The following is a 55257-nucleotide window of genomic DNA, read 5'->3' on the forward strand; positions in this document are numbered from 1 at the left end:
CTTCGGTTTTCCGTCAGGGCCGGTCTCTTGTGGCTGCGCCTGCGCGACGACGAGCGGCGGCGCGCCTTGCGCATGCGATGCGGAGCTTGCGAATTGCATCGCGGTCAGAGCCGTGGTGGCAAGCAGCACGAAACGAAGATTAGTCATGATGGTGAACTTCCCCGGAAGGTTCTTTGACGAAGTGTTGGGATGAACAGCTACGCGTTAGGCCGGATTGTGGCGGACGAAGCGCACGCGGCCCGATTTATTTCTGCACGCAAATCACCTCACTATGGTGACGTTCATTGCGCATTCAGACGCAGGTTGCAATTGCCTTGGATGTGATGCGTCGCCTCATGCGCGATCCCGCGGCGGACTTGCGTCCGTCGCGGGATTCGGCGTGAGCGGTCCGTTCGGTCCGCGTGATGGAATCTCTTCGGGCATGCGGCCCGGCAATTCGTCGGGCGGCGCTGGCGAGCCGGGCTCGCGCACCGGGGGCGCGATTTCAGGCTGCGGATTGCCCGGCGGAATCCCCGGTGGCGGCTCGGTGGGCGTGCCCGGTGTCGAAGGTGGAATCTCGGGCGGCTCGATCGGCATTACATCGAGACCTTGCGGTTGTCGCCGAGATCGGGCCGCGTGTTCGTCACCGCCGCGGCTGCCATCTTCACATAGGAGATCACGGTGCCGGGCGAGTCCCAGAACTCGGCATCGTCGGGCGTGACCTTGAGCACGCGGATGTTGGGATCTTCCGCAGAGTCCCACCACGCCTTGGCCGGCGTCGAGAACAGCTCCTTGATCTTCGCGCGGTCATTGGAAACGACAGCGGTGCCCGTCAGCGACACGTATTTCTGGCTGCCCGCATCCGCGAACGACAGATTGATGGACGGATTGCGCGCGATCTCCTCGTCCTTGTGACGCCGCGCGTCGGTGAGGAAATATATCGTGTCCGCGTCGCGATCGAGATAGGCGCTCATCGGCCGCGCGCGGAGCTTGTCGCCATCGCGCGTCACCAGCATCGCGAATCCGATCGACTTCATCAGATCCCATACGCGATCGATATCGCGGGCATTGTCGTTGGCCATGTCGTGCTCCTTCTTGCAAGGGACGACAACGGCGCGCGCGGAACGAGGTTCCGGCCGAGGGATGGAACTTATCTATTCCGGCGCGTGGCAAACCGCCTCGATGTTGTGGCCGTCGGGGTCGAGCACGAAGGCGCCGTAATAGGTCGGATGGTAATGCGCCCGAATGCCCGGCGGCCCGTTGTCGCGCCCGCCCGCCGCAATCGCCGCCTTGTAGAACGCATCCACCGCGGCGCGGTCCTTTGCCAGGATCGCGACGTGCACCGGCTTGTTCAGCGCGCCCTCGCCGCCGATCCAGAAATCCGGCTTGCCATCGGCGCCGAAGCCGGCGGCCGGATCGTGTCCGGTCTGCTCCTGCGTGACCTCCATGATCAGGCCGTAGCCGAGCGGAGCCAATGCCTTGGCGTAGAACGCCTTGGCGCGCTCATAGTCGGAGACCGGGAAGCCCATATGGTCGATCATCGTAACCTCCGTCGTTCGTCGTCAACGCGACAGGAACGTATTGCTCCGCGTCTTGCGCGCAACCACAAAGCCGCGCGCGACCATGTCGGCGATACAATCTTCCCGCCATTCCTTGTGTGACAAATGCTCGATCACCACCGCGCGCGGCCACAGCGATTGCGGCGCGTCGCGGAAGAAGCCGATCAGCACGCGATCCTCGAAGCCCTCGACGTCGATCTTCAACGCGTCCACCTTCGTCACGCCGGCCTCGTCGAGAATGCGCGTCAGCCGCAGCGAGGGCACTTTGATCGCCTCCGCGCTGGCCGTGCCGGTGACGACATGGGTGGCGCCGAGATTGCCGCCGCCGCTCTCGATCATCAGCTCGCCGTCGCTGTCGCCGGCGGCCGCCTGCACCAGGCGCACCTGCGTCGCTTTCGACGCGGCCTGGTTGAACGACAGCCGTCCAAACGTCATCGGATGCGGCTCGATCGCGACCACTTTCCCCGATGGCCCGACCTGTCGCGCCATCACCAGTGCAAAGGTGCCGACATTGGCGCCGACGTCGACGAACACGCCGCCCGCCGGGGTGTGCTGGCGCAGGAAGTCGAGTTCGTCGAGATTGTAATCGGGATTGAACAGCGCGCCGCGCTCGGTCGCGCTGCCCTGGTGATAGAAGCGGAACGATGCGCCCTGGTACTGCACGTCGACGGGACCACCGCGCAGCAGGTTCACGAGCCGCGACAGCCAGGGCCGGAACGCGCCGCGCTTCAGCTCCGATTGTGTCGCGAGGCGAATGATCGCGGCCTGCGCCGCGTTCGGCGCAAACGCGCCGAACGGCGCGGACGAAGGGGCATTGTCGGTCGCCAAGTCAAAGTCCTCGTTGCAAGCGGCGCATGCATAGCCGGTTTTGCCGAGGACTCCAACGCTCGATCCGGACCACAATCGCCGGGACGACGAAGCCCCTCACGCCGCCTTTTTCGGCGCCTTGCGCTGCCTCAGGAATCGCCCGAGCAGCTTGCGCTTGCCCTTGCGGGGGATCAGGTCGATGTCGCTGACGAGTTTTGCGCCGCCCTTGCGGCGCTCCAGCACGATCTTGCGGCTGTGAAAGGCCTCCAGCTCGACGCGATGCGCGACGCTGACGATGGTGGCCTTCGGCAGCTCGTCGGTGATCATCTTCATCATCTTGTCCTGGCTCTTCTCGTCGAGCGCCGAGGTCGCCTCGTCGAGCACGACGATGTCAGGGCTGTGCAGCAACAGTCGCGCGAAGGCCAGGCGCTGCTTCTCGCCACCGGACAGCGTCTGGTCCCACGGTGCTTCTTCCTCGATCTTCTCCTTGAGATGGTCGAGGCCGACCTTGTGCAGGGCCTCGCCGATCTCCTCCACCGTCCAGTCGTCTTCCGCGCCGGGATAGGCGACCGCGCGGCGCAAAGAGCCTGACGGTACGTAGGGTCGCTGCGGCAGCATGAACAGCCGCCGGTCGGGATGGAAATTGACGCTGCCGCCACCCCATGGCCAGAGCCCGGCGATGGCACGCACCAGCGTGCTCTTGCCGGTGCCGGATTCGCCGGCCACCAGCAGCCGCTCGCCAGGCACGACCACCACCTCGGTCTCGCCGACCACGGCGGTGCCGTCGTCGAGCGTGACGGAGAGATCGTTCAGCTCCAGCATGGCGTCATTGCTGGTCTCGCCGCGCTTGATGCGGCCGAAGCCGTCGCCCTGCTCGGCGCGCTCGAGACCGTCGAGCGACATCATCAGCGAGGCGATGCGGCGCGCGCAGGCATTCCAGTCGGCGAGCCGCGGATAATTGTCGACCAGCCAGCCGAACGCGCTCTGCACGATAGTGAAGGCGGAAGCCGCCTGCATCACCTGCCCCAGCGTCATGCTGCCGTCGAGGAATTTTGGCGCGCAGAGCAGCAGCGGCACGACCGGCGCAACGAGGCTCGATCCCTGCGACACCAGCGTGGTGCGCATGTGCTGACCCGCGAGCCGCGCCCATTGCCGCAGTACGTTCGTGAAATTGCGGTCGATGCCGTCGCGCTCTTCTTCCTCGCCGCCGAGCAGCGCGATGCTCTCGCCGTTCTCGCGCACCCGCGTCAGCGTGTAGCGGAAATCGGCCTCGGCCTGGTTCTTGTCCTCGGAGACCTGCACGAATTGGCGGCCGATCACCAGGATCGAGCCCGATGCGATTCCCGCATAAAGCATCGCGGCGATCACCAGGAAGCCGGGAATGGTCACCGACGATCCCGCAAGCGTGACGGTGAGCGCACCGCCGATGGTCCAGAGCACGACGATGAAGGTCACGGCCGACAGCAGCGCGGACGTCACGCCGGCGAGAAAATCAACCGGCGAATCGGTCGCGACGCGCAGATCCTCCGCGATCCGGTATTCCGGATTCTTGTGGTCGCCGCTGACGAGATTGAGCTGGTAATAGCGGCCGTTGCCAAGCCAGCGCGTCAGCACGCTTGCCGTCAGCCAGGCTCGCCAGCGCCGCTGGATGCCCATGCGCGCGAACACTTGCGCCACGCCGAGCACGATGCTGCCGATCGCGAGCGGGAAGAACACCGCGGTGAGATGGAAGACGGTGGACGCCTCGCGCTTCTCGATTGCGTCGAAGATTGCCCGATTCCAGACATTGATGCCGTATTGGAAACCGACGGTCAGGACGATCAGCACGCCGAGGCCGATGGAGTAGAGCCATGCCAGCCGGTCGCCGTTGCGGCCCCAGAAGCCGCGCGCGCTGATCCAGAAGCGGGTGAGGAGATAGTCCTTGCGGGCCTGCTCGGCCTCTTCGGGCGACAGCGCCGGGTCGGGCTCGACCAGCTCGGGCGGCGGCGGAGCCACTTCCTCGCCGGTCTCGCCGACGATTTCGACAATGGGCGGTTCTTTGCCCGATTCGCGCTTTCTGGCCGGCTTTTGCATGGCCGGATAACGCAAGCTAAATCAAAAGGTTCCCCGAGGTTCCGGGCGTCAGCTCACTCGGCGGCGCCGTCGCGCACCCGGCGCCGCGCGACCCGGTGCAGCACGCGCGATAGCTGATCAATCGCGTAGGGCTTTTGCACGAGCTCGAAATCGACCTTGCCGTCCTGGGACAGCGCCTCGCTGTAGCCCGTGGTCAGCACCACCGGCACGCCGATGCCGCGCTCGCGGACCGCCTGCGCGAGATCGAGCCCGGTCATCCCAGGCATCACGATGTCCGAGAAGACGACATCGAAGCGATCGGCATCCATGACAAGCTCGGCGAGTGCGTCGGTTGCATTGTCGACCAGCGTGATGCTGTAGCCGAGCTCGGTGAGGCCGTCGGCCGCGAAATTGGCGAGCTCGATATTGTCCTCGACCAGCAGCACCGACATGCCGCTGCCGGCCACGGCCGGGGCCGTGTTCGGTGCCTGCCGCTGCGGCAGCAAATGCGGCGCCACGCGCGGCAGATAGAGCGAGAAGGTGCTGCCGTGGCCCACCTCGCTGGTGACTGTCACCTCGCCGCCGGACTGGCGGGCGAAGCCGAACACCTGCGACAGGCCGAGACCGGTGCCGTGGCCGACCTGCTTGGTGGTGAAGAACGGTTCGAAGATGCGCTCGAGCCGCGTAGCCGGAATGCCGATGCCGGTGTCGCTGACGGCAATGCCGACGAAGCCGTGTTTGCCAGGAAGGTCTTGTTTGCCAGGAAGGTCTTGGCTGCCTGAAAGATCAGGGTTGCCCGAGACGGGAGCCCGCGTGTCCGCGATGGTCGCCGCGGTCTCGACGTTGAAGACGATCCTGCCCTTGCCGTGCATGGCATCGCGTGCATTGGTCGCCATGTTGATCAACGCCGTCTCGAACTGGCTTGCATCGGCATTGACGAGGCAGGGCTCGGCCGGAAGCCGCATCGCGATTTCGATCGCGGGTCCGAGCAACGTCGCAAGCATGTCGTGCAGCGACTGCAGCCGCGCGCCAACGTCGAACACCTCCGGCTTCAGGGTCTGGCGCCGGGCAAAGGCGAGCAGCTGCGATGTCAGCTTGGCCGCGCGCCCGACCGCGTCCGCGATGGCGGTGATGTAGCGCTGGCGCCGCTCCTCGCTCAGCTGCGGCCGGTTCAGCAGGTCGACCGAGGCGCGAATCACGGTCAGGAGGTTGTTGAAGTCGTGCGCGACGCCGCCGGTGAGCTGGCCGAGCGCCTCCAGGCGCTGGCTGTGCTTCAGCGCCTCCTCGGCTTCGCGCCGCGCGGCGGCCTCGGCTTGGAGATGCTGCGTGCGCCGGAACGCGAAAGCCAGCAGCAGAAACAGCAGCGCGGTGGCGGGAATGCCGAACACCAGATGCTGGCCCATGGTGGCGAACCAGCGCGCGCGGATTGCCGAGGTCTCCAGCCCCGCGCTGACATAGATCGGATACTCGGCGATGCGTCGGTAGCCGATGCGCCGCTCGACCTCGTCCGATGGCCAGGCGATGGTGATGAGGCCATGCTCGGGCTGAGCTGCGATGCTCCGGCCGACCGGCCCGTTAGGATCGAGCCTGAGGTCGCGGTCCAGCCGCGGAAGATGCGCCAGCACCACGCCGTCGGTGCGTCCCATCGCGAAGAAGCTGCCGGGATCGGAGCCGATTCTGGCGTAAAAGCTCTCGAAATATTCCGGCAGGACAGAGGCCTGGATCACGCCGATGAAGCTGCCGTCGTCGGAGCTGCGGCGGCGGCTGACCCCGAAGAAGCGCGCGCCCTGATACGGCTGGCGCGGCGTCAGGGGAACGCCGATGTAGCTGCCGATGGTCTGGTCGACATGGGCCGCAAAGTAGTCGCGGTCCGCAAAGCTCTGCGCCGGCGGCGGCGAGGCCAGGCTGTTGACCAGTGACTTTCCGTCCGCATCGAAGATCCATGCCGATTTCAGCTGCGGCAGCGAATCGGTCAGCTGCTTCAGGCGGCGGTGCAGGGCCGGTTCGCGCGCGCGGATGATGTCGTCGGGCATGCCGCGCACCACCTCGTTGACCTCGGCGAGGCTGCGGTCGATGGTCTCGAACACCTTGAGCGCGTGCTCGTGCGCGACATCGAGGGTGCGCTCGATCTCGCGGTCTGCGATGGCTTTTGTCGAGGCGTAGGAGATCGAGGCGGCGATCACGAACAGCGCAATCGGCAGCGCCAGGGACGCAGCCATCATCCACTGCAGTAATCTCAGCGAATTGCGTTGTGCGCCCTGCACGGTCGCTCCGGTCCCACACCGGAGAGCTTACTTGAATTTCGCGCCGGGAAGGAAGCGGCTTGTGGCGGGAACCAGAGGTTGCAATCCGCCGTCTTGCCCGTGCAGGGGCCGAGGCAAAATCTACTCGAACCGGTGCCCGCCGTAGAATGCCCCGGCCATATCGGCCGGGGATCGCAGCATAAATGACGCCTAGATCTGGCGCTCGACCATCTTGAGCTTGAGCTCGGCGATGGCTTCCGCCGGGTTGAGGCCCTTCGGGCAGGCCTTGGCGCAGTTCATGATGGTGTGGCAGCGATAGAGGCGGAACGGATCCTCGAGATTGTCGAGCCGCTCGCCGGTGGCCTCATCCCGCGAATCCGACACCCAGCGGTTGGCCTGGAGCAGCGCGGCGGGACCGAGATAGCGCTCGCTATTCCACCAATAGCTCGGGCACGAGGTCGAGCAGCAGGCGCAGAGGATGCACTCGTAGAGGCCGTCGAGCTTCTCGCGGTCCTCGTGGCTCTGCTTCCATTCCTTCTGCGGCGTCGGCGAGGTCGTCTTCAGCCACGGCTCGACCGACGCGTACTGCGCATAGAAATTGGTGAGGTCGGGGATGAGGTCCTTCACGACAGGCTGGTGTGGCAGCGGATTGATCTTCACCGCGCCGTCCTTGACGTCGTGCATCGAGCGGGTGCAGGCCAGCGTGTTCTGGCCGTCGATGTTCATCGCGCAGGAGCCGCAGACGCCTTCGCGGCAGGAGCGGCGGAAGGTCAGCGACGGGTCGATGTTGTTCTTGATCCAGATCAGGCCGTCCAGCACCATCGGCCCGCAATCCTGGGTGTCGACGTAATAGGTGTCGACGCTGGGATTCTTGCCATCGTCCGGATTCCAGCGATAGACGCGGAACTCGCGAGTTTCAGTCGCGCCCGCGGGCTTCGGCCAGGTTTTGCCGCCGCTGATCTTTGAGTTCTTCGGAAGTGCGAATTCAACCATTTCGATAAAGCTTTCGCTGTTCGTTCAGTACACGCGCGCCGTTTAGTAAACGCGAGCTTTCGGCGGGATGTACTGGACGTCGTTGGTCATGGTGTAGTCGTGAACCGGGCGGTACTCGATCTTGACCTTGCCGGAATCTTCCAGCCAGGCGAGCGTGTGCTTCATCCAGTTCTTGTCGTCGCGCTCGGAGAAGTCCTCGCGGGCATGCGCGCCGCGGCTCTCGGTGCGGTTGGCGGCCGAGTTCATCGTCACCACCGCCTGCGCGATCAGATTGTCGAATTCGAGCGTCTCGATGAGGTCGGAATTCCACACCAGCGAGCGGTCGGACACGGCGATGTCGGTGATGCCGCTGTGGACCTTCTCGATCAGGTTCTGGCCTTCGCTCAGGATGTCGCCGGTGCGGAACACCGCGCAATTGTTCTGCATCACGTGCTGCATGCCTTCGCGCAGCTTCGCGGTCGGCGTGCCGCCGGAGGCGTAGCGGTAGTGGTCGAGCCGGCCGAGCGCCAGGTCGGACGAATTCGCCGGCAGCTCCGGCTGGCTGGCGTTCGGCGTGAGCTTCTCGGCGAGGCGCAGCGCCACGGCGCGGCCGAACACGACGAGATCGATCAGCGAGTTGGAGCCAAGGCGATTGGCGCCGTGCACGGAGACACAGGCGGCTTCGCCGATCGCCATCAGACCGGGGATGATGGCGTTGTCGTCGCCGTTCTTCTTGGTCAGGACCTCGCCGTGATAGTTCGTGGGGATGCCGCCCATGTTGTAGTGCACGGTCGGCACGATCGGGATCGGCTCGCGCGTCACGTCGACATTGGCGAAGATCTTTGCGGATTCCGAGATGCCCGGCAGGCGCTCGGCCAGCACGGCGGGATCGAGATGGTCGAGATGAAGGAAGATATGGTCCTTCTTCTTGCCGACGCCGCGCCCCTCCCGAATCTCGATGGTCATCGCGCGCGAGACGACGTCGCGCGAAGCGAGATCCTTCGCCGACGGCGCATAGCGTTCCATGAAGCGCTCGCCCTCGGAGTTGACGAGATAGCCGCCTTCGCCGCGCGCGCCTTCGGTGACGAGACAGCCCGAGCCGTAGATGCCGGTCGGGTGGAACTGCACGAACTCCATGTCCTGCATCGGCAGGCCGGCGCGCAGCACCATGCCGCCGCCATCGCCGGTGCAGGTGTGCGCCGAGGTGCAGGACGCATAGGCGCGGCCGTAGCCCCCGGTCGCCAGAATCACGGACTGGGCGCGGAAGCGGTGCAGCGTGCCGTCGTCGAGCTTGAGCGCGATGACGCCGCGGCAGGTGCCCTGGTCGTCCATGATCAGGTCGATGGCAAAGAACTCGATGAAGAACTCGGCGGCGTGGCGCAGCGACTGGCCGTACATCGTGTGCAGCATGGCGTGGCCGGTGCGGTCGGCGGCGGCGCAGGTGCGCTGCGCCTGGCCCTTGCCGTAGTCCAGCGTCATGCCGCCGAACGGACGCTGGTAGATCTTGCCGTCTTCGGTGCGCGAGAACGGCACGCCCCAGTGCTCGAGCTCGTAGACGGCCTCGGGTGCGTTGCGCACCATGTATTCGATCGCGTCCTGGTCGCCCAGCCAGTCCGACCCCTTCACGGTGTCGTACATGTGCCAGCGCCAGTCATCCTTGTGCATGTTGCCGAGGGACGCCGAGATGCCGCCCTGCGCCGCGACGGTGTGCGAGCGAGTCGGAAACACTTTGGTGATGCAGGCGGTGCGGAGACCGGCTTCGCTGCAGCCGACCACGGCGCGCAAGCCCGCGCCGCCGGCACCGACTACGACGACGTCATAGGTGTGGTCTTCGATCGGATAGGCTTTGCCGTTGGTGGCGGGAGCGCCGTTGGCCTTGCCATTGGTATCTGTGGCCGATGTTCCGGTTGGCATGGCTTAGACTCCGGAGGAAAGTTTCAGCATCGCGTAGGTCGAGGCCAGCGCCACGGCGAACGAGAAGAAGTTGTTGAGCATGATCGAGATGAGCTTCAGCTTCTCGTTATGGATGTAGTCCTCGATTACGACCTGCATGCCGATCTTCATGTGCCAGGCGCTGGCGAAGATGAAGAGCAGCAGGATCACCGCGATCGGCAGCGAGCCCAGGATCTGTGCGGCGCCGGCCTGGTTGCGGCCGAGCAGCATCATCATGATCACGATCACGGGGATCATCAGCAGCGTCATGGCGACGCCGGTGATGCGCTGGCGCCAGAAATCGGACGTGCCCGAATGCGCCGCGCCGAGATTGCGCACGCGGCCGAGCGGGGTGCGCATCGAGGAGCCCTTCGGAGCGCCGTGGGATTCGTCGAAACTCATCGTCCGCCTCCGATCGCGTAGGCGATGATCCAGACGAGGACCGTGAGCCCGATGCCGCCGATCAACGCGCCCCAGGTCAACGCTTCGCGCTCATTGGCCTTGAAGCCGTAGCCGAGGTCCCAGACGAAATGCCGGATGCCGCTGAGCATGTGGTGCATCAGCGCCCAGGTGAAGCCGAACACGATCAGCCGGCCGATGATGCTGCCGGTGAAAGCCTGGACGTGGCTATAGGCGGCCGGGCCCGAGGCGGTCGCAATCAGCCACCAGGCCAGCAGCAGCGTTCCGGCGTAGAGGGCAATTCCGGTGGCGCGATGGACGATGGAGAGCGCCATCGTCAGGGTCCAGCGGTAGGTCTGAATGTGCGGTGAAAGCGGTCGTTCGATCCGTGCGGTCATGGGCTTCAATTGCTTTATTGCGGCCCAGCATGGGGCGCGCGGGGATCGCGGAAGGTCGGCTCTATTTACGGAGTCGATTTCACCTGCGCAATCACCAAATCGCCATAAATCGAACTTGGGTTCAGCTCTAGGCCCTTGATGTAACAAGACCAATCGGGCGCTTGGTATACCAGAGCCATGGCGCACCGAGGAAAGACAGAACATAAATTCATCACTTGCTAGGAGAGCTGGGGCGCATTGAAATTACTATTGGAACGGCTCTAAGCCGCCGCAGGACAACCAGGGTTCAAACCAGTCATTTCATGACGTTCGAACCGGCAGGGATGATCGGTGAGCAATCCTCAATTTCCGCGAAGCGCACCGATTTTTCGCGAGACGGGCGGATATGCGCAGCCTGCATCCCACCCCAGACCGCCGATGCGGCGGTCGACCCGACAAATCAGATCGCCTAGAGCATTGCGGGCAGCTGTCCGAGTGATGCATCGGAGAAGTTGTCAGCCATCGCCGGGGCAGGTCAGGGGTGATTGCAGGACTTGATATCAAGGAGATCGCCGAGCTCGCGCTGCTGCTGATCGCAACCGGCGCGCTCTCCGGATTTTTGGCCGGCGTGTTCGGCATTGGCGGCGGCGCGATTCTGGTGCCGGTGTTCTACGAGTGCTTCCGCATCGCCGGCGTGCCGCTGGAGGTGCGCATGCCGCTCTGCATCGGCACTTCGCTCGCTGTCATCATTCCGACCTCGATCCGTTCGTTCCAGGCGCATTATAAGCGCGGCGCCGTCGATCTTGCGATCCTTCGGGTCTGGTGGCTGCCGATCCTGATCGGCGTCGTCACCGGCAGCGTGGTCGCGCGCTACGCGCCGGAGCGGCTGTTCAAAATCGTGTTCGTCGCCGTCGCCTGGTCTGCCGCGGTACGGCTGATCTTCGCGCGCGAGAGCTGGAAGCTCGGCGATGATCTGCCGAAGGGCCCCTTGATGCGAATCTACGGCTTCTGCGTCGGGATCCTCTCGACATTGATGGGCATCGGCGGTGGATTGTTTTCGAATCTGCTGATGACGTTCTACGGCCGCCCGATCCATCAGGCAGTGGCGACATCGTCGGCGCTCGCGGTGCTGATCTCGATCCCCGGCGCGCTCGGCTACATCTATGCCGGCTGGCCTGCGGCCGCGCACTATCCCGGCGTTGCAGCCCTGCAAGTCCCATTCGCGCTTGGCTACGTCTCACTGATCGGCGCCGTGCTGGTGATGCCGATGAGCCTTGTGACAGCACCACTCGGTGTGAGAGCCGCGCATGCGATGTCCAAGCGAACGCTGGAGGTGGCGTTCGGGTGTTATCTGTTTATCGTCGGCAGCCGGTTTGTGCTGAGCTTGTTAGGCGGGCAGTGACAGGTTTGGGGCAAGCGCGTCCTACACCCTCAGTGTCATTCCCCGCGAAGGCGGGGAATCCAGTACGCCGCGCCCTCTCGATTCTATCATAGCCGTCTCTGGAATACTGGATGCCCCGCCTTCGCGGGGCATGACAGCGCGTCGTGTGGTGGCTCCTCGACGAGTCCGTGCCGCTCACTTCTTCGCGTAAAGATCCTTGTAAATATCGCGCAGCACGTTCTTCTGCACCTTGCCCATGGTGTTGCGCGGCAGCTCGTCGACGACGAAGACGCGTTTGGGCATCTTGAACTTGGCCAAGCGCCCGTCGAGCGCCTTCAGCACCGCGGCCTCTGTCACGTCCGCGCCCTTGTTGCAGACCAGCACGGCCGTGACGCCCTCGCCGAAATCGGCGTGGGGTACGCCGATCACGGCGGATTCGATCACGCCGGGCATGGCGTCGATCTCGCTCTCGATTTCCTTCGGGTAGACGTTGAAGCCGCCGGAGATGACGAGATCCTTGCCTCGTCCCAAAATGTGGACGTAACCCTTGGCGTCGATCTTGCCGAGGTCGCCGGTGATGAAGAAGCCGTCATCGCGGAATTCCGCCTTGGTCTTCTCCGGCATGCGCCAATAGCCTTTAAACACGTTCGGGCCCTTGACCTCGATCATGCCGATTTCGTCACGCGGCAGTTCCTTGGCCGTTTCAGGGTCGGTGACGCGCACGGAGACGCCGGGGAGCGGAAAGCCGACGGCGCCGGGCACGCGCTCGCCGTCATAGGGATTCGACGTGTTCATGTTGGTCTCGGTCATGCCGTAACGCTCGAGCACGGCATGCCCCGTGCGCGCCGACCATTCGCGATGGGTTTCGGCCAGCAGCGGCGCCGAGCCCGAGATGAACAGCCGCATGTGTTGTGTGGTTTCGCGCGACAGCGCAGCGTTCTGGAGCAGCCGGGTATAGAACGTCGGCACGCCCATCAGCACCGTGGCGCGCGCCATCAGCTTGATGATCAGATCGGGGTCGAGCTTCGGCAGGAAGATCATCGACGCGCGCGCAAACAGCGTCACGTTGGTCGCCACGAACAAGCCGTGGGTGTGATAGATCGGCAGCGCGTGGATCAATACGTCCTTGTCGGTGAAGCGCCAGAAGCCGACGAGCGAGAGCGAGTTCGACGCCAGATTGTCGTGGGTCAGCATCGCGCCCTTGGAGCGGCCGGTGGTGCCTGACGTGTAGAGGATCGCGGCGAGATCGTCGTTTGCGCGCGACACTGTGGTGAATTGGCTGCTCGCCTTGTCGGCGGCGTCCGTCAGCGAGCCCTTGCCGTCAGGCCCGAGCGTCTCGACTTTGGCCTTTACCTTGGCGGCGATCGGGTCCAGCCCTTCCGCCTTGGCGGGATCGCAGACCACGAGCGAGGGCTCGGCATCGCCGATGAAATAGTCGAGCTCGTTCAGCGTATAGGCGGTGTTGAGCGGCAGGTAGACCGCACCGGCCCGCACGGTGGCCAAATACAGCACGATGTTGGCCACGGATTTCTCGACCTGAACCGCAACGCGGTCGCCCGGCTTGACGCCGCGCGCGATCAGCACATTCGCCATTTGCCCGGCCTTGGCGATCAGGTCGCCATAGCTGATGCGGATGCGGTCATGCGTCTCGATCGCGAGGCGCTTCGGATCGTCGAGGCCGTCGAACAGGCGGGAAAACAGATTGGCGTTGGCAGCTTGGTTCATGCAAGATTTCCTCGACCGCAAGGCTTGACCACAAGGCTCGTCAGACAAGGCCGGTCAAAACCGAGGGCTGGATTAGCAAAAACCGCCCCGATGAAGCAACGGAGACAGTTTGCATGACCAAAAACGGGAAACGCGTGGCCTGGGTGACAGGCGGGGGCAGTGGGATCGGAGAGGCCGGCGCCGAAGCGCTGGCGGCCGACGGCTGGACGGTGGTGGTCTCGGGCCGGCGCAAGGACGCCCTGGATACCGTGGTCGCGAAGATCACTGGGGCGGGCGGGGCCGCCGAGGCCATCGCGCTGGACGTGTCCGTCGCCGCCGCGGCCCAGAAGGCGGCCGATCAAATCGTCGCGAAGCACGGCCGGATCGACCTGCTGGTGAACAATGCCGGCATCAATGTCCCCAAGCGCAGCTGGAAGGACATGGAACTGGAGGGCTGGGACCAGCTGGTCCAGGTCAATCTCAACGGCGTGCTCTATTGCATGCGCGCGGTGCTGCCGACGATGCGCAAGCAGCAGGACGGCTCCATCATCAACGTCTCGTCCTGGGCCGGCCGCCACGTCTCGAAAATGCCGGGCCCGGCCTACACCACGACCAAGCATGCGGTGCTGGCGCTGACCCATTCCTTCAACATGGACGAATGCGTCAACGGCCTGCGCGCCTGCTGCCTGATGCCGGGCGAGGTGGCGACCCCGATCCTGAAGCTGCGCCCGGTGGTGCCGAGCGAGGAGGAGCAGGCCAGGATGCTGCAATCCGAAGATCTCGGCCGCACCATCGCGTTCATCGCGAGCATGCCGGCGCGGGTCTGCATCAACGAGCTCTTGATCAGCCCGACGCATAATCGCGGGTTCATTCAGACGCCGCACAACAGGGATTGAGGTGTAGCGCGCGCCTCATCCTCATCGTCGTCCTGGACAAGCGCAGCGCAGATCCAGGACCCATTACCCCAGGCAGTCGTTTGGCGTTGACCCGGAGTAGCCAGCTCGCATCGCAACTCCTCCCTGGGGTAATGGGTCCTGGCTTTCGCCAGGACGACGATGGTGAGTGCCTCACCACACGAACACACCCGCAGTTAGTTTCACGCATCACAAAGAAGTTTTGTTCGAAACCGCTTCGCAAACCCTCCCGTAATTCGAGCCAACGACGGCGCTGCTGCTTCACGCTCACAGGTTGCAGCCACTGTTGTTGCCCAACTCGAACGCCGGCAATCGCCGGTCACAATCCAATCGGGAGACCCTCCATGTCGAAGCGTATTGCCTATCTCACCGCCGCAGCTTTCAGCGCGCTGGCCATCACCGCGACCGTCGTCGCGCCCGTCCGCGCCGAGGAAAAGACCGTCATGGTCGGCGGCGCCGCGATGTTCCCGTCCAAGAACATCGTCCAGAACGCCGTCAACTCGAAGGACCACACCACGCTGGTGGCGGCGGTGAAGGCAGCCGGCCTGGTGCCGACGCTGGAAGGCAAGGGCCCGTTCACGGTGTTCGCGCCGACCAACGCCGCCTTCGGCAAGCTGCCGGCCGGCACCGTCGAAACCCTGGTCAAGCCTGAGAACAAGGCGACGCTGACCAAGATCCTCACCTATCATGTGGTGCCCGGCAAGCTCGAGGCGTCCGACCTCACCGACGGCAAGAAGATGAAGACCGCCGAAGGCGAGGAGCTGACGGTGAAGAAGATGGACGGCAAGGTCTGGATCGTCGATGCCAAGGGCGGCACCTCGATGGTCACCATCTCCAACGTCAACCAGTCGAACGGTGTGATCCATGTGGTCGACACCGTGCTGATGCCGGCGACGTAAATACCGCGCGGCCCGGCTTCATCCCCGAACCGGATGCGACGAAATGGCGAGCCGGGGGGTCCCTGGCTCGCTTTATTGTGACCATGATAGCCCGCCGGTATCGATTCGATGCCGGGCAGGGCGTAACGAAAGCGGACGCATCGGCGTATAATTGCTGTCAGACGATGTTCAGGACGGAACCGCCATGTCGAGCCTCACAGTCACCGACGAGCAGGTCAGCGCCGCCCCGGCCAAAGTGATCCAGCCGGCCTGGGTCCGGGTCATGCACTGGATCAACGCCCTCGCCATGATCCTGATGATCCTGTCGGGCTGGCAGATCTACAACGCCTCGCCGCTGTTCGGCTTCAGCTTTCCGCGCGACTACACGCTCGGCGGCTGGCTCGGTGGCGGCCTGCTCTGGCACTTTGCGGCGATGTGGCTGTTGATGATCAACGGCCTTGCCTATCTCGTCACCGGTTTTGCCACCGGCCGCTTCCGGAAAAAACTGCTGCCGATCACCCCGTCCGGCGTGCTCCACGATGTCAGGGCTGCGCTGACTTTCAAGCTCGGCCATGCCGATCTCACCGTCTACAATTACGTCCAGCGCGTGCTCTATGCCGGCATCATATTGGTCGGCATCCTGATCGTGCTGTCGGGCCTTGGGATGTGGAAACCCGTGCAATTGCACTGGCTCGTGTCCCTGTTCGGCGATTATCCGACCGCGCGCTACATCCATTTCTTCTGCATGGCCGCGATCTGCGCCTTCCTCGTCATTCACGTTTTACTCGCGCTGCTGGTGCCGAAGAGCCTGCGCGCGATGATCATCGGCCGTTGAGCGGAGAGAGAGTCATGGCCAAGCGCTCATTCCTGATTCCCGGCGTCGACAAGCGGCTGCTGATCAAGGACTCCATCAAGACGATGCCCGAGGTCAGCCGCCGCCGCTTCATCGCGGGCGGCGCCAGCCTCGGTGCGCTGACCCTGCTCACCGGCTGCGATGTGATCGATTCGTCCTCCGCCGAGGAGATGCTGAAGTCGGTTTCGAAATTCAACGATGCCGTGCAGGCCTTCATTTTCAATCCCGACGCACTGGCGCCGACATTTCCCGAGAGCGCGATCACGAAGCCGTTCCCGTTCAACGCCTATTACGATCTCGACGACGCGCCCGAAGTCAATGGTGACGACTGGAAGCTGGAAGTCCGCGGCCTCGTCGAAAACAAGAAGTCGTGGACGCTTCCGGAATTGTACAAGCTGCCGCAGGTCACGCAGATCACCCGCCACATCTGCGTCGAGGGCTGGAGCGCGATCGGCAGCTGGACCGGTACGCCAATGCGCGACTTCCTCAAGCTGATCGGCGCCGACACGCGTGCAAAGTATGTCTGGTTCCAGTGCGCCGACAAGGACGGCTACAATTCTCCGCTCGACATGCGCACCGCGCTGCATCCGCAGACCCAGATGACGTTCAAATACGCCGGCGAAATCCTGCCGCGCGCGTATGGGTTTCCAATGAAGATCCGCGTCCCGACCAAGCTCGGCTTCAAGAACCCGAAATACGTGGTCTCGATGGAAGTCACCAACGACTACAAGGGCGGCTATTGGGAAGACCAGGGGTACAATTCGTTCAGCGGAAGCTAGCTCCGCGGACCTGGCCTTACCGTCGTCCTGGACAAGCGAAGCGCAGATCCAGGACCCATTACCCCCGGGTTCAGTTTGACGAAGACCAGCAACCACGAATCTTCGCCAAACTCCTCTGTGGGGCAATGGGTCCTGGCTTTCGCCAGGACGACACCGGTTAATGCTCCACCTTTCGCTGACACAACGCCGCTACCGCGCCCAGCGCCAGCAGCGCTGCCGACACATTCAGCGCGTAACTCAAGCTCCCCAGTGCGTCCGTGATGGCGCCGACCACGATCGGCCCCAGCGTCTGGCCGACGCCGAAAGAGATCGTCATCGCCGCGATCGCGGTCGGCCACACCTCGGGCGGATAATTGAAGCGCACGAAGGCGGTGGTCGAGCCGACCACGGCGAAGAAGGCGACGCCGAACACGATTGCGGAGACCGCGAGCCATGCCGGTGAATGCCCGAGCATCGGCAGGGCGGCGCCGAGCGCGTTGGTGCCGAGAATGATCGCGGTCGCCAATCCGCCGCGATCGAGCGCGAGCACGCGGCGCCAGGCCCATGGCGTGACGAAGGCGCTCAAGCCAATCAGGCTCCAGAACGCGGCCTGCGCCGCGGCCCCGCCGCCGCCGTCGCGCACATAGGCGATCATGAAGGTCATGTAGGCGATGTAGCCCGCGCCGAACAGGAAGTAGCCGGCGAGATAGATCAGCACGGGAAAAATCGCGAAGGCGCCGTGGCTGCCTTGCGAGAAACGCACGCCGCTCTCGATGCGGACCAGGAACAGCGGCACGGTCATGACGACGGACAGCAGGGTCATCGCCCACCACACGATCCACCACGAGCCCGGCCCGAAATATTGCAGCGTGAACGGGGCGATCAGGCCCGATGCGAGAATGCCGATGCCGGGCCCGGCATAGAACAGGCTGAGCAGGAAATTCGCCCGCTCCGGGCGTGACTGCGCGATGGAAGCGGCCAACGCGCCGCCGGCGACGAAACCGGCCGCCGCGCCAACGCCCAGCACGAGACGCGCCAGGCTCAGCGCGACGAAATTCCCGGTCAGCGCGCAAGTCGCGAGCGCGGCGACGCAGGCCAGGGTTCCGCCGCGGATCGCGGCCGACCAGCCGACGCGCTGGATCAGCCGGGACGCCACAAGCGCGCCCGCGAGGTAGCCGACAGCGTTGATGGTGTTCATGAAACCGGCCGCCGAGTAGGACCAGCCGAGGTCCTCCCGCATGTCGGGCAGCACCAGCGAATAGGCGAAGCGGCCGATACCCAGCCCGACTGTCGCAGCCAGCGACAGGGTCAGGATCAGCCGCGCGGGATGGGCGTCGGGCGGGGGACGTTCAGGGGCGTGCAAATGGGTACTCCGGCATGCGCAGTGTGGCAGGCCCTGCCCGCCTTGCACAGAACCGAAGCGGCAATGGTGTCTTGCCAAGCACGCATCGCCGCTCTAGCACTCCGGCCGAAATCGACCTCAGAGGAAACGACCATGGCGACCCACAAACTGCTGCTGCTTCCCGGCGACGGTATCGGCCCCGAAGTGATGGGCGAGGTGAAGCGGCTGATCGACTGGCTCAGTTCGGCGGGAATCGCCAAGTTCGAGACCGACACCGGCCTCGTCGGCGGTTCGGCCTATGACGCCCACAAGGTGTCGATCTCGGAAGGCGACATGGTCAAGGCCAAGGATGCCGACGCGATCATCTTCGGTGCGGTCGGCGGTCCCAAATGGGACGCGGTGCCCTACGAGGTGCGACCCGAAGCCGGCCTGCTGCGTCTGCGCAAGGATCTCGGTCTGTTCGCCAACCTCCGTCCCGCCGTGTGCTACCCGGCGCTGGCGGAGGCCTCGAGCCTGAAGCGCGAGGCGGTCGAGGGCCTCGACATCATGATCGTGCGCGAGCTCACCGGCGGCGTCTATTTCGGCGAGCCCAAGACCATCACCGATCTCGGCAACGGCCAGAAGCGCGCCATCGATACCCAGGTCTACGACACCTATGAGATCGAGCGCATCGGCCGCGTCGCCTTCGAGCTTGCGAAGAAGCGCAAGAACAAGGTGACCTCGATGGAGAAGCGCAACGTCATGAAGTCGGGCGTGCTCTGGAACGAGGTCATGACCCAGGTCCACAAGCGCGAATACCCCGACGTCACGCTCGAGCACCAGCTCGCCGATTCCGGCGGCATGATGCTGGTGAAATGGCCGAAGCAGTTCGACGTCATCGTCACCGACAATCTGTTCGGCGACATGCTGTCCGATATCGCAGCGATGCTGACGGGGTCGCTCGGCATGCTGCCCTCGGCCTCGCTCGGCGAGGTCGACGTCAAAAGCAAGAAGCGCAAGGCGCTGTACGAGCCCGTGCACGGCTCGGCGCCTGATATCGCAGGCCAGGGCCTCGCCAATCCGATCGCGATGATCTCGTCGTTCGGCATGGCGCTGCGCTATTCCTTCGACATGGGCGCGCTCGCCGACAAGGTCGACGCCGCGATCGCCGCAGTGCTGGCCAGCGGCCTGCGCACCGCCGACATCAAGTCGGAGGGCACCATTGCCGCCTCGACCACGCAGATGGGCGAAGCGATCCTGAAGGAATTTCAGAAGCTGCACGCGTAACGACGCGCGTCGCTGACATCTCAAACAAAAAAGGCCGGGCGCGAGCCCGGCCATTTTGATTCGGTCGATATGTCCGCCTCAGTACAGCGGGAAATTCTGCGGATAACCGCCAACATCCTGCGGCGTACTCAGCGGCTGGCGATCGATCGGGCGGTTGAGATTTTCGCGCGCGAAGGTCGGATAGCCCACGGCCGGCGGGAAGGCGTAGTCGGAGAACTTGCGGTCGCCCGGATTGACCTCGGTGCCGCCGTCGAGCCAGGAGCGCTTGCTCACATAGATGCGGGTGCGGCCCTGCTGGTAGCTCGAATTGGGGCCGCTCGGGCCGTAATAGTGACGGCCGCTGTCATAGCGCTGCTTCTTGGTGTCGGCCGAGGCGGGTGTCGCGAAGGCTGAGGACATGGCAATCACGGCGCCGGCCGCAAGCCACATCGCCAGTTTGTTCGCGGCAGAGAAATTCGAGCTCATCACGTCCCCTTCAGGCGGCAAGCCGCCAATCAATTTCACGCTCATACTAACCCGGCCGGGGCGGCTGCAACTAGGTCTATTGGGTCACACCAGCGCTGAATAATCGTGCGCGCCGGCAAAAGTTGCATGGATACAGCCACTTGAGCTTGATGCCGGTCAGAGCGCGCCGCGCAATTGCGCATTGGCGGCGCCGAGCAGCCAGTCCGACGAGCCCGGGAGCGTGCAGGGGCGGCGCTTCAGCTCCGCATGGGCGAACAATTCGGCCAGCTTCGGCTCGTTGCCTGAGGTTAGCAGCGTCAGCCGGTTCAGCGTGCAGGCGATCGCCGCGCGCCGGGCCGGCAGGCTGTCGCCCTGGCAGGAGAATCCGGAGATCTGGAGCGCCGGCTCCTCGCTGCGCTTGAGGTAGCCGAGGCAGGCCCGCGCGCCCTCCGCCGTGCCGGTCGGCTGGAATAGGGCGACGGGGCCGAATTTCGTGTCGATCAGGCCGGCTTGCTCCAGCGGGGTCGCAGTGCCCAGTCCCATCCGGACGGCCAGATCGGCGGCGGCCGGACGGGTGACGTCGAATTCGCCGCCCTCGCGATAGATTTCGAGCTCGGCCATGGCCTTGTCCGCCTCGCCCGCCCAGCGCATCACGTCCCTGCGGCCGCCTTCGGGGTGCCTCAAGATAGTGTAAGAGGCTGTTTTTTCTGACGAATCGAGCCGGCTGAGGGCGAAGCCTGGAGGCGAGCGTTCGGCCACGGCCCAACCCGGCTTCAGCGCCGGATCGTCGTCGCGCAAGGTTGGCAGCTGGCCGAGTGCCGCAAGGCCGAGGATGGCAAACAGCACCAAAACCCCCACATAGGCGAACAGGCGCGCCAGCGTGCCGACGACCTCGTCGGCGAAGGCTGCGAGCGCCAGATGGATCTGGGTGGGGTTTGTGGCCGTGCTGGCCTCAGGCGACTGCATCCACGTCCCTAAGGCATGGTCCAACGTTGTCTTGAGGCCGGTTCTCGCATAGAAGCGCTGCTCTTCCTGTTTAAGCCTGAGCTTCAGGAAAGAGCTTTTTCGTCGGAGAGTGAACGATGGGTTACAAAGTCGCAGTCGTCGGCGCGACCGGCAATGTCGGACGGGAAATGCTCAACATCCTCGATGAGCGCAAATTCCCCGCGGACGAGGTGGTGGCCCTGGCGTCACGCCGCAGCATGGGCGTCGAGGTCTCCTACGGCGACCGCACGCTGAAGGTCAAAGCGCTCGAGCATTACGACTTCTCCGACGTCGACATCTGCCTGATGTCGGCCGGCGGCGAGGTGTCGAAGGAATGGTCGCCGAAGATCGGCGCCGCCGGCACGGTCGTGATCGACAATTCCTCGGCTTGGCGGATGGACCCGGACGTGCCGTTGATCGTGCCGGAAGTGAATGCGGACGCGACCGCCGGCTTCAAGAAGAAGAACATCATCGCCAACCCGAACTGCTCGACCGCGCAGCTCGTGGTCGCGCTCAAGCCCTTGCACGACAAGGCGACGATCAAGCGCGTCGTGGTCTCGACCTATCAATCGGTGTCGGGCGCCGGCAAGGATGCGATGGACGAATTGTTCTCGCAGACCAAGGCCGTCTACACCAACCAGGAGCTGGTCAATAACAAGTTTCCCGCGCGCATCGCCTTCAACGTCATCCCCCAGATCGACGTCTTCATGGAGGACGGCTACACCAAGGAAGAGTGGAAGATGATGGCGGAGACCAAGAAGATTCTTGATCCCAAGATCAAGCTCTCCGCGACCTGCGTGCGCGTGCCTGTCTTCGTCGGCCATTCCGAGGCCGTCAACATCGAGTTCGAGAACCCGATCAGCGCGGACGAAGCGCGCGACATCCTGCGCAAGGCGCCGGGCTGTCTCGTCATCGACAAGCATGAGCCCGGCGGCTACGCCACGCCGTATGAAGCCGCCGGCGAGGACGCGACTTACATCAGCCGCATCCGCGAGGACGCGACGGTGGAGAATGGTCTCGTGCTGTGGTGCGTCTCGGACAATCTACGCAAGGGCGCCGCGCTCAATGCCATCCAGATCGCGGAAGTCCTGATCAACCGCAAGCTGATCAGCGCGAAGAAGAAGGCAGCGTAGGCCGTGCTGCCGTAGGGTGGGCAAAGGCGCGAAGCGCCATGCCCACCATCTCTCCACTGGCATAGAAGTGGTGGGCACGCTTCGCTAACCCACCCTACGAACCACGGATCTACGCCACCTCGCGCGCGTTCCTGAATTCCTTCGCCGCCTTGTCCAGCACGAACAGCGACCCTTCCGCGACGCCGAAATAGGCGCCGTGGGTCTGCATCTGGCCGCTCTCGACCGCCTTCTGCACGAACGGGAAGGTCATCAGGTTTTCCAGGCTGCGGAACACCGCGGCCTTCTCGATGCGCTCGACGAATTGCGCCATGGTCTCGTGGTCGCGCTGCTCCACCACCTCGCCAGGCTTGATGAACATCTGCATCCATTTGCCGATGAAGTCGCCGGGCGTGAGCGGCTCGATCTTGTCGACGAAGGCGCGGATGCCGCCGCACTGGGCGTGCCCGAGCACCACGATGTGCTTCACCTTCAGCACCGTCACGGCATATTCCAGCGCCGCCGAGACGCCATGCGCGTTGCCGTCGGGCTGATACACCGGCACCAGATTGGCGATGTTGCGGACGACGAAGAGTTCGCCCGGCCCGACGTCGAAGATCACTTCCGGCGAAACGCGGCTATCGCAGCAGCCGATCACCATTACTTCGGGGAACTGCCCCTTCACCGATAGCTCGCGGTAGCGGGTCTGCTCGGTTGGCAGCCGCTGGGTGGCGAAGGCCTTGTAGCCTTCCAGCAAATGCTCTGGGAATGTGGTCATGGCCTATGCCTAATCATATACCGCTGGGACGAACAAGCCTTTCGAATAGGCAGGCCAGATGCTATCGGCTTCGGTCGAAAGTGAGACGAGGAAACCGGAAGGAACGCTTGCATGACCCGCCCGCGCCGCAGCCATCTGTTCATGCCCGGCTCTAACCCCCGCGCGCTGGAAAAGGCGCGTAATCTCGCCGCCGACGGCCTGATCCTCGATCTGGAAGACTCCGTCGCGCCCGATGCCAAGGCGGTGGCGCGCGACGGCATCGCGGACGCGATCGCAGCCAAAGGCTTCGGCAAGCGCGAGATCCTGATCCGGACCAACGGCCTCGACACGCCCTGGTGGGCCGACGATGTCGCTATGGCGGCGAAGGCCTCGCCCGACGGCATCCTGGTTCCAAAGGTTTCAAGTGTCGAGGACCTCGACGCGATCGGCCGCCGTCTCGCCGAGCTCGGCGCGGCGCCGACCGTAAAGGTCTGGGCCATGATCGAGACGGCGCGCGCGGTGCTGCATGCGGAGGAACTGGCTGCCGCAGGGCGCGATCCAGCGCGGCGCCTGTCAGGCTTCGTGTTCGGCCCGAACGACATCTCGCGCGAGACGCGCATCAAGATGCTGCCGGGCCGCGCCGCGATGATCCCGATGATCACCCATTGCATCCTGGCGACGCGCGCCCATGGCCTCGAAATCCTCGACGGTCCCTACAGCGACATCGCCAATTCCGACGGTTTCGCCACCGAATGCGCGCAAGGCCGCGATCTCGGTTTTGACGGCAAGACGCTGATTCACCCCTCGCAGATCGAAGCCTGCAACGCGATCTTCACCCCGCCCGAAGAGGACGTCGCGCGCGCGCGAAAGATTATCGCCGCGTTCGAATTGCCGGAGAACGTCTCGCGCGGCGCGATCCGTCTCGACGGCGCGATGGTGGAGCGGCTGCATGCCGACATGGCCCGGCGCACGATCGAGATCGCGGATGCGATTGCGGCGATGGGGAAGAGTTGAGGGCTCACCGCTTTCGACAGCGCTTTGCTGCGAATTCAGAAACTGCGTCGATGCGTCACTGCCTTCGTCTCGCGTTCTTCAAGGTTTCGGATGGCAGCTCACCGACCGCTCGCCGATATTCCGATGCAAAGCGGCCGAGATTTTGAAAGCCACATTTGAACGCGACGGCAACGACGCTGGTCTGCTCATCGGGATGTCGCAAGAGCTCCGTCGCCCGCTGTAGCCGGAAGCGCCGCGCCCACTGACCGGGTGATCCGCGTCCGGCGTCGGAGAATTCCCGGAAAATCGTCCGCACGCTTACGTTGGCAATCTCGGCAATCTTCTCCATGTCGAGTGGTTGATCCCAATGAGCTGCGATGTAGGATTCCACGATGTCGACGACGGACCGGTTGGCGCTCGGCGCCGGGCGCTGAAGCCGATCGGTGAAATTATGCCGGTTCGCCAGAAGGATTCGCACCATCAGCGCCCGCTCCAGTTCGGCGATGACTATTGGTGAGTAGCTCTGTCCGAACCTGTCCAACTCCTCCGCAAATCTGAAGACGTCCTGACGGACATGCGTCATCACCGCCGGGTCGGATTCGCCCGGTACAAAACGCAGCTTCGTGTCGCTGTCATCGCCCAGGATTGTCTTCAGCAACCGCTCGAGTGCGCCGGCATCGATCCTCAGCACCAATTGGCGATAGCCCGGCGCAAATTCGAGATCCAGCCTGGCGTCTCCGGAGATGATCGGACTAAAGGCCTCAATTGGCTCGCTGCTCCCATTGGTCCTGAAGCTCGCAGCCCCCTGGATGGAGAAGAACTGGCGGAGAACTTGCGATTCGGGAAAGGAGAGCGACGCCGCACCTTCGTAGCCGCAGAAGGCGAGGCCAATCGATTGCAGGCGCGCGAAATTGGCCTGGATACCAAACTCGCGGCCGTGCTTGTCGAAGCGGTCGGCGCCATATTCGGCGAACAGGCGGTCACGCGCGAACTCGCTATCGCGCGACTGAAGCAAAGGGTACCGGTCGAGATAAGAGACGCCGCCCAAATCAAAATCCCCTAAGGCTCAAACTACTGCTTCGCCGTTTGGGCGCTACCAATTGGAAATTGCATGGCATCACCCGCGGACGTGGTTGGCACTTGCCGGAGCGTAAACCTGCCCCCGAAGTTCGAGCCGCTGCGACAAATTGTCTGGACACCCGACGCAAATGTCTAAACGTTTTTCCCGCGCCAATGGATCACCGCGACCGAGGTGAGGGCGATTGATGCCTGCCGTTGCCGAATACCGATACGATCTTAGGCCGGCGTTCGCAGTTCAAGGCCACGGACCCCCTGAGGTGTCGGCAAAGCTCGATAGGTCTCTGCCCGGCTGGTCAAGCTGGCAGGATCCGGCCACCGTGTCTTCGATCGGACAAATACTCCGATAATTCGATTCGTTTACCTGTGCTTCATGTGCAGGGTCGCGTCTCTGACCAACGATTGGTCGGTACGAAATTCCCAGCAAGGCCATGAATGCTGAAACCGTTTGGAAGCGCATGCGCTGCAGACGGAGCATCAATTTCGGAGCGATGAAATGTTCGGTCGTAAATCCCGCGTCGATGCACAAGCTCAGATTGAGGCAATCGGCCGCTCGCAGGCCATGATCGAATTCAATCTTGATGGGACGATCATCACGGCCAACAAGAATTTTCTCGACGCCCTCGGCTATCGGCTCGACGAAATCCAGGGCAAACATCATTCCATGTTCGTGCCGGCCGAACAGCGCGACAGCGCCGAGTACAAGGCGTTCTGGGCCGCATTGAACCGTGGCGAGTATCAGGCGCGCGAGTTCAAGCGGATTGCGAAGGGCGACCGCGAGGTCTGGATCGAAGCGTCCTACAATCCGGTCCTTGACGGCAACGGCAAGGCGGTGATGGTCGCCAAGATTGCGACCGACATCACCGCGAAGAAAATCCGCAGCATGGCGGACGCTTCGAAGATCGCCGCCATCAGCCGAGCGCAGGCCGTGATCGAGTTCAAGCTCGATGGCACCGTCGTCACGGCGAACGAGAATTTCTGCAAGGCGCTCGGCTATTCGTTGTCCGAAATCGAGGGCAAGCATCACAGCCTGTTCGTGGCTCAGTCCGAGCGCGACGGCGCGGCCTATCGTGAGTTCTGGGCCGCGCTCAACCGCGGCGAATACCAGGCCGGCGAATACAAGCGGATCGGCAAGGGCGGCCGCGAGGTCTGGATTCTCGCCTCCTACAACCCACTGCTCGACGAGAACGGCAAACCGTTCGGCGTCGCCAAGTTCGCCACCGACATCACTGCCGAGAAGCTGAAGACCGCCGACCTCGCCGGTCAGATCGCGGCGATCGACAAGGCGCAAGCCGTGATCGAGTTCAACATGGACGGCACGATCATCACCGCTAACTCCAATTTCCTCGGCGCACTCGGCTATTCGCTGGCGGAGATCAAGGGCAAGCACCACAGCATGTTCGTCGAGCCGTCGGAGCGCGATGGCAATGGCTATCGCGAGTTCTGGGCGGCGCTCAACCGCGGTCAGTACCAAGCGGCCGAATACAAGCGCATCGGCAAGGGCGGCAGGGAGGTCTATATCCAGGCCTCCTACAACCCGATCATGGATCTCAACGGCAAGCCGTTCAAGGTCGTGAAATATGCGACCGACGTCACGAAGCAGGTGCTGGTCCGCATGGGCAACGAGCGCGTTCGCGGCATGATGGAATCGGTCGCCGCCGGATCGGAGGAATTGAATGCCTCGGTGCGGGAGATCTCCGAGGCCATGACCAAGTCCCGCCAGACTGCCAGCAGTGCGGTCGATCAGGTCGCGTCCGCTGATGCCCAGGCTCAGCGCCTCACTGAAGCGGCGCTGGCGATGAGCGGGATCGTCGAGCTCATCAACAACATCACCGGGCAGATCAACCTCCTGGCCCTTAACGCCACCATCGAATCCGCCCGCGCCGGCGAAGCCGGTCGGGGCTTTGCGGTGGTGGCTTCGGAGGTCAAGAGCCTCGCCAACCAAGCCAAGCAGGCCACTGACAAGATCGGCGCTGAGATCGGCAGCCTCAACGGCATCTCCGGAGACGTCGTCACCGCCCTGGCTTCGATCAAGACGGCCATCAACAACGTCAGCGAGTATGTGACGTCGACGGCCGCGGCAATCGAAGAGCAGAGCACCGTGACCAACGAGATGTCGACCAGCATGCAGCGCGCCGCAGCAGAAGCTGCCGCGATGGCGGCTAGTGCGTGATCTTCGCGCGGACCGCGTTGATGGTCTGTTACGGGATTTGGCGCAGAAGCCGTGCGGGAATCAAAAGGCGATGGTGCCGGCCGCGGCGGGCGGGCCAGGGCCGCGGCCGGTGTGTAACCCAATCGCGCCTCGCTCAGATCGTCTGGCCGCCGGACACCTCGATCCGCTGCGCCGTGACCCAACGATTGTCGGGACCGAGCAGGCTCGCGACCATCGATCCGATATCGTCGGGCAGACCGACGCGGCCCAGTGCGGTCATCTGCGCAAATTGGTTGTTCAAATCCGGCATGTCCCTGACGGCGCCGCCGAGAAAATCGGTTTCGATCGCGCCCGGCGCAACGACGTTGGCCGTGATGCCGCGTCCACCAAATTCCTTGGCCATGTAGACGGTCAGAACCTCGATGGCGCCCTTCGCAGCCGCGTAGGCCGAGAAGCCGGGGAAGGACACGCGCGTCAGCCCGCTCGAGAAGTTGATGATCCGGCCCTTGTCGGCGAGCAAGGGTAGCAAGGCCTGCGTCAGGAAGAATGGTCCTTTGACGTGCGTGGCGAACAGGGCGTCGAATTGTTGCTCCGTCGTCTCTGCGATCGCAGCCATCTCGCCCTGACCGGCATTGTTGACGAGGTGATCGAATCTCTCGGTGCGCCAATGCTCAGCCAACGCGGATCGAACTTTTGCGACGAACGCGGGAAAGCTCGACACAGCGGTGACGTCAAGCTCCAGCGCGACCGCCTTGCGGCCGAGCGCTTCGATCTCTGCGACGACGTCTCGTGCTCCGGCGGCCCCGCTGCGATAGGTCACGATCACATCGCCGCCGTGACGTGCGATGGCGATGGCGGTGTTGCGGCCAAGGCCGCGGCTGGCGCCGGTGACGAGAGAAATGGTAGGCATCGGAAATTCCTCGAAGCGTTGCGGTGATCTCCGTTTGCTCGCGACCAGTCGTCCGGTGTTGCCGGATCCTCGGAGTGTCTTGCCCAACACTCCGGGATGCGGCGACGGCGGTCTTGCCTAAAACTCCTGATTTTCTGCCTGAACGGCCGGTGCCGATTGCCTGCGCGCCGGGCTCGGCCTAAAATTGGCGCGTGACCGAAACGCTGCTCCAGATCGCCAGTCGTTATTCCGCGGCTCACGCCGACGACAAGGGCATCGCCTCCACGCCCTTCGCCGGCGTCTCGATCATCCGCGAGACGGCGCCGAGTGCGCTCCTGTACGCGATCTCCAGGCCTCTGGTCGCAATCGTCTTGCAAGGCGCCAAACGTGTGGCGACCGGCCGGACGTCCTTCGACTTCGGTGCAGGCGATTCCTTGTTGATTGCGAGCGATGTGCCGACGGTCAGCCAGATCACGCGCGCCACAGTGGCCGCACCCTATCTTTCGCTCGTCGTCGAGCTCGACCCCACAATCATCGAGGGATTGGTGGTCGAGATGGGTTCGCTCCCGTTCATTCCGTCCCGCCCGCTACGGGTCGAGCCGACAGAGCAGGAGCTCGCGGACGCAGCGCTCCGGCTGTTGCGCCTGATCGACCGCCCCTCAGCCTTGCCGATCTTGCGCGGCCAGCTGATGCGAGAGCTGCATTATTGGCTGCTGGCCGGCCGCCACGGCGGGGCCATCAGGGCGCTCGGAATTGCCGATAGCCATGCACAGCGGATCGGCCGCGCGGTTGCACTCATTCGTGCCGGCTATGCCAAGCCGTTGCGCGTCGATCGGTTGGCCAAAGCCGCGGCGATGAGTCCGTCGGCATTTCACGCGCACTTCCGGAGCGTCACTTCGCTGACCCCGCTACAGTTTCAGAAACAACTTCGCCTGATCGAAGCCCGCCGCGCGATGCTGGCCGATGGTGCGCAGATCGCGACCGCGGCTCATCAGGTCGGCTACGAAAGCATCACGCAGTTCACGCGAGAATATTCCCGGCTGTTCGGCATGCCGCCTGGGCGCGACATACGCGAGGCGAAGCGGCGGATTGAATCGGCGGCTTGATGAGTTCCTCAATGGCGACGGTTGACAGACTCTACATCCTCGACGGCGGCATTGCAGAGGTCATGGACGGCTCGATCTACTCTCCCGGCATCAATGTCGGCGTCCCCATGACGCTGAGCTGCAATGCCTACCTCGTCAGTCATCGTGGCGAATGGCTGATCTGGGATACGGGAATCGAGGATGAGCTATCGAAGCATCCGGAGGGACGCATCATCGCCCACGGCATACGCGGCATCGTGCGTCGTCCCATCGCGGACCAATTGGACGAAATCGGGGTGCGGCCCCGCGACATCAGCACGATCCTGCTTTCGCACGCGCATTTCGATCACATCGGAAATGTCGATCTGTTCGAGAATGCAAGATGGATCGCCCAGCGGGCTGAATTCGAGGCCATGTTCGGACCAGACCCTGAAGAATTCGGCTATTCGCTACCGCACTACAAATCCTTGAAGCAGCGGCCTTACGAAATCGTCGATGGTGACCACGATATATTTGGCGACGGCGCGGTGCGCATGATCTTCACGCCGGGCCATACCCTCGGGCATTGCTCACTGATGGTGAGGCTACCGCGGCGCGGCGCCGTGCTGCTGAGCGGCGACGTCGCGCACAATCGCGAGAACCTCCGGCACATGCGCGTGCCGTCCTTCAATGCCGATCCGCAGGCAACGGTCGCGTCCATGGCCAAAGTGGTCGAGCTGCTTCGCTCCGAGAATGCCGAAATCTGGATCAATCACGACACGGCTGAGAGCGACGAGCTGCCTCACGCGCCAGACTGGATCGTGTAAGCGCGCGCGTCACCGTGGCGCGACGTCCGCGCGATCGAGCGACTCCAGTGTCGAGGCATTGGCGCAGAATCCGTGATAGTTTTCCGCGGCGGTGCCGTCGGCCAGCTCGCGATCGCACTGGCCCTTGTGGCTGCAAAGTGCGCACACCCGCTCCATGTCGCGCAGCAGCAGCGGATGCGCGCGACCGAGCCCTTCGGCGCTGACGCCGAGCTGCTCCAGCATCTTCGGCAGCTCGTCGGCGGAGTGCTTGCCGTGACGGACCAGCTCCTCCAAATCGTCAGGCGCGATCCGCAGATCTTGCGCGATCCGATCGAAATCGGAGCGGTCGAGCTGCCGGATCTCGTTCAGCTCGCGGCGATGCTTCAGCCAGCTTGCAAAGGATTCGATGAGGTCCTGGACAATGGGATAAGGCCTGGTTGCGGTGCTCATGCGAAGCTCCATTCGAACGGCGGAATTGGAGCGAGATTAGGCACAATGGTGCAGGTGCGCGTTGCGCTGGATCAAATAGCGATGACGGGACCGCGGCCTCCGGTGCACCTCTCCCGCTTGCGGGAGAGGTCGGCGCGTCCGGGCGATGCGAAGCATCGTCCCGCGCGCCGGGTGAGGGTTCTCTGCTCTAGGGGATTGTCCCGTTGTGGAGACACCCTCTCCCCAACCCTCTCCCGCAAGCGGGAGAGGGAGCGCACCTCTTGCGCGGCAGCTACGCGAACCGCTCCGCCGCCCACGCATATAGGCTGCCCGGGATCGGTTTTTCGCCGCCGCGGCCCTTGGGTGAGATGTGCAGGCCGATGATGTCGCGGTCGGTGACGAGGCCGAGATAGCTCGAGGGATCGAAGAACAGTTTTGGCTCGGCATGCACGGCGTAGAACGACTGCTTCGGCAAGGCGCAGTGCAGCTCGCCGGTGCGGCGCGCGAGCGCGGTGAGTGCCGCCGGCCCGAAGATCGCGACGCGAATGTCGGAGAGACGGTTCGAGCCGCCGCGCAGGCGGCGCATCGCGAACGTGACGCGATGGCGCAGCGACAGCCAGTCCGGCGTCAGCTCCTCCTGCTCCATCAGCTCTTCGAAGGCGGCAACGATGCCGTGTTCGGGCGGAAGGTAGATCACGGAGTTGCCGAGCTGGCGCGGCCGCTCCCACGCGAAGTAGGGCTTTGCGGGATCGATCTCGACCGGCCTGAGCAACAGCACGTCGGCATCGAGCCAGAGGCCGAGGCCCTTCGCCATCAGCTTCATGCGGAAGAAGTCGCTGAACTGAAGCGTGGTCCAGTCGCGCCAGCTGCCGTCCGGCTGCGGTGGCCGCAATCGTTCGGAGAACGCATGCGGCAGGATCGCCTCGGCGTCCGCATTGCCGACGCCTGAGGGCAGGCCGGGAATGGTGTCAAAACTGTAGACCGTGACCTTGTGGCCGGCAGCCAGCTGCGAGCGCAGACAGGTCTGGCGCAGGGCGTCCATCGGGCCGTGCCAGAAGGTGACGATGTCGGGCAGCATGGGCGCAAGCTATAGAGGACAACGCTGACAAAGAAAAAGCCCCGGCGCTGTCAGCACCGGGGCTCGAACGAAGACTTGCAATCAGGCCCAGGCGCGTTCGCGCTTGAGCTTCTCCTCATAGGTGTCGATCGAGGCCTTCTTCTCCATCGTCAGGCCGATGTCGTCGAGGCCGTTGATCAGGCAGTGCTTGCGGAACGGGTCGATCTCGAACTTGACCTTGCCGCCGTCGGGGCCGCGGATCTCCTGGTTCGGCAGGTCGATCGTCAGCGTCGCGTTGGCACCGCGCTCGGCGTCGTCGAACAGCTTGTCGAGGTCTTCCTGGGCCACGCGGATCGGCAGAATGCCGTTCTTGAAGCAGTTGTTGTAGAAGATGTCGCCGAACGAGGTCGAGATCACGCAGCGGATGCCGAAGTCGAGCAGCGCCCAGGGCGCATGCTCGCGGCTCGAGCCGCAGCCGAAATTGTCGCCGGCGACCAGTACCTTCGCATTGCGATAGGCGGGTTGGTTGAGGACGAAATCCGGATTCTCGCTGCCGTCGTCTTTGTAGCGCTGCTCGGAGAAGAGCCCCTTGCCAAGGCCGGTGCGCTTGATGGTCTTGAGGTACTGCTTCGGAATGATCATGTCGGTGTCGACATTGATGATCTTCAGCGGCGCCGCGACGCCTTCCAGCGTGGTGAACTTGTCCATGGTTGCGCTTTCCCGGGATGGTCTAGGGAACCGGTATTTATCGCGATCGGGGCGGAAATCCTAGGCCGAATTCGGCAGATCTCGTCTGCCTAACCGGGCTCTCTGCTCAACCCGGCTCTTGGGCCTCGATCGCGGCCATATCGTCGTCCGACAGGCCGAAATGATGGCCGATCTCGTGGATCAGGACGTGGCGGACGATATGGCCGAGGCTTTCGTCTTGCTCGGCCCAATAGTCCAAGATCGGCCGGCGGTAGAGCCAGACCATGTTGGGGAGCCGCGCCACGTCGCCAAAACTCTGCTGCGGCAGGCCGACGCCCTGGAACAGGCCGAGCAGGTCGAACTCGCTCTCGCATGCCATCTCGTCCAGGACCTCCTCGGTGGGGAAGTCGTCGACGCGGATGATCACGCCTTCGCACAGCCTTCGAAACTCCGCCGGCAGGCGTTCGAACACTTCATGCGCCATCGCTTCCATCTCGGCCAGCGAGGGCGCTTTCAATTCCGTCCACATGGGCTTCTCATAGCGTGGGTTTCGCGGCGATGCATCCGGCTTTATAAGCGCGGCGAGGTTGACGGGCGCCGTCAAAACGGGGAGCGTAGGGCCTCGAAATGGACGTTCAAATGGGCGGAAAAATGCGAGCGAAAACAGCGCTGACGCTACTGTGCATGGGGTTGTTTTCGCAGTTTTGCGTTGGCGCGGAGGCCCAGACCGCCGCTCCCGGGATCAGGCTGGCCCAGGCGGCCTCGCGAGACGATCTTCCGCCGCCGCGCAAGCGGGCCCCGGCGCGCCTGCGCGTCACCCCCTATTACAGTCCGGATGGCGTCTATCCCCGCTACAATCCCGGTCCCGATGCGGTCCGCGAGTGCAACGCTAACTATGTGCAGGAATATCGCCCCAGCGGCACGGTGATCGTGCCGCATATGAGCTGCTACTGGCGCCGGGGCTGATACGAGCGCGATGCCGTCGCGCGCCTGAGGCGGAGGTCGTCATGACGAGATGGTTCGCATTGGCGGTTGCCGTCGGGCTTGCCGCAGGCCTGCCTCACGCGTCCGCTGCGCACAGGGTGACGAAGCTGCCCGATGCGTCGGCCGGGCGCGCGGTGTTCGACGGGCGCCGACATGTGCGGTCCGACGTCGTGCGATACGCCCCGCGTCCCGATCCACATTACTACGCGCGGCCGGTCTACTACCGTCCTTATCCCTACGGCGTGCCGGCACCGTTCGTGCTCGGCTTCGGGCCGTGGTGACGACGTCGCGGCGCGACGCCGGGCCCGTCGTTCATTCATGAGGCATTCACGTCGCTGTCCCTAATTTAATCTTGGGAGCGACCGCCAATGAACAGGGATGACGCGAGCCGGGAGCGAGCGTCGCAACTCCGCTGTCCAGATTCAGGGAGAAGTCCATGCTGAGAATATTGGGTCTCAGGGCAAGCCCGATGCGCTTGCTCGGGATTGCGGCCGCCGCGACGCTGATGCTGTCGGCCGGAACCACGCGTCCTGCTGAAGCAATGACTCCGATCAATCCGACGGCGTTGCCTGCGGCGAAGGCTGCAAGTGACGATGTGATCCCGGTTCGCCACGGCGGCGGTGGCGGCGGTGGGCATGGTGGCGGCGGCTTCCATGGCGGCGGCGGCTTCCACGGTGGAGGCGGCTTCCACGGTGGCGGAGGACATATCGGTGGCTTCCGCGGCGGTGGCTTCCACGCGGGTGGCTTCCGCGCCGCGCCCGCCTTTCATGGCGGTGGCTATCGCTACGGCGGAATTCGCCACTATGGCGGAGGCGGATTCCATCGCTACGGCATCTATCGCCCGCATTACGGCTATCGCCATTTCCATCGGCGCTATTACGGCGGCTACTATCCCTATTACCACCATCCGCGCCGCTGCCGGGTCATCTGGACCTATTACGGCCCGCGCCGCGTCTGCCGCTGGCATCGCTGGCACCATCCGTACCGCTATTGGTAAGCACGATCGAAATGAAAAGGGCGCCTCGACGGCGCCCTTTGTTCATCCGGTGGCTTAAAGCCAATCCTTCAGTTTCCACGTCGCCGACGTCCAGCGCGTGAGGTTCTCCAACTTCCATTGCTTGAACATCGCCGGCGGCCAGCGGCTGAGCTTCGAGGTCTCCTCGACCTCGGGCTTGGCGATCATGCGCAGCGGTGCCGCGCGCCGCCGATGCTGGGGCGTCGCCGCGCTGATCAGATCGACATATTCAGGCTTGCCGGCCATGAGCTCGTGTCCTCGCGAAATGTCGCGAGGACGCAGTGTCGGCGCTGCCGATTAACGGCGGTTTGCCGCAATCGCTCAAATTGAGGGGAGCGGCTTACCGCCACTCCCTGATGTCGACGAAGTGACCCGCGATCGCCGCGGCTGCGGCCATCGCCGGCGACACCAGATGGGTGCGGCCCTTAAAACCCTGGCGGCCCTCGAAATTGCGGTTCGAGGTCGAGGCGCAGCGCTCTTCCGGAGCCAGCTTGTCGGGGTTCATCGCAAGGCACATCGAGCAACCGGGCTCGCGCCATTCGAAGCCGGCCTTGATGAAGATCTTGTCCAGACCTTCAGCCTCGGCCTGCTCCTTCACGAGGCCGGAGCCCGGCACGACCATGGCGTTGACGCCGCCCGCGACCTGCTTGCCTTCCGCGATCTTGGCGGCGGCGCGCAAATCCTCGATCCGGCCGTTGGTGCAGGAGCCAATGAAGATGCGGTCGAGCTTGATATCGGTGATCTTCGTCCCCGCGGTCAGGCCCATATATTTCAGCGCGCGGTGCTTCGACAGGCGCTTGGCCTCGTCCGCGATCTTGTCGGGATCGGGCACGCTGCCGGTGACCGAGATAACGTCCTCAGGCGAAGTGCCCCAGGTCACGATCGGCGGCAGCTTTGCCGCATCGAGCCGCAGCTCGTGGTCGAAATGCGCACCCTCGTCGGAGCGCAAGCGCTCCCAGTAACGCATCGCGGCGTCCCAATCCGCGCCCTTCGGCGCCTTCGGGCGGCCGCGCAGGAAGTCGAACGCCTTCTGGTCCGGCGCGACCAGTCCGGCGCGCGCGCCGCCTTCGATCGACATGTTGCAGACCGTCATGCGGCCTTCCATGCTGAGCGCGCGAATCGCGTCGCCGGCGTATTCGAGCACGTAGCCGGTGCCGCCCGCGGTGCCGATCTCGCCGATGATCGCGAGGATGATGTCCTTGCCCGTCACGCCATCAGGCAATTTGCCGTCGACGGTGACGCGCATGTTCTTCGCCTTCTTCTGGATCAGCGTCTGCGTCGCCAGCACATGCTCGACTTCCGACGTGCCGATGCCGTGCGCGAGCGCGCCGAACGCACCATGCGTCGAGGTGTGGCTGTCACCGCAGACGATGGTGGTGCCGGGCAGCGTGAAGCCCTGCTCGGGACCGATGACGTGGACGACGCCCTGACGCTTGTCGAACTCGTCGTAATATTCGATACCGAATTCCTTGGCGTTGTCGGCCAGTGCCTTGATCTGCTCGATGCTTTCAGGGTCGGGGTTCGGCTTGGTGCGGTCGGTGGTCGGCACGTTGTGATCGACGACGGCCAGTGTCTTCTCCGGCGCGTGGACCTTGCGGCCGGTGGCGCGCAGGCCTTCGAACGCCTGCGGTGAAGTGACCTCGTGCACCAGATGGCGATCGATATAGAGCAGGCAGGTGCCGTCCTCGGCTTCGTGCACCAGATGGTCGTTCCAGATCTTGTCGTACAATGTGGTCGGCTTGGACATGAGCGTCAGCTCCAGGAATGTTGTGTAGAGCGGGTTGCGCGGCTGGCGCGCGGGGCAACAAAATCGTCAGCGCAGCTTTTAGGCTGCGCGCGTAAGCTCTGACGTTGCCGAGGTCGCGAAGCGTCCGAAGAACCGGCCGGGCAGCCGCGAGCGATCGTCGATCACGACGCGCTTGACGGGCGAAAGGCTGGTCAAATCTGGAAACATTCCAAGAATATATAGCAGGCCGAACCGGAATCGCGAGGGCTTTGACGCGCACGGCTGACGCAACAAAAAAGCGCGGGGTTTGGCCCCGCGCTCTCTAAAACTCGCCTGTAAGCGGAGCTTACTCGTTGACGGCAGCAGCCGGGCGGTCCTGCTTTTTCTCGACGATGCGGGCCGACTTGCCGCGAAGGTTGCGGAGGTAATAGAGCTTGGCGCGACGCACCTTGCCGCGACGCACCACCTTGATCGAGTCGATCATCGGCGACATCACCGGGAACACGCGCTCCACGCCTTCGCCGTACGAAATCTTGCGTACCGTGAAGCTCTCGTTGAGACCGCCGCCGGAACGGCCGATGCAAACGCCTTCATAGGCCTGCACGCGGGTGCGGTCGCCTTCGACGACCTTCACGTTGACGATCACGGTGTCGCCGGGGCCGAATTCCGGAATCTCCTTGTTGGCGGAGAGCTTGTCAAATTGCTCTTTTTCGAGCTGTTGGATCAGGTTCATGGGTAAATCTCCATCGGCGCGCCCAGCCTTGGAAAACGGGGGCTGCGCGAAATTCGTTTATCCAGCCATTGCGGATGTGGCCGCTGCTATAAGGCAAGCCGGAGCGTTTGTCACCCGTCTGTCTTGTTTTTTGGCGTTTTTTGGCGTCCGGGCCGATTCGGGGCTTTGCTCGGGATTTGAGCCCACAAATCCGGTCGCCGGGCCGCCGTCAGGGCCTCGGATTCCGCCCGCCGCCAGCTGGCGACTTTGGCATGGTCGCCGGAGGTCAGGATCTCCGGAATCGGGGTTCCCTCGAACAGCTGCGGCCGGGTGTATTGGGGGTATTCGAGCAGACCGTCCGAAAAGCTTTCCTCCGTTCCCGAGGCTTCCTTGCCCATCACGCCCGGCAGCAGCCGAACACAGGCGTCGATCAGAGCCAGGGCCGCGATTTCGCCCCCGGAGAGCACGTAATCCCCGATCGAGACCTCTTCCAGGCCCCGCCCGTCGATCACGCGTTGGTCCACCCCCTCGAACCGCCCGCAGACGATCAGGGGACCCGGACCCTTGGCCAGGTCCGTGACCCTGGCCTGGGTCAATGGCCGACCCCTCGGGCTCATCAGCAATTTCGGCCGGTCCGGTCCGATCCCGGCGGCATCAATCGCGGCCGCCAGAACATCGGCCCGAAGCACCATGCCCGGCCCGCCGCCGGCCGGGGTGTCGTCGACGCTGCGATGGCGGTCGGTGGCCGAGGCGCGAATGTCCCGCGCCTCCAGCTCCCAGAGCCCGCCCGCCAGCGCCCGACCGGCCAGGCTCACGCCCAGCGGCCCCGGAAACATCTCCGGAAACAGCGTCAGCACCGTCGCGCGCCAGGGTGAGGAGGTGGTCATTGGATCTCAATTATTGTCGTCCCGGACAAGCGGAGCGCAGATCCGGGACCCATAACCACCGCACTTCGTTTTGCGACGGCTGGAGCGATCAGCTTAGCCAAAAATTCTGGCCTGTTGTTATGGGTCCCGGCCCCCCGTGCGCAAGTTGCGCACTAGGCCGGCACGACTCGGGGAGGAATCCTCCTCGGTGTCATCGCCGTCATCGCCCGCGATCTCCTCCGGCAGCGCGATCACGACGCGGCCGCCCGTGAGATCGACCTCCGGCACCACCGCGTCCGTAAACGGCAGCAGCATCGTCGTGCCTGTCGGCGGAGCAATCTCGATGATGTCACCGGCGCCGAAATTGTGGATCGCGAGCACGCGGCCGAGCGCATCGCCGGCCGTGGTGACGGCGGCGAGCCCGATCAGATCGGTGTGGTAATATTCGCCCTCGTCCGTCGCGGGCAGCTTTTCGCGCGCGACGTAGAGCTCGATGCCGTTGAGGCGCTCGGCCTCATCGCGGGTCGTGACGCCCTTGAACGTCGCAACCAGATGATCCTTGGCCGGGCGCGCCGTTGCAACCTCGAATTGGCGCTTGCCGTCCTTGGACGAGAGCAGACCGTAGCTCCGCACGGCAAATGGATCTTCCGTGAAGGTCCACAGTTTGACCGCGCCGCGCACACCATGCGCGGCGCCGATCCGCGCGACGCAGACCAGCGCCGGCATGATCTGGCCTTAACCCTTCGCGGCGGCTTCGGCCTGCGCCTTGCGCTCCTTGCGCGGCACGGCCTTCTCCGGATTGTTGCGCACTTCGCGCTTCTTGACGCCGGCGGCGTCGAGGAAGCGCGACACGCGGTCCGACGGCTGCGCGCCCTTGGCAAGCCAGGCCTTCACCTTGTCCATGTCGAGCTTCAGACGGGTCTCGTTGTCCTTCGGCAGCAGCGGATTGAAATAGCCGAGACGCTCGATGAAGCGGCCATCGCGGGGAAAGCGCGAATCGGCGACGACGACGTGATAGACGGGGCGCTTCTTGGTGCCGGCGCGGGCGAGACGGATAACGACGGACATCTAAGTTCTCCTTCAAAGTACGTTTTGTTCGGTTGATTGGTATTCCGCGTTGCGCGAGACCGTTGCGATCTCCCGCGACGAATTCCTCATTTCTTCTTGCCGGGGAAACCGCCGAGGCCCGGCAGCATCGGCTTGCCGCTCAGCCCGGTCAGGCCCGGAACGTTCGGCAGACCCTGGCGCAGCCCGGGCGGTAAATCCTTCGGCAGGCTGGGCAGACCTTGTCCGCCGCCACCCTGCATCTTTTCCTGCAGCGCCTTCATCTCTTCCGGCGAAGGCGGCTTCATGCCGCCGCCAAAACCCATCGCCTGCGCGATGCCGGCGAGCGGACCGCGCTTGCCGGAGCCCATGGCCTTCATCATGTCGGCCATGTTCCGGTGCATCTTCAGCAACTTGTTGACCTGCTCGACGCTCTGGCCGGAACCCGCCGCGATGCGCTTCTTGCGGCTGGCCTTGAGCAAATCGGGATGACGGCGCTCGTCGCGCGTCATGGAATCGATTACCGCGACCTGGCGCTTCAAGATCTTGTCGTCGATGCCGGCGGCCGCGATCTGGTTCTTCATCTTGGCGATGCCGGGCATCATGCCCATTAGGCCGCTGATGCCGCCCATATTGGCCATCTGCGACAGCTGCTCGCGCATGTCGTTGAGGTCGAACTGACCCTTGCGCATCCGCTCGGCGGTGCGCGCGGCCTTTTCGGCATCGATGTTGGCGGCGGCGCGTTCGACCAGCGACACCACGTCGCCCATGCCGAGGATGCGGCCGGCGATACGGTCGGGATGGAAATCCTCCAGCGCGTCGGTCTTTTCACCGGTGCCGAGCAGCTTGATCGGCTTGCCGGTGACCGCGCGCATCGACAGCGCGGCGCCGCCGCGGCCGTCGCCGTCGACTCGTGTCAGCACGATGCCGGTGAGGCCGACGCGCTCGTCGAAGGCGCGGGCGAGGTTGACGGCGTCCTGGCCGGTGAGGCTGTCCGCCACCAGCAGCACTTCATGCGGATTGGCGGCGGCTTTGATGGCTGCCGCTTCCGCCATCATCTCTTCGTCGAGCGTGGTGCGGCCGGCGGTGTCGAGCAGCACGACGTCGTAGCCGCCGAGCTTGCCGGCCTCGAGCGCGCGCTTCGCGATCTGCGCCGGCTGCTGGCCGGCGACGATCGGCAGCGTCGGAATGTCGAGATCGCGGCCCAGGACGGCCAGCTGCTCCATCGCCGCGGGACGGTAGATGTCGAGCGAGGCCATCAGCACCTTGCGCTTGTCGCGCTGGACCATGCGACGGGCGAGCTTTGCGGTCGTGGTGGTCTTGCCGGAGCCTTGCAGGCCGACCATCATGATCGGCACCGGCGGCACGGAATTGATGTCGATGGTCTGGCTTTCGGCGCCGAGCGTGTTGATCAACTCGTCGTGGACGATCTTGACCACCATCTGGCCTGGCGTCACCGACTTGACGACGGTGGCGCCGATCGCCTGCTCGCGGACCCGCTCGGTGAAGCTGCGCACCACCTCTAACGCGACGTCGGCTTCCAGCAGTGCGCGGCGCACCTCGCGCATGGCGGCGTCGACGTCCTTTTCGGTCAGCGCACCGCGCCCCGTCAGACGATCGAGAATGCCGCCAAGCCGTTCCGACAGATTGTCGAACAATGCCGTTGTCCCTTGTCCTGCCTACGCAGGGTTGCCGTATTCACCGTCGTCATGCCCCGGCTTGACCGGGCATCCAGTACGCCGCGGCGCGTCGGCTCAAGCCGAGCTGCCTCTGGAATACTGGATCCCCCGCCTTCGCGGGGGATGACCACTTCCTTCGCGAAGCGATCTTCCAAACACCTTTACGCCCGAGGGCGCATAGCGCTGTCGGGCGTGGGCCTCTGGCCTCTGGGGCCAGTGGGCGGGTCGAAAAGAAAGCCTTTTCGAGAAAGTGGCCGGGTTAAACGCCGCTGCCGCCCGAAAGTCAAGGAAAGTTAGGGTGCCGGGACGCCGTTGGCAGGGCAAGGTCTTGAAAATAGGACATTTTCGGCACTGGGTTCCTTTTTCGGCGGCCCCGCCCATATAGCGGTGATGTCTTACCGCTCCGACCATCCCTGAAGCCAGATCCGTGCCGATCACCCGCCGCCGCTTTTTCGGACTGCTCGCCGGGGCCGGCGCGTTGGTCGGCGTGCCCTCCCTTTGGATGTCCCGCATGAAAACCTATGACGGCCCGGTCTCCGACCATTTCGACGGCCTGAACTTCTTCGATCCGGACGGCGTGCCGCCGAAATCGCTTCGTGAGGTCCTGCGCTGGCAATTCGGCGGCAAGCGGCAGCGCGCGAGCTGGCCGGATTGGGCGCCGAGCCCCCATGCCGACACCCCGCCGGACCGCGTCGACGGCGACAAGGTGCGGCTCTCTTTCGTCGGCCACGCCAGCTGGCTGATCCAGACCGGCGGCCTCAATATTCTCGTCGATCCCGTCTGGTCGACGCGGGTCTCGCCCGTCAGCTTTGCCGGGCCGAAGCGGCACAACGATCCCGGCATTGCGTTCGAGAAGCTGCCGAAGATCGATGTCGTGCTGGTCTCGCACGGCCATTACGATCATCTCGACATGGCGACGCTGTCGCGGCTCGCCAAGAATTTTGCCCCGCGTGTGGTGACCCCGCTCGGCAATGACGTCACGATGCGCAGCACCGATGGGACGATCAAGGTGGAAGCGTTCGACTGGCACGATCGCATCGAGCTCGGCGGCGGTATCGCCGTGACGCTGGTGCCGACCCGGCATTGGTCGGCGCGCGGCATGTTCGATCGCAACAAGGCGCTGTGGGCGAGCTTCGTGCTGGAGACGCCGGCGGGGAAAATCTACGTCGTCTGCGATTCCGGCTATGGCGATGGCGGGCATTTCCGCCGCGTCGCGGACAAACACGGCCCGTTGCGCTTGGCGATCCTCCCGATCGGCGCCTACGAGCCGCGCTGGTTCATGCGCGACCAGCACATGAATCCGGAAGACGCGGTGAAGGCGCTCGCGGATTGCGGCGCGCAAGCCGCACTCGGGCATCACCACGGCACGTTTCAGCTGACCGATGAAGCAATCGATGCGCCGGCGAAGGCGCTGGTCGAGGCGCTCGATGCCGCGAAGGTTCCGCAGGAGCGGTTTGTCGCGATGAAGCCGGGGCAGGTGGTGGAGATCTGATTCGCCCGTGCGATTTATCTCCGCTGTCGTCCCGGACAAGCGGAGCGCAGATCCGGGACCCATAGCCACAGGGAGAAGTTTGGCGAAGATTCGGAGTTACCTGTGTCGCGTCACAACCACTCCCTGTGGTTATGGGTCCCGGCCTGCGCCGGGACGACACCGTTGATGTGGCCGGCAGTGTGCCTTGTACGGCCTACGGCCCCTGCTTGATCGCCCAGCTCACATTCACCGTCACCGCCAGCGTTTCCTCGCCCGGCGCGACCGCGGCCTGCGGTGCGGCCATCGGCGCTGCGGCCATGCGTCCCTTGAACAGCGGCATCGGGGCGCCGCCTTCGGACACGCTGAGCGGCGCGCCGAGCGTGACGCCGGTGGCCTTGGCGTAGATCTCCGCTTTGCGGCGGGCGTCTGCGACCGCCTTCTCGCGGGCATCGTCGAGCAGTTTCGAGGCCTGCGTCACCTCGAAGGAGATGTTGCCGATATCGTTGGCGCCGGCGCCGACCAGCGTGTCGATGATGGCGGCGACCTTGGTCACGTCGCGGATCTTCACGGTGACGCGGTTTGAGGCGCGGAAGCCGACCACGGGTGAGGCACCGCTGGATTTGTTCTGGCCGTATTGCGGCTGCAGCGACAGCCGCGAGGTCTGGTAATCCTTCTCGTCAATGCCTGCGCCCTTCAGCGCCAGCAGCACCTTGCCCATCGCGGCGTTGTTGGCGTCGGAGGCTTCCTTCGCCGACTTGGCGTCGTTGGCGACGCCGGCGTCGATCTGCGCGAGATCAGGCGCGGCGGAGATCGTGGCTTCGCCGCTCACCGAAATCGCGGACGGAAAATCGTCGGCAAGCGCAGGCGTTGCCGGCAGCGCGGCGGCAAAGGACGTGACAAGGGAGGTCAAAAGGATGGCAGGCTTTTTCATAGGTCTCACTTCAGCGGCACGAATACATTGATCACGAGCTTGTCCTCCGCCGTCTTCAGGGGATCGGTGAGGTACTCCTCGATGAAGGTGTCCTTGGCTTCCAGCTTCTTGTCGTCGAGGTGATTGGTGATCGCCTCATAGGTGTTGTCCATGTTGTCGTAGGAGCCGCGATGGACGAATTTCAGCGCCTTGCCCTCCGGCGATTTGCCGACGCTCATGTCCTTGGGCAGGTTCTTCGGGTCCTGCTCGACCGGGATCTCGGCTAGGAAGGTGAAGCCGGTATCGTCGGTCGAGGTGTAGACGATCATCGAATTGCCGGCGTGCTTGATGCCCTGCTTGTCCAGCAGCGTGTTCAGCGCCTTGAAGGCGTCGATCAGCGTGTCGAAGGCCGAGTCCCAATTGGCAGTGCCCTTGACCATCACGACCTTCTTGGGCTCGAGCGTGGTCTCCTGGCCGAAGGGATCGGCCGTCTGCACGGGAGCCGGCGTCGCGGCCGCAGCCGGGGGCGGAGTGGCCGGGCTGGGTGAGGCGCTGGCTGCGGGCGAAGGCGAGGTTGCAGGGGAGGTTGCAGGCGACATTGAGGGGCTTGGGGAGGCGCTGGCCGCCGGCGAGGGCGTGGCCGCGGGTGCAGCGCTCGCGGCCGGGGAGGGCGAAGCCGACGGGGCCGGCGAGGGGCTCGCTGATGCGGCCGGCGCCGGGCTCGGCGTTTGGGCCAGCGTGGCCGACAGACCAAACGACAAGGCCGCTGCCGGAATCAGCGCGGCCAAAGCGAGACGACGAAACCTGAACATTTTTATTCTCCCCAATAGCTTATCCGCCAAGGCCTTGCGTCCCCGAGGCCTTAACCCGGCCGCATGTCCCGGATCGCGCGAATTTCGCCGTTCTAACACGCGAGCGCCGAATTCGTCCCATGACAGATGCGTCATGGCAGCCTCCTGGCTCTTGTCGGCAAATCACTGGCCAAGAGGGCCAAGGATCGCCATATAAGGCAGGCGAAATTCGGGAATTTTCATGAGCGCGTTGGCCAACCACGCATTTGCCAAGATGAACGGCATCGGCAACGAGATCGTCGTTGTCGACATGCGCGATTCCACCTCAAAGATCACCCCGGACGATGCCCGCGCAGTGGCATCGGCCCGAGGCGGCGTGCCCTACGACCAGCTCATGGTGCTGCAGAAGCCGCGCTTCGCCGGCACCGAGGCCTTCATCAGCATCTACAACTGTGACGGCTCCGAGGCCGGCGCCTGCGGCAACGGCATGCGCTGCGTGGTGCGCCGCGTCTTCGAGAAGACCGGCCAGACCAATGCAACGTTCGAGACGGCCGCGGGCCTGCTCAATGCCTGGCAGGGTCCGGCGCCGGATCTTTATACGGTGGACATGGGCGCGCCAAAGTTCGGCTGGCAGGACATTCCGCTCGACCAGGAATTCCGCGACACCCGCTACATCGAATTGCAGATCGGTCCGATCGACAATCCGATCCTGCATTCGCCCTCGGTGGTCAGCATGGGCAATCCGCATGCGATCTTCTGGGTCGATGACGTCAATGCCTACGACCTCGAGCGTTTTGGTCCGCTGCTGGAAAACCACCCGATCTTCCCCGAGCGCGCCAACATCACGCTCGCCCATATCGTCGATCCCCAGCACATCACGATCCGCACCTGGGAACGCGGCGCCGGCCTGACCAGGGCCTGCGGCTCGGCCGCATGTGCCACGGCGGTCGCGGCGGCGCGGCTGAAACGCGCCGGGCGCAATGTCGAGATCACGCTGCCCGGCGGCAAGCTCGGGATCGAATGGCGCGAGCGCGACGATCACGTGCTGATGACGGGCACGGCGACCTTTGAATATGAGGGCCGTTTCGATCCGGCGCTGTTCGCGCCGGTCGGCTGATGGGCGTCGATATCGTCACCTTCGGCTGTCGCCTCAACACGTTCGAGGCCGAGGTGATCCGCCGCGAGGCGGAAGGCGCGGGCCTTTCAGATACCATCGTCATCAATAGCTGCGCCGTCACCAACGAAGCGGTGGCGCAGGCGCGCCAGTCAATCCGCAAATTGAAGCGCGAGCGGCCGGGTGCGCGCATCGTCGTCACCGGTTGCGCGGCGCAGACGCAAAGCGGCATGTTCGCCGAGATGGCCGAGGTCGATCGCGTCGTCGGCAATGACGACAAGATGCGGTCGTCCGCATGGCGCGAGGCGCGTGCGGCGTTCGATCTCGGTGCGAGCGAAAAAACCGCCGTCAGCGACATCATGGCGGTGAAGGAGATGGCGCCGCATCTCATCGACGGCTTTGCGAGCGGCCTGCCACGCGTGTTCGTGCAGGTGCAGAACGGCTGCGACCATCGCTGCACTTTCTGCATCATTCCGTTCGGGCGCGGCAATTCGCGCTCGGTGCCGATGGGCGCGGTGGTCGATCAGGTGCGGGCATTGGCCGAGCGCGGCCATGCCGAGATCGTGCTGACCGGCGTCGACCTCACCAGTTACGGCACCGACTTGCCGGGCGCGCCGAAACTCGGCCTGCTGACGAAGCAGATCTTGCGGCATGTGCCGGAGCTGAGGCGCCTGCGCATCTCCTCGATCGATTCGATCGAGGCGGACAGCGATCTGTTGGATGCCATTGCTGAGGATTCGCGGCTGATGCCGCATCTGCACCTGTCGCTGCAGTCCGGCGACGACATGATCTTGAAGCGCATGAAGCGGCGGCATACGCGCGGCGACGCCATCGCGTTCTGCGATCAGGTCCGCCGGCTGCGCCCGGATATCGCGCTGGGGGCCGACATCATCGCGGGCTTTCCGACCGAGACAGAGGAGATGTTCTCGCGCTCGCTCGATCTGGTCGAGCAATGCGGCCTGACGTTCCTCCACGTCTTCCCCTATTCGCCGCGTCCCGGCACGCCGGCCGCGCGGATGCCGCAGGTCGCGGGCGTTGCAATCAAGCAGCGGGCGAAGCGGCTGCGCTCGGTCGGTGAGGCCGCGCTTCTGCAGCGGCTGCAAGCCGAGATGGGCGCCACGCGTGAGGTGCTGATCGAGAGCGACGGTCAGGGACGGACGGAGCATTATCTGCCGGTGGCGATCGCAAGTGAGCGTATCGGCAGCGTCGTGCCGCTGCGGATCGCCGGTCGTGATGGCGCGCGGCTGACGACATAATCGATTGCAATGAGGCGCGACGCGCTGCATCTCCAGTGTCGTCCCGGCGAAGGCCGGGACCCATACCGCGTGATCTATCGGTGATGCGCGGTGCTTGTCCCAACCAAGCAGAGTAACGGGCCGTCGTCGGCCAAACTTCTCCCTGTGGTTATGGGTCCCGGCCTTCGCCGGGACGACACCGAAGGTGGAGAAGCAGCGCGCCCCAAACAGCCTTTAAGACGCCCGCACCTGCCAGAACCGCAGCGTCCGCCGCGCATTCTCCGGGGTCATGCGCGCGTAATGGCTTTGAGCCCTTGCGATATCGGCCGGCTTCATTGTGCCGGTCGCAAAGCGGCTCTGAAGCACGGCGGCGGTGGTTTCCCAGCTGAGTTGCGCCGCCTTGCACGGCACCAGCAGGCCGTCCTCGCGCAGGCTTTGCATCAACGGGCGAATCACTTCGACGGTCGATCCCGACAATGCGGCCAATGCGGCCACCGCTTCTTCATAACGCCGCTGCGTTGCGAAGCCGAGCAGCGTCGCTTCGCTGAGCTGGCCGGTCGCCTTCAGGCCTGCGACAGCGCGCTTGGCGCCTTCGAAATCGCGGACCCCCGACATCTCGCGCTCGACACCGACGGTGACGGCGGCGATCGCGCTCTGGATCTCCTCGAACAGATGCGGCGGAGCGCGCGACAACAGCCGGGTCCGCACGGCCTCGCTCGCCGAGCGCAGCAAGTGACGGCGCAGGTCCGACGGCAAATCGACGCGGACGCCGACGCTGACCGCGAGCTCGGGATCGGCCTCCGCCTGTCCGACGATGACGGCAAATCCGTTTCCGGACACGCGCGCGCCGGGATTGGCGGCGAGCCGGCGGCTGACGCTGGGATAGCGCCGAGCCAGCAATGCATCGGTGACGATCTCTTTCAGCCACCAGCGCCCGGCGACCGCGAGCAGATGCGGCTCGCCCTTGCTGGAGGCGATCTGGACCAGCGCGCCGTCGTCGAGGCGCGCGGATTCCTGCAGCACGGGACCAGCGATGCGGATTTCGTCATTGTTGGCGAGCCGGCGAATGACCGATGGCGGCGCCTGCGCGATCGGCGCGAGCTGCGCGCTGATCTCGGCGAGCGCTACGCGCGCGCCCATGTCGGCGATGGCGCGGAGCTCGATGGTGCCGATCAGGCGATCGAGCACGTCGTCGAACAGTGCGATCTGCTCGTCATCGAAACTGCCGGCGGATGACAGGAACAGGTCGGTGACACGGCGGGCGGTTGCCAGGCCCTTTTCCGCGGAGCCTGTCCGAAGCGCGGACTCGACCTCGTCGATGATCGATAATTCGGCCGTGGACATGACGCGCAGCTCGTCCTGAGCAGATTGACGGAAGCTTGTTCTAAGCAACCGCTATCATTAGCGACGAGCACTGAACGTTTCGTAAACTATAGGGGAAGCTGGTGGCTTGGAGCTGCATCTCGATTTCGCCGCGCAGGTACTGCGCTCCCTCCCCCGCTTGCGGGGGAGGGTCGGGGAGAGGGTGCTTCCTCTAACGAGAAACCCCCAAGAGGAGAGAGCCCTCACCCGCCGCGCTTCGCGCGACGACCTCTCCCGCAAGCGGGAGAGGTAAACGACAGCGCCACTACTCCCCGTTCCACCCGCAGGCGCGAAGCCGCTCGTGCATGTGGGGCGGGGCAGGCGCCACCACGCGGACCGGCTCCTTGTTGCGGGAGATCGGTACCACGATCTCGCGGGAATGCAGGTGCAACTTCGGCTCGCCGAAGCGCGGACCGTTGCCGTAGATGTTATCGCCGAAGATCGGCCAGCCGGTCGCGGACGAATGCACCCGCAATTGATGGGTCCGCCCGGTCACCGGTTCCATGGCGAGCCAGGTCAGGCCGTCGCCCCGGCCCATCACCTTCCAGTTGGTGATGGCCTTCTGGCCCTCGGGATCGGGCTTCTGCCACCAGCCGCGTTCGGCGTTCAGTCGCCCGAGGGGCATGTCGATGGTGCCTTCGTCCTCTGTGGGGCCGCCCTCGACGATGGTCCAGTAGGTCTTGCCGATCTTGCCATGCTTGAACAGCAGGCCAAGCGAGGCCGTCGCCTTGCGATGGCGGCCGAGCACGAGGCAACCCGAGGTGTCCTTGTCCAGCCGGTGGGCCAGCACCGGCGGCCGCGGCAGGCCGAAACGGAGCGCGTCGAAGGAGGTTTCGAGGTTCGCGCCGCCCTTGGGTCCGCGATGCACCGGCAGGCCGGCCGGTTTGTCGATGACCAGCATCAATCCGTCGCGATGGAGCACGCGGCCTAAGATTTCCTCGGCGGTCAATTCGGGAACATCGAGCAATTGCAGGACTTTCGGTCAAGACTTTCGTTTGCGAGCCGGAACGGCTAACACACCGCCACCATGAACGATACCACCCCCGAGACCCCCAAGCTGAGCTGGTGGCGCCGCCTCTCCGACGGGCTGAAACGCACCTCGTCCTCGCTCGGGACCGCGGTCGCGGACCTCGTCACCAAGCGCAAGCTCGACCGCGCCATGCTCGACGACATCGAGGACGTGCTGCTGCGCGCCGACCTGGGCACCTCGGTCGCGGTGCGGATCGCGGATGCGGTCGGCACGGGACGCTACGACAAGGCGATCTCGGCGGACGAGGTCAAGGACGTGGTCGCGACCGAGGTCGAGAAGGTGCTGGCGGCGGTGGCGAAGCCGCTCGAGATCGACGCCGGCAAGAAGCCGTTCGTCATCCTCGTGGTCGGCGTCAACGGCTCCGGCAAGACCACCACCATCGGGAAACTCTCGCAAAAATTCGCGTCCGAAGGCCGCAAGGTGATGCTGGCGGCCGGCGACACGTTTCGCGCAGCAGCGATCGAACAGCTTAAGGTCTGGGGCGAACGCACCAGGACGCCCGTCATATCAGGTGCGCAGGGCTCCGATTCAGCGAGCCTTGCCTTCAACGCGCTGACGGCGGCGAAGGAGCAGGCCACCGACGTGCTCCTGATCGACACCGCCGGGCGGCTTCAGAACAAGGCCGAGCTGATGAACGAGCTCGAAAAGGTCGTGCGCGTCATCCGCAAGGTGGACGCGACTGCGCCGCATGCGGTGCTGCTTGTGCTGGACGCCACTGTCGGCCAGAACGCGCTGTCGCAGGTCGAAGCCTTCCATCGCACCGCCGGGGTCACGGGCCTCGTGATGACGAAGCTCGACGGCACCGCCCGCGGCGGCATTCTGGTGGCGCTCGCGGAAAAATTCAAACTGCCGGTGCATTTCATCGGCGTCGGCGAAGGCGTCGACGATCTCGCGCCGTTCACCGCGCGCGATTTCGCTCGCGCGATTGCCGGAATCGAAAGCTGAAGAATGGACAAGACCCAGCCGCATCCGCTGTTCAAGCTTGCCACCGAGCTTGGCCCGCTGCTCGTGTTCTTCTTCGTCAATGCGAAGTTCAATCTGTTCGCCGCGACCGGCGCCTTCATGGTCGCGATCGTGGCGGCGATGATCGCCTCCTATGTGGTGACGCGCCACATCCCGATTATGGCAATCGTGACAGGCGTCATCGTGCTGGTGTTCGGCACATTGACGCTGGTGCTGCATGACGAGACCTTCATCAAGCTCAAGCCGACCATCATCTACGCTTTGTTCGCCGCGATCCTCGGCGGCGGCCTGTTGTTCGGCCGCTCCTTCATCGCCGTGATGTTCGACCAGATGTTCAATCTGACGCCGCAGGGCTGGCGCATCCTCACGCTACGCTGGGCGCTGTTCTTCGCCGGCATGGCGGTCTTGAACGAGATCGTCTGGCGCACCCAGAGCACGGACTTCTGGGTGAACTTCAAGGTGTTCGGCGTCACGCCGATCACCATGATCTTCGCCATCGCCCAGATGCCGCTGACCAAGCGCTATCACCTCGAGCCGGCGTCGCTGGAAGCGAGCGAGGCCGAGGCGGGCGATGTGAGGAAGGGGTAGAGCTTTCCCAGTTCGTCATTGCTGGTTGTGGCCACACACTCAACGGTCATCGCCCGGCTTGACCGGGCGATCCAGGGCGGAATCAACCGTTCGTCGCAACACGCTGTGTATCGCGCACTCGTAGCAATTGGTCGAGAGTTTCCGCCGGTGTTTTCCAGCCAAGGGTTTTCCTGGGCCTGGTATTGAGTGCGTGAGCCACGGCCTCGAGGTCACCAGCATTGTGCATGCTGAGATCGGTCCCTTTTGGGAAGTACTGGCGCAGCAACCCATTCGTGTTCTCGTTGGTCCCGCGCTGCCAAGGGCTGTGAGGGTCGCAGAAATAGACCTGCACGCCAGCGTCGATCCTCAGACGCGCATGCTGAGCCAGCTCAGCTCCCTGATCCCAGGTCAGCGACCGACGCAGTTGCTCGGGCATGGTGACGATTGCCCGGGTAATGGCGTCGCGCACTGCCTCAGCGCCGTGCCCGGCGAGTGCAGGTCCATTCTTCACGCGAGTTTCCTGCTCCTGGCCCGTCATGCGCGGCAGATGCAGCAGAATGGTAAAGCGGGTCGAGCGCTCCACCAAGGTGCCGATCGCAGAATTTCCAAGCCCGATAATGAGGTCACCTTCCCAGTGGCCCGGCACAGCTCGATCGGCGACCTCCGCCGGACGTTGACTGATCATGACCTCAGAAGAAATGAAGCTTCTGCCCCTACGGGCGCGTACTCTCGGCATCCGCAAGGCCCGCCCGGTGCGCAAACAGGCCGTCAGTTCGCGATGCAAAGCCCCTCGACCCTGCACATAAAGCGCCTGATAGATCGCTTCGTGACTGATGCGCATCGTCTCATCCTGGGGAAAATCCAACCGAAGTCGCCGAGAAATCTGTTCCGGGCTCCATGCCCTCGCCCAGCGGCGGTGTTGCCGATGCACAGCCCGGCGTCCCTTCCACACGACGTTCGGGCCGGCGAGGAGCTCTCCGTCCGGTTTGGCGATCATACCGGCAAGCCTGCCCTGCACATAATCCCTCAGGGCCGGATTGATTGCCAACTTCGCCAGCTTGGACCGTCGGGCGGACCGATCAGCGTGCCATTGTGCCGTGGTCGCTCGGTACTCTGGAGCGCCGTGGCGCCGCGCCACATTGCGCCGGAGCTCACGAGAGATCGTGCATGGAGGGCGATCGAGTTGACGAGCGATCGCTCGCACCCCATGACCCTGCGCGCGCAAAATGGCGATCTCCTCGCGCTCAGCGAACGAGAGGTAACGCCCCGATGCAGGTTTTGACGATTGCGATAAATGTGTCGGCGGCATACCGCCCGCCCTCCGGAACCAGCGGACTCCGACCGCAGGAGATACCCCGGCCTCCACCGCAGCATCCTCGCTTGACCGCCCCGAGGCAATTGCAGACCAGAAAGGCTTATAACCCTCTCGTAGGGCCTTTTGAGCTCGACCCGCTCGAACACCGTGCCTCATCGCAACCTCCCTTGCTGAAGTGTTGCGACGACCCATTGAATCCGCCCAGTATTCCAGAGGCGGTCGTGATTGAGCCGAGAGGCCGCGGCGTACTGGATGCCCCGGTCAAGCCGGGGCATGACAGCGGTGTTTGTGACTGGCTTGTCCGATCGCATTAACGAGGGCGATCAGCTCCCCGCCGCCTTCAACGCCTTCTCCATCTGCGGCAGCAACACCGTCCGCAGATTGTCCGGCGTGATCGGTCCCACCAGCTTGTAGACGATGGTGCCTTCGCGACCGACGACAAAAGTCTCCGGCACGCCATAGACGCCCCATTCGATCGAGGCGCGGCCGTTGGCATCGACGCCGACGCGGCCGAACGGGTTGCCGTAGCGCCCCAGGAAGCGCCGCGCGTTGTCGGCGGCATCCTTGTAGTTGATGCCGACGAGCTGGAAGCGTTTGTCTTTTGCCAATTCGGTCAGCAGCGGCGCCTCGTCGTGGCACGGCACGCACCAGGACGCCCAGACATTGACGAGGCTGACCTTGCCCTTGAACGCGACGGGATCGAGGCTGGGGATCTGGGCGTTGTCAGCCTGCAATCCCTCGAGCGGCGGCAGCGTGGTTTGCGGCACGGGCCGTCCGATCAGCGCGGACGGAATTCGCGAGGGATCGCCGCTGCCGAGCCGGAACCAGAACAGCAGCGCCAGGCCGATGAACGCAATCAGCGGCAGCACCATCAGGAAGGTACGGCGCTGCGGCGGAGCGGACGTCGATTGCTCGCTCATGATTGGTCTCTCATGGCTGATCGGTCGAGCTACGGCCGGAGCGGCGGGTCACGCCGCTGCGCTCGAGCTCGCGCAGGCGCTGTGTCTGGCTACGATAATCGAGCACGATCCAGCCGATCAGGATCACGACCACAAGGGCGGCCGCGGCATAGGATGTCACGATGAAAGATGCGTAGGGACCGAGCGACATGATCATGCAGCCCCAGCTTCTTTTGACGTGCTGCCTTCGCGCGCGCCGGTGCCGACTTCTGAAAACGCCACACGACTCGCCTGTATCATCTGCAGGGACCGCACGCGCCGACGCAAAATCTCGTTGCGCATCGCAGCCAGATGCAGCGTGACGAACAGCAGGGTGAACGCGATCGCCATCACCAGCAACGGAATCAAAAAGGATTTGTCGAGCGACGAGCCGCCCATCCGCATCACTGACGCCGGCTGGTGCAGCGTGTTCCACCAGTCGACCGAGAACTTGATGATCGGCAGGTTGAGCGCGCCGACCAGCGTCAGCACGGCGGCGGCGCGCGCCGCGCGGGAGGGATCGTCGACCGCGCGCCACAGCGCCATCAGGCCGAGATACATCAGGAACAGGATCAGCACCGAGGTCAGCCGCGCGTCCCATTCCCAATAGGTGCCCCACATCGGCCGGCCCCACAGCGAGCCCGTCAGCAGCGCGAGGAAGGTGAAGGCGGCGCCGATCGGGGCTGCCGCTTTGGCGGCGACGTCGGCGAGCGGATGCCGCCACACCAGCGTGCCCAGCGAGGCGATGCTCATCACGCCCCACACGAACATCGACAGCCAGGCATTGGGCACGTGGATGAACATGATCTTCACGGTCGCGCCCTGCTGATAGTCGTCGGGCGCGGTGGCGGACTGATAGAGCCCGATCGCGAGCAGGATGATTGTCGCAGCCGCAAGCCATGGCAACAGCCGCGCCGTCAGCGCGAGGAACCGTGTGGGGTTGGCGAGGTCGATCAGCGTCATGGTATCCTGATAATCACAGGTAAGCGCTCACGCAATCAGCACGAAAGTCCGCAGCGAAAGTTGATCGGGGTCAAGGTCAGCCAGTCCCGCTCAATCCAGTCCATGCTTCAGGCTCGCCGCGGCCGCGAAGGGGCCGATCACGAGGCTGACCAGCGACAGCGCGCACAGGATCGAGAACGGCGCGCCGAACGTCATCGGGCCGACGATCACCGCCTGCGAGGCCGCGACGCCGAAGATCAGCACCGGGATCGACAGCGGCAGCACCAGGACGGCCATCAGCAAGCCGCCACGATGCAACGTCACCGCCAGCGCCGCACCGATCATCCCGGTAAATGTCAGCGCCGGGGTGCCGGCGAGCAGCGTCAGCGCCACCGCGCCGGTTGCGACCATGTCGAGGTTGAGCAGCAGGCCGAGCACGGGGGTTGCGACGATCAGCGGCAGGCCGGCGGCCAGCCAATGCGCCAGCGCCTTCGCCGCGCAGGCGAGTTCCAGCGGCGTCCGGCTCATCGTGATCAGGTCGAGCGAGCCGTCCTCGTGGTCGGCCATGAACAGCCGGTCCAGGGTGAGCAGGCTCGCCAGCAGCGCCCCCAGCCACAGGATCGCCGGCCCGAGCCGCGACAGCAGCGCCAGATCCGGCCCCACCGCAAACGGCATCAGCACCACCACGGTCAGAAAGAACAGCACGCCAATCAACGCCCCGCCGCCGACGCGGAGCGCGATCCGGATGTCCCGGCGAATGAGGGCGGACAGGGCGGTCATGGCGTGACTCTTTCCGCGGCGAGGCGGCCATAAGAGCCCGGCTCGTGCCTGGGGCAAACTGCGCTCCCTCCCCCCTTGTGGGGGAGGGTGGGGGAGAGGGGTAGCCCCGGGAGAGATGGTGGTCGGGTCCGTGGCGCCAGCAACAAAGTGCTCGCCTGCCGAACGCCGAAACCGAGAGAGCAGGCTGTGCGGCACCCCCCTCCCTGACCCTCCCCCACAAGGGGGGAGGGAACGGAGAGGGCGGAGTTCGGCCGCTTGGAAAACTGAGGGTCCATCGGAATCACACCACACCCCCGATCCGCAGCTCCCGCGAATCGATTCCGAGCGGGGCGTGGGTGGCGGCGACGATCAGGCCGCCGCGGCCGAGGTGCTCGCGCATCAATCCGGAAAACATGTCCTGTCCCGCGACATCCAGCGCGGTGGTCGGCTCGTCCAGCAGCCAGACCGGTCGGCGCACGGTCAGCAGGCGGGCCAGCGAGAGCCGGCGGCGCTGGCCGGCGGACAGGAAGGCGGCGGGCAGATCGGCGGCATGGTCGAGCCCGACCGTGGCGAGGCTCTCGCCGGCGTCGAAACGCTCGCCGCCGAGAAAATCGGCCCAGAATGTCAGATTCTCCGCCACGCTCAGGGCCGGCTTCAGGGCGTCGCGATGGCCGAGATAGTGGCATTGCTCCGGCAATGTCAGCTCGGAATCGCCTCCGTCCAGCACGATCGTGCCGCCCGCTGGAATGAGCAGGCCCGCGATCAGCCGCAGCAGCGAGGTCTTGCCCGATCCGTTGCGGCCGACGACCGCCACGGCTTCGCCGGAGACGGCCCTGAATTCGAGCCCGGCAAACACCTCGCGGCCGCCCCGCACGCAAATGACCCCATGTCCGGAAAGCTGCATCTCGCCTCGTACCAACCCGCTCAAAGCCGGGCCTCAGGAAAACTTGGGGTAGCGTAGGGGAATTTTTGGCTCGCGGATTGCCGCGGCACGTTTGTGGCTGTGGCGGCGCGGTTAGAAAGCTTCTATAAGCCCGGAACTACTTGATGCAGCAACTCAACCTGCCCCTGCAAGCGACTCAGCCTGCCTACGCTGACGGTGTTAAAATACCCTGCCGGGTATAACTGACAATTGGGATTTCCTACATGACCTCGCTCGACAGCTTCAAATGCAAAAAGACCCTCAAGGTCGGCGCCAAGACCTATGTCTATTACAGCCTGCCCACAGCCGAGAAGAATGGTCTGAAGGGAATTTCGAAACTCCCCTATTCGATGAAGGTCCTGCTCGAGAACCTGCTCCGCAACGAGGACGGCCGCTCGGTCAAGAAGGAAGACATCGTCGCGGTGTCGAAATGGCTGCGCAAGAAGTCGCTGGAGCATGAGATCGCCTTCCGCCCGGCGCGCGTGCTGATGCAGGACTTCACCGGCGTTCCCGCCGTGGTCGATCTCGCCGCAATGCGCAACGCGATGCAGAAGCTCGGCGGCGATGCCGAGAAGATCAATCCGCTGGTGCCGGTCGACCTCGTCATCGACCACTCCGTGATCGTGAACTTCTTCGGTGACAACAAGGCCTTCGGCAAGAACGTCACCGAGGAATACAAGCAGAACCAGGAGCGCTACGAGTTCCTGAAATGGGGCCAGAAGGCGTTCTCGAACTTCTCCGTCGTGCCGCCCGGCACCGGCATCTGCCACCAGGTCAATCTCGAATATCTCTCCCAGACGGTCTGGACCAAGAAGGAGAAGATGACGGTCGGCAAGAAGACCGGCACCTTCGAGGTCGCCTATCCCGACTCGCTGGTCGGCACCGATTCCCACACCACCATGGTCAACGGTCTCGCCGTGCTCGGCTGGGGCGTCGGCGGCATCGAGGCCGAAGCCTGCATGCTCGGCCAGCCGCTGTCGATGCTGCTGCCCAACGTCGTCGGCTTCAAGCTGAAGGGCGCGATGAAGGAAGGCGTCACCGCGACCGA

General features: G+C 64.3%; 58 protein-coding genes (1 of these 58 only partly in view). 20 read left to right on the top strand and 38 right to left on the bottom strand.

Annotated features, from left to right (window positions below; genetic code table 11):
- Window positions 1-333: 333 nt before the first annotated feature.
- The 10 genes from BRA1417_RS45285 to sdhC form a co-directional block, all read right to left on the bottom strand.
- Window positions 334-576, bottom strand: coding sequence for a hypothetical protein (locus tag BRA1417_RS45285; RefSeq protein WP_007604217.1), 243 nt, complete (start codon window positions 574-576; stop codon window positions 334-336).
- On the bottom strand, window positions 576-1061 hold the full coding sequence (locus tag BRA1417_RS0105400) for a pyridoxamine 5'-phosphate oxidase family protein (RefSeq protein WP_027514943.1): 486 nt from the start codon (window positions 1059-1061) through the stop codon (window positions 576-578). Before BRA1417_RS0105400 ends, BRA1417_RS45285 begins: the two co-directional genes overlap by 1 nt.
- 72 nt (window positions 1062-1133) lie before the next feature.
- A complete protein-coding gene (locus tag BRA1417_RS0105405) occupies window positions 1134-1520 on the bottom strand; it encodes a VOC family protein (protein ID WP_027514944.1) in 387 nt (128 codons plus the stop codon).
- Window positions 1521-1541: 21 nt separating this feature from the next.
- Complete coding sequence (locus BRA1417_RS0105410) at window positions 1542-2366, bottom strand: FkbM family methyltransferase (RefSeq protein WP_027514945.1); 825 nt, start codon at window positions 2364-2366, stop codon at window positions 1542-1544.
- Between the two features lie 96 nt (window positions 2367-2462).
- Window positions 2463-4418 (bottom strand): ABC transporter ATP-binding protein/permease, encoded by a 1956-nt coding sequence (locus tag BRA1417_RS0105415; protein WP_027514946.1) that lies wholly within the window; start codon window positions 4416-4418, stop codon window positions 2463-2465.
- Between the two features lie 53 nt (window positions 4419-4471).
- Entirely contained in the window at window positions 4472-6661 is a 2190-nt protein-coding gene (locus BRA1417_RS0105420; protein ID WP_027514947.1) for a hybrid sensor histidine kinase/response regulator, read from the bottom strand.
- 189 nt (window positions 6662-6850) lie between these two features.
- Window positions 6851-7633 (bottom strand): succinate dehydrogenase iron-sulfur subunit, encoded by a 783-nt coding sequence (locus tag BRA1417_RS0105425; protein ID WP_027514948.1) that lies wholly within the window; start codon window positions 7631-7633, stop codon window positions 6851-6853.
- A 42-nt stretch (window positions 7634-7675) separates the two neighbouring features.
- Window positions 7676-9526, bottom strand: a complete 1851-nt coding sequence (sdhA, locus tag BRA1417_RS0105430) for a succinate dehydrogenase flavoprotein subunit (protein ID WP_027514949.1) — start codon at window positions 9524-9526, stop codon at window positions 7676-7678.
- Window positions 9527-9529: 3 nt separating this feature from the next.
- On the bottom strand, window positions 9530-9946 hold the full coding sequence (sdhD, locus tag BRA1417_RS0105435) for a succinate dehydrogenase, hydrophobic membrane anchor protein (RefSeq protein WP_027514950.1): 417 nt from the start codon (window positions 9944-9946) through the stop codon (window positions 9530-9532).
- Entirely contained in the window at window positions 9943-10341 is a 399-nt protein-coding gene (gene sdhC / locus BRA1417_RS0105440; protein ID WP_027514951.1) for a succinate dehydrogenase, cytochrome b556 subunit, read from the bottom strand. The genes sdhD and sdhC overlap by 4 nt, the downstream gene beginning before the upstream one ends.
- Window positions 10342-10861: 520 nt before the next feature.
- On the opposite strand from sdhC, the gene BRA1417_RS0105445 reads away from it, so the two are divergent.
- Window positions 10862-11722: a sulfite exporter TauE/SafE family protein gene (locus BRA1417_RS0105445; RefSeq protein WP_027514952.1), complete on the top strand. Its 861-nt coding sequence runs from the start codon at window positions 10862-10864 to the stop codon at window positions 11720-11722.
- 174 nt (window positions 11723-11896) lie between these two features.
- Here BRA1417_RS0105445 and BRA1417_RS0105450 read toward each other — a convergent pair whose 3' ends face one another.
- A complete protein-coding gene (locus BRA1417_RS0105450) occupies window positions 11897-13426 on the bottom strand; it encodes a malonyl-CoA synthase (RefSeq protein WP_027514953.1) in 1530 nt (509 codons plus the stop codon).
- 113 nt (window positions 13427-13539) lie between these two features.
- Between BRA1417_RS0105450 and BRA1417_RS0105455 the strand changes: the two genes are divergently transcribed.
- The 4 genes from BRA1417_RS0105455 to BRA1417_RS0105470 all read left to right on the top strand — a co-directional run bounded on the left by BRA1417_RS0105455 (window position 13540) and on the right by BRA1417_RS0105470 (window position 16829).
- Window positions 13540-14301, top strand: a complete 762-nt coding sequence (locus BRA1417_RS0105455) for an SDR family oxidoreductase (RefSeq protein WP_027514954.1) — start codon at window positions 13540-13542, stop codon at window positions 14299-14301.
- Window positions 14302-14663: 362 nt separating this feature from the next.
- Entirely contained in the window at window positions 14664-15218 is a 555-nt protein-coding gene (locus BRA1417_RS0105460) for a fasciclin domain-containing protein (RefSeq protein ID WP_027514955.1), read from the top strand.
- A 184-nt stretch (window positions 15219-15402) separates the two neighbouring features.
- Complete coding sequence (locus tag BRA1417_RS0105465) at window positions 15403-16032, top strand: cytochrome b/b6 domain-containing protein (protein WP_027514956.1); 630 nt, start codon at window positions 15403-15405, stop codon at window positions 16030-16032.
- A gap of 14 nt (window positions 16033-16046) precedes the next feature.
- Window positions 16047-16829, top strand: a complete 783-nt coding sequence (locus BRA1417_RS0105470; RefSeq protein WP_027514957.1) for a molybdopterin-dependent oxidoreductase — start codon at window positions 16047-16049, stop codon at window positions 16827-16829.
- Window positions 16830-16986: 157 nt separating this feature from the next.
- Here the strand turns inward: BRA1417_RS0105470 and BRA1417_RS0105475 are convergent, their stop codons facing one another.
- Window positions 16987-18171, bottom strand: a complete 1185-nt coding sequence (locus tag BRA1417_RS0105475) for a YbfB/YjiJ family MFS transporter (RefSeq protein ID WP_027514958.1) — start codon at window positions 18169-18171, stop codon at window positions 16987-16989.
- Window positions 18172-18303: 132 nt separating this feature from the next.
- On the opposite strand from BRA1417_RS0105475, the gene leuB reads away from it, so the two are divergent.
- The gene (gene leuB, locus BRA1417_RS0105480; protein WP_027514959.1) at window positions 18304-19416 is read left to right on the top strand and encodes a 3-isopropylmalate dehydrogenase; all 1113 of its coding nucleotides are present in this window, start codon (window positions 18304-18306) and stop codon (window positions 19414-19416) included.
- 78 nt (window positions 19417-19494) lie between these two features.
- On the opposite strand, the gene BRA1417_RS0105485 is transcribed toward leuB, so the two are convergent.
- Both BRA1417_RS0105485 and BRA1417_RS0105490 read right to left on the bottom strand, forming a co-directional pair.
- On the bottom strand, window positions 19495-19881 hold the full coding sequence (locus BRA1417_RS0105485; RefSeq protein ID WP_027514960.1) for a hypothetical protein: 387 nt from the start codon (window positions 19879-19881) through the stop codon (window positions 19495-19497).
- 156 nt (window positions 19882-20037) lie between these two features.
- Complete coding sequence (locus BRA1417_RS0105490; protein ID WP_027514961.1) at window positions 20038-20826, bottom strand: hypothetical protein; 789 nt, start codon at window positions 20824-20826, stop codon at window positions 20038-20040.
- A gap of 116 nt (window positions 20827-20942) precedes the next feature.
- Here BRA1417_RS0105490 and BRA1417_RS0105495 point away from each other — a divergent pair, with 116 nt between their 5' ends.
- Window positions 20943-21977 (top strand): aspartate-semialdehyde dehydrogenase, encoded by a 1035-nt coding sequence (locus tag BRA1417_RS0105495; protein ID WP_007598796.1) that lies wholly within the window; start codon window positions 20943-20945, stop codon window positions 21975-21977.
- Window positions 21978-22086: 109 nt separating this feature from the next.
- On the opposite strand, the gene BRA1417_RS0105500 is transcribed toward BRA1417_RS0105495, so the two are convergent.
- Window positions 22087-22731, bottom strand: coding sequence for a carbonic anhydrase (locus BRA1417_RS0105500; protein ID WP_007598798.1), 645 nt, complete (start codon window positions 22729-22731; stop codon window positions 22087-22089).
- Between the two features lie 111 nt (window positions 22732-22842).
- On the opposite strand from BRA1417_RS0105500, the gene BRA1417_RS0105505 reads away from it, so the two are divergent.
- A complete protein-coding gene (locus tag BRA1417_RS0105505; protein ID WP_027514962.1) occupies window positions 22843-23724 on the top strand; it encodes a CoA ester lyase in 882 nt (293 codons plus the stop codon).
- A gap of 55 nt (window positions 23725-23779) precedes the next feature.
- On the opposite strand, the gene BRA1417_RS0105510 is transcribed toward BRA1417_RS0105505, so the two are convergent.
- On the bottom strand, window positions 23780-24751 hold the full coding sequence (locus BRA1417_RS0105510; protein ID WP_027514963.1) for an AraC family transcriptional regulator: 972 nt from the start codon (window positions 24749-24751) through the stop codon (window positions 23780-23782).
- Between the two features lie 525 nt (window positions 24752-25276).
- On the opposite strand from BRA1417_RS0105510, the gene BRA1417_RS0105515 reads away from it, so the two are divergent.
- Window positions 25277-26953 (top strand): PAS domain-containing methyl-accepting chemotaxis protein, encoded by a 1677-nt coding sequence (locus tag BRA1417_RS0105515; RefSeq protein WP_027514964.1) that lies wholly within the window; start codon window positions 25277-25279, stop codon window positions 26951-26953.
- 133 nt (window positions 26954-27086) lie between these two features.
- Here the strand turns inward: BRA1417_RS0105515 and BRA1417_RS0105520 are convergent, their stop codons facing one another.
- Window positions 27087-27842: an SDR family NAD(P)-dependent oxidoreductase gene (locus BRA1417_RS0105520; RefSeq protein WP_027514965.1), complete on the bottom strand. Its 756-nt coding sequence runs from the start codon at window positions 27840-27842 to the stop codon at window positions 27087-27089.
- 191 nt (window positions 27843-28033) lie between these two features.
- On the opposite strand from BRA1417_RS0105520, the gene BRA1417_RS0105525 reads away from it, so the two are divergent.
- Entirely contained in the window at window positions 28034-28927 is an 894-nt protein-coding gene (locus BRA1417_RS0105525; RefSeq protein ID WP_027514966.1) for an AraC family transcriptional regulator, read from the top strand.
- A gap of 11 nt (window positions 28928-28938) precedes the next feature.
- Window positions 28939-29712, top strand: coding sequence for an N-acyl homoserine lactonase family protein (locus tag BRA1417_RS0105530; RefSeq protein ID WP_027514967.1), 774 nt, complete (start codon window positions 28939-28941; stop codon window positions 29710-29712).
- Window positions 29713-29721: 9 nt separating this feature from the next.
- On the opposite strand, the gene BRA1417_RS0105535 is transcribed toward BRA1417_RS0105530, so the two are convergent.
- The 4 genes from BRA1417_RS0105535 to BRA1417_RS0105550 form a co-directional block, all read right to left on the bottom strand.
- Window positions 29722-30141, bottom strand: a complete 420-nt coding sequence (locus BRA1417_RS0105535) for a hypothetical protein (RefSeq protein WP_027514968.1) — start codon at window positions 30139-30141, stop codon at window positions 29722-29724.
- Window positions 30142-30412: 271 nt separating this feature from the next.
- The gene (locus BRA1417_RS0105540) at window positions 30413-31198 is read right to left on the bottom strand and encodes a hypothetical protein (protein WP_027514969.1); all 786 of its coding nucleotides are present in this window, start codon (window positions 31196-31198) and stop codon (window positions 30413-30415) included.
- An 81-nt stretch (window positions 31199-31279) separates the two neighbouring features.
- The gene (gene leuD / locus BRA1417_RS0105545) at window positions 31280-31885 is read right to left on the bottom strand and encodes a 3-isopropylmalate dehydratase small subunit (protein ID WP_007604257.1); all 606 of its coding nucleotides are present in this window, start codon (window positions 31883-31885) and stop codon (window positions 31280-31282) included.
- 106 nt (window positions 31886-31991) lie between these two features.
- On the bottom strand, window positions 31992-32393 hold the full coding sequence (locus BRA1417_RS0105550; RefSeq protein WP_027514970.1) for a metallopeptidase family protein: 402 nt from the start codon (window positions 32391-32393) through the stop codon (window positions 31992-31994).
- Between the two features lie 155 nt (window positions 32394-32548).
- Between BRA1417_RS0105550 and BRA1417_RS0105555 the strand changes: the two genes are divergently transcribed.
- From BRA1417_RS0105555 to BRA1417_RS0105565, 3 genes are all read left to right on the top strand, one after another.
- The gene (locus BRA1417_RS0105555; RefSeq protein WP_027514971.1) at window positions 32549-32830 is read left to right on the top strand and encodes a hypothetical protein; all 282 of its coding nucleotides are present in this window, start codon (window positions 32549-32551) and stop codon (window positions 32828-32830) included.
- Between the two features lie 41 nt (window positions 32831-32871).
- Window positions 32872-33129 carry a hypothetical protein gene (locus BRA1417_RS0105560; protein WP_027514972.1) on the top strand — a complete coding sequence of 86 codons (258 nt, stop codon included), beginning with the start codon at window positions 32872-32874 and terminating at the stop codon, window positions 33127-33129.
- Between the two features lie 155 nt (window positions 33130-33284).
- Entirely contained in the window at window positions 33285-33845 is a 561-nt protein-coding gene (locus BRA1417_RS0105565) for a hypothetical protein (RefSeq protein ID WP_027514973.1), read from the top strand.
- A gap of 54 nt (window positions 33846-33899) precedes the next feature.
- Here the strand turns inward: BRA1417_RS0105565 and BRA1417_RS0105570 are convergent, their stop codons facing one another.
- The 7 genes from BRA1417_RS0105570 to ffh form a co-directional block, all read right to left on the bottom strand.
- Window positions 33900-34109, bottom strand: coding sequence for a hypothetical protein (locus BRA1417_RS0105570; protein ID WP_027514974.1), 210 nt, complete (start codon window positions 34107-34109; stop codon window positions 33900-33902).
- A 94-nt stretch (window positions 34110-34203) separates the two neighbouring features.
- Window positions 34204-35610 carry a 3-isopropylmalate dehydratase large subunit gene (leuC, locus tag BRA1417_RS0105575; RefSeq protein WP_027514975.1) on the bottom strand — a complete coding sequence of 469 codons (1407 nt, stop codon included), beginning with the start codon at window positions 35608-35610 and terminating at the stop codon, window positions 34204-34206.
- Between the two features lie 325 nt (window positions 35611-35935).
- Window positions 35936-36322, bottom strand: coding sequence for a 50S ribosomal protein L19 (gene rplS / locus BRA1417_RS0105585; RefSeq protein ID WP_007598824.1), 387 nt, complete (start codon window positions 36320-36322; stop codon window positions 35936-35938).
- Window positions 36323-36432: 110 nt separating this feature from the next.
- Entirely contained in the window at window positions 36433-37188 is a 756-nt protein-coding gene (gene trmD, locus BRA1417_RS0105590) for a tRNA (guanosine(37)-N1)-methyltransferase TrmD (RefSeq protein ID WP_027514976.1), read from the bottom strand.
- 117 nt (window positions 37189-37305) lie between these two features.
- Entirely contained in the window at window positions 37306-37893 is a 588-nt protein-coding gene (gene rimM / locus BRA1417_RS0105595; protein WP_027514977.1) for a ribosome maturation factor RimM, read from the bottom strand.
- 9 nt (window positions 37894-37902) lie between these two features.
- Window positions 37903-38235 (bottom strand): 30S ribosomal protein S16, encoded by a 333-nt coding sequence (gene rpsP / locus BRA1417_RS0105600; RefSeq protein WP_007598827.1) that lies wholly within the window; start codon window positions 38233-38235, stop codon window positions 37903-37905.
- An 86-nt stretch (window positions 38236-38321) separates the two neighbouring features.
- Complete coding sequence (gene ffh / locus BRA1417_RS0105605) at window positions 38322-39869, bottom strand: signal recognition particle protein (RefSeq protein ID WP_027514978.1); 1548 nt, start codon at window positions 39867-39869, stop codon at window positions 38322-38324.
- A gap of 448 nt (window positions 39870-40317) precedes the next feature.
- Between ffh and BRA1417_RS0105610 the strand changes: the two genes are divergently transcribed.
- The gene (locus BRA1417_RS0105610) at window positions 40318-41382 is read left to right on the top strand and encodes an MBL fold metallo-hydrolase (RefSeq protein WP_027514979.1); all 1065 of its coding nucleotides are present in this window, start codon (window positions 40318-40320) and stop codon (window positions 41380-41382) included.
- Window positions 41383-41575: 193 nt separating this feature from the next.
- Here BRA1417_RS0105610 and BRA1417_RS0105615 read toward each other — a convergent pair whose 3' ends face one another.
- Together BRA1417_RS0105615 and BRA1417_RS42160 are read right to left on the bottom strand one after the other, a co-directional pair.
- A complete protein-coding gene (locus tag BRA1417_RS0105615) occupies window positions 41576-42292 on the bottom strand; it encodes an SIMPL domain-containing protein (protein ID WP_027514980.1) in 717 nt (238 codons plus the stop codon).
- Window positions 42293-42297: 5 nt separating this feature from the next.
- Entirely contained in the window at window positions 42298-43083 is a 786-nt protein-coding gene (locus BRA1417_RS42160) for a GyrI-like domain-containing protein (RefSeq protein WP_027514981.1), read from the bottom strand.
- A gap of 220 nt (window positions 43084-43303) precedes the next feature.
- Between BRA1417_RS42160 and dapF the strand changes: the two genes are divergently transcribed.
- Entirely contained in the window at window positions 43304-44179 is an 876-nt protein-coding gene (dapF, locus tag BRA1417_RS0105625) for a diaminopimelate epimerase (RefSeq protein ID WP_027514982.1), read from the top strand.
- Window positions 44179-45432 carry a tRNA (N(6)-L-threonylcarbamoyladenosine(37)-C(2))-methylthiotransferase MtaB gene (mtaB, locus tag BRA1417_RS0105630; RefSeq protein ID WP_027514983.1) on the top strand — a complete coding sequence of 418 codons (1254 nt, stop codon included), beginning with the start codon at window positions 44179-44181 and terminating at the stop codon, window positions 45430-45432. The genes dapF and mtaB overlap by 1 nt, the downstream gene beginning before the upstream one ends.
- A gap of 213 nt (window positions 45433-45645) precedes the next feature.
- Here mtaB and BRA1417_RS0105635 read toward each other — a convergent pair whose 3' ends face one another.
- Both BRA1417_RS0105635 and BRA1417_RS0105645 read right to left on the bottom strand, forming a co-directional pair.
- On the bottom strand, window positions 45646-46755 hold the full coding sequence (locus BRA1417_RS0105635; RefSeq protein WP_027514984.1) for a DUF2336 domain-containing protein: 1110 nt from the start codon (window positions 46753-46755) through the stop codon (window positions 45646-45648).
- A 283-nt stretch (window positions 46756-47038) separates the two neighbouring features.
- Window positions 47039-47740 (bottom strand): RluA family pseudouridine synthase, encoded by a 702-nt coding sequence (locus BRA1417_RS0105645; protein ID WP_007598835.1) that lies wholly within the window; start codon window positions 47738-47740, stop codon window positions 47039-47041.
- Window positions 47741-47800: 60 nt separating this feature from the next.
- Here BRA1417_RS0105645 and ftsY point away from each other — a divergent pair, with 60 nt between their 5' ends.
- Complete coding sequence (gene ftsY, locus BRA1417_RS0105650) at window positions 47801-48748, top strand: signal recognition particle-docking protein FtsY (RefSeq protein WP_027514985.1); 948 nt, start codon at window positions 47801-47803, stop codon at window positions 48746-48748.
- Between the two features lie 3 nt (window positions 48749-48751).
- Window positions 48752-49354 carry a septation protein A gene (locus tag BRA1417_RS0105655; RefSeq protein WP_007598838.1) on the top strand — a complete coding sequence of 201 codons (603 nt, stop codon included), beginning with the start codon at window positions 48752-48754 and terminating at the stop codon, window positions 49352-49354.
- An 82-nt stretch (window positions 49355-49436) separates the two neighbouring features.
- Here BRA1417_RS0105655 and BRA1417_RS0105660 read toward each other — a convergent pair whose 3' ends face one another.
- The 6 genes from BRA1417_RS0105660 to ccmA all read right to left on the bottom strand — a co-directional run bounded on the left by BRA1417_RS0105660 (window position 49437) and on the right by ccmA (window position 54191).
- On the bottom strand, window positions 49437-50642 hold the full coding sequence (locus BRA1417_RS0105660; RefSeq protein ID WP_027514986.1) for an IS30 family transposase: 1206 nt from the start codon (window positions 50640-50642) through the stop codon (window positions 49437-49439).
- A gap of 329 nt (window positions 50643-50971) precedes the next feature.
- On the bottom strand, window positions 50972-51568 hold the full coding sequence (locus BRA1417_RS0105665; protein WP_027514987.1) for a DsbE family thiol:disulfide interchange protein: 597 nt from the start codon (window positions 51566-51568) through the stop codon (window positions 50972-50974).
- Window positions 51569-51578: 10 nt separating this feature from the next.
- A complete protein-coding gene (ccmD, locus tag BRA1417_RS0105670; RefSeq protein ID WP_027514988.1) occupies window positions 51579-51764 on the bottom strand; it encodes a heme exporter protein CcmD in 186 nt (61 codons plus the stop codon).
- Entirely contained in the window at window positions 51761-52549 is a 789-nt protein-coding gene (locus BRA1417_RS0105675; protein ID WP_027514989.1) for a heme ABC transporter permease, read from the bottom strand. The genes ccmD and BRA1417_RS0105675 overlap by 4 nt, the downstream gene beginning before the upstream one ends.
- A 90-nt stretch (window positions 52550-52639) precedes the next feature.
- Window positions 52640-53308, bottom strand: coding sequence for a heme exporter protein CcmB (ccmB, locus tag BRA1417_RS0105680; RefSeq protein ID WP_007598845.1), 669 nt, complete (start codon window positions 53306-53308; stop codon window positions 52640-52642).
- 280 nt (window positions 53309-53588) lie between these two features.
- Window positions 53589-54191 (bottom strand): heme ABC exporter ATP-binding protein CcmA, encoded by a 603-nt coding sequence (ccmA, locus tag BRA1417_RS0105685; protein ID WP_027514990.1) that lies wholly within the window; start codon window positions 54189-54191, stop codon window positions 53589-53591.
- A gap of 242 nt (window positions 54192-54433) precedes the next feature.
- On the opposite strand from ccmA, the gene acnA reads away from it, so the two are divergent.
- Window positions 54434-55257 carry the start of an aconitate hydratase AcnA gene (acnA, locus tag BRA1417_RS0105690; RefSeq protein ID WP_027514991.1) on the top strand. The gene runs 1897 nt beyond the window's last position, so the window shows 824 of its 2721 coding nt (coding positions 1-824); it begins with the start codon at window positions 54434-54436; the stop codon falls past the right edge of the window.

It is taken from the genome of Bradyrhizobium sp. WSM1417 (assembly GCF_000515415.1).
GTDB lineage: Bacteria > Pseudomonadota > Alphaproteobacteria > Rhizobiales > Xanthobacteraceae > Bradyrhizobium.

Coding starts and splice junctions, on each gene's coding strand:
- BRA1417_RS45285 (WP_007604217.1), bottom strand. CDS start 576: ATGCCGATCGAGCCGCCCGAGATTCCACCTTCGACACCGGGCACGCCC.
- BRA1417_RS0105400 (WP_027514943.1), bottom strand. CDS start 1,061: ATGGCCAACGACAATGCCCGCGATATCGATCGCGTATGGGATCTGATG.
- BRA1417_RS0105405 (WP_027514944.1), bottom strand. CDS start 1,520: ATGATCGACCATATGGGCTTCCCGGTCTCCGACTATGAGCGCGCCAAG.
- BRA1417_RS0105415 (WP_027514946.1), bottom strand. CDS start 4,418: ATGCAAAAGCCGGCCAGAAAGCGCGAATCGGGCAAAGAACCGCCCATT.
- BRA1417_RS0105425 (WP_027514948.1), bottom strand. CDS start 7,633: ATGGTTGAATTCGCACTTCCGAAGAACTCAAAGATCAGCGGCGGCAAA.
- sdhA (WP_027514949.1), bottom strand. CDS start 9,526: ATGCCAACCGGAACATCGGCCACAGATACCAATGGCAAGGCCAACGGC.
- sdhD (WP_027514950.1), bottom strand. CDS start 9,946: ATGAGTTTCGACGAATCCCACGGCGCTCCGAAGGGCTCCTCGATGCGC.
- sdhC (WP_027514951.1), bottom strand. CDS start 10,341: ATGACCGCACGGATCGAACGACCGCTTTCACCGCACATTCAGACCTAC.
- BRA1417_RS0105450 (WP_027514953.1), bottom strand. CDS start 13,426: ATGAACCAAGCTGCCAACGCCAATCTGTTTTCCCGCCTGTTCGACGGC.
- BRA1417_RS0105455 (WP_027514954.1), top strand. CDS start 13,540: ATGACCAAAAACGGGAAACGCGTGGCCTGGGTGACAGGCGGGGGCAGT.
- BRA1417_RS0105460 (WP_027514955.1), top strand. CDS start 14,664: ATGTCGAAGCGTATTGCCTATCTCACCGCCGCAGCTTTCAGCGCGCTG.
- BRA1417_RS0105465 (WP_027514956.1), top strand. CDS start 15,403: ATGTCGAGCCTCACAGTCACCGACGAGCAGGTCAGCGCCGCCCCGGCC.
- BRA1417_RS0105470 (WP_027514957.1), top strand. CDS start 16,047: ATGGCCAAGCGCTCATTCCTGATTCCCGGCGTCGACAAGCGGCTGCTG.
- leuB (WP_027514959.1), top strand. CDS start 18,304: ATGGCGACCCACAAACTGCTGCTGCTTCCCGGCGACGGTATCGGCCCC.
- BRA1417_RS0105485 (WP_027514960.1), bottom strand. CDS start 19,881: ATGAGCTCGAATTTCTCTGCCGCGAACAAACTGGCGATGTGGCTTGCG.
- BRA1417_RS0105490 (WP_027514961.1), bottom strand. CDS start 20,826: ATGCAGTCGCCTGAGGCCAGCACGGCCACAAACCCCACCCAGATCCAT.
- BRA1417_RS0105495 (WP_007598796.1), top strand. CDS start 20,943: ATGGGTTACAAAGTCGCAGTCGTCGGCGCGACCGGCAATGTCGGACGG.
- BRA1417_RS0105500 (WP_007598798.1), bottom strand. CDS start 22,731: ATGACCACATTCCCAGAGCATTTGCTGGAAGGCTACAAGGCCTTCGCC.
- BRA1417_RS0105505 (WP_027514962.1), top strand. CDS start 22,843: ATGACCCGCCCGCGCCGCAGCCATCTGTTCATGCCCGGCTCTAACCCC.
- BRA1417_RS0105515 (WP_027514964.1), top strand. CDS start 25,277: ATGTTCGGTCGTAAATCCCGCGTCGATGCACAAGCTCAGATTGAGGCA.
- BRA1417_RS0105520 (WP_027514965.1), bottom strand. CDS start 27,842: ATGCCTACCATTTCTCTCGTCACCGGCGCCAGCCGCGGCCTTGGCCGC.
- BRA1417_RS0105530 (WP_027514967.1), top strand. CDS start 28,939: ATGGCGACGGTTGACAGACTCTACATCCTCGACGGCGGCATTGCAGAG.
- BRA1417_RS0105535 (WP_027514968.1), bottom strand. CDS start 30,141: ATGAGCACCGCAACCAGGCCTTATCCCATTGTCCAGGACCTCATCGAA.
- BRA1417_RS0105540 (WP_027514969.1), bottom strand. CDS start 31,198: ATGCTGCCCGACATCGTCACCTTCTGGCACGGCCCGATGGACGCCCTG.
- leuD (WP_007604257.1), bottom strand. CDS start 31,885: ATGGACAAGTTCACCACGCTGGAAGGCGTCGCGGCGCCGCTGAAGATC.
- BRA1417_RS0105550 (WP_027514970.1), bottom strand. CDS start 32,393: ATGTGGACGGAATTGAAAGCGCCCTCGCTGGCCGAGATGGAAGCGATG.
- BRA1417_RS0105555 (WP_027514971.1), top strand. CDS start 32,549: ATGGGGTTGTTTTCGCAGTTTTGCGTTGGCGCGGAGGCCCAGACCGCC.
- BRA1417_RS0105560 (WP_027514972.1), top strand. CDS start 32,872: ATGACGAGATGGTTCGCATTGGCGGTTGCCGTCGGGCTTGCCGCAGGC.
- BRA1417_RS0105565 (WP_027514973.1), top strand. CDS start 33,285: ATGCTGAGAATATTGGGTCTCAGGGCAAGCCCGATGCGCTTGCTCGGG.
- BRA1417_RS0105570 (WP_027514974.1), bottom strand. CDS start 34,109: ATGGCCGGCAAGCCTGAATATGTCGATCTGATCAGCGCGGCGACGCCC.
- leuC (WP_027514975.1), bottom strand. CDS start 35,610: ATGTCCAAGCCGACCACATTGTACGACAAGATCTGGAACGACCATCTG.
- rplS (WP_007598824.1), bottom strand. CDS start 36,322: ATGAACCTGATCCAACAGCTCGAAAAAGAGCAATTTGACAAGCTCTCC.
- trmD (WP_027514976.1), bottom strand. CDS start 37,188: ATGACCACCTCCTCACCCTGGCGCGCGACGGTGCTGACGCTGTTTCCG.
- rimM (WP_027514977.1), bottom strand. CDS start 37,893: ATGCCGGCGCTGGTCTGCGTCGCGCGGATCGGCGCCGCGCATGGTGTG.
- rpsP (WP_007598827.1), bottom strand. CDS start 38,235: ATGTCCGTCGTTATCCGTCTCGCCCGCGCCGGCACCAAGAAGCGCCCC.
- BRA1417_RS0105615 (WP_027514980.1), bottom strand. CDS start 42,292: ATGAAAAAGCCTGCCATCCTTTTGACCTCCCTTGTCACGTCCTTTGCC.
- BRA1417_RS42160 (WP_027514981.1), bottom strand. CDS start 43,083: ATGTTCAGGTTTCGTCGTCTCGCTTTGGCCGCGCTGATTCCGGCAGCG.
- dapF (WP_027514982.1), top strand. CDS start 43,304: ATGAGCGCGTTGGCCAACCACGCATTTGCCAAGATGAACGGCATCGGC.
- mtaB (WP_027514983.1), top strand. CDS start 44,179: ATGGGCGTCGATATCGTCACCTTCGGCTGTCGCCTCAACACGTTCGAG.
- BRA1417_RS0105635 (WP_027514984.1), bottom strand. CDS start 46,755: ATGTCCACGGCCGAATTATCGATCATCGACGAGGTCGAGTCCGCGCTT.
- ftsY (WP_027514985.1), top strand. CDS start 47,801: ATGAACGATACCACCCCCGAGACCCCCAAGCTGAGCTGGTGGCGCCGC.
- BRA1417_RS0105655 (WP_007598838.1), top strand. CDS start 48,752: ATGGACAAGACCCAGCCGCATCCGCTGTTCAAGCTTGCCACCGAGCTT.
- BRA1417_RS0105660 (WP_027514986.1), bottom strand. CDS start 50,642: ATGCCGCCGACACATTTATCGCAATCGTCAAAACCTGCATCGGGGCGT.
- BRA1417_RS0105665 (WP_027514987.1), bottom strand. CDS start 51,568: ATGAGCGAGCAATCGACGTCCGCTCCGCCGCAGCGCCGTACCTTCCTG.
- ccmD (WP_027514988.1), bottom strand. CDS start 51,764: ATGATCATGTCGCTCGGTCCCTACGCATCTTTCATCGTGACATCCTAT.
- BRA1417_RS0105675 (WP_027514989.1), bottom strand. CDS start 52,549: ATGACGCTGATCGACCTCGCCAACCCCACACGGTTCCTCGCGCTGACG.
- ccmB (WP_007598845.1), bottom strand. CDS start 53,308: ATGACCGCCCTGTCCGCCCTCATTCGCCGGGACATCCGGATCGCGCTC.
- ccmA (WP_027514990.1), bottom strand. CDS start 54,191: ATGCAGCTTTCCGGACATGGGGTCATTTGCGTGCGGGGCGGCCGCGAG.